This is a genomic window from Bradyrhizobium sp. KZN70725, assembly GCF_055264925.1.
Genome location: NZ_JBUYWT010000050.1, coordinates 1 through 57,671, shown reverse-complemented (window position 1 = coordinate 57,671; position 57,671 = coordinate 1). Strand labels below are relative to the sequence as shown.

The 57,671-nt window shown below is 59.2% G+C and carries 37 protein-coding genes (1 of these 37 running past the window's edge); 21 read left to right on the top strand and 16 right to left on the bottom strand.

Annotation, left to right across the window (positions count from 1 at the left end; translation table 11 throughout):
* Both ACZBJS_RS32795 and ACZBJS_RS32790 read right to left on the bottom strand, forming a co-directional pair.
* A protein-coding gene (locus ACZBJS_RS32795; protein ID WP_463439784.1) for a DUF2285 domain-containing protein crosses the window boundary here: on the bottom strand, window positions 1-176 show its start. The gene continues 523 nt to the left of window position 1, outside the view; 176 of the gene's 699 nt are visible here — the first part of the coding sequence; the start codon lies at window positions 174-176; the stop codon falls past the left edge of the window.
* Complete coding sequence (locus tag ACZBJS_RS32790) at window positions 76-285, bottom strand: transcriptional regulator domain-containing protein (RefSeq protein WP_463439783.1); 210 nt, start codon at window positions 283-285, stop codon at window positions 76-78. The genes ACZBJS_RS32795 and ACZBJS_RS32790 overlap by 101 nt, the downstream gene beginning before the upstream one ends.
* Before the next feature lie 757 nt (window positions 286-1,042).
* Between ACZBJS_RS32790 and aepX the strand changes: the two genes are divergently transcribed.
* From aepX to ACZBJS_RS32745, 9 genes are all read left to right on the top strand, one after another.
* Complete coding sequence (aepX, locus tag ACZBJS_RS32785) at window positions 1,043-2,008, top strand: phosphoenolpyruvate mutase (RefSeq protein ID WP_463439782.1); 966 nt, start codon at window positions 1,043-1,045, stop codon at window positions 2,006-2,008.
* Window positions 2,009-2,018: 10 nt separating this feature from the next.
* Window positions 2,019-2,246, top strand: coding sequence for a hypothetical protein (locus ACZBJS_RS32780; protein WP_463439781.1), 228 nt, complete (start codon window positions 2,019-2,021; stop codon window positions 2,244-2,246).
* Window positions 2,247-2,258: 12 nt separating this feature from the next.
* The gene (locus ACZBJS_RS32775) at window positions 2,259-3,446 is read left to right on the top strand and encodes a pyridoxal phosphate-dependent aminotransferase (RefSeq protein WP_463439780.1); all 1,188 of its coding nucleotides are present in this window, start codon (window positions 2,259-2,261) and stop codon (window positions 3,444-3,446) included.
* A gap of 45 nt (window positions 3,447-3,491) precedes the next feature.
* Window positions 3,492-4,286 (top strand): phosphocholine cytidylyltransferase family protein, encoded by a 795-nt coding sequence (locus ACZBJS_RS32770; RefSeq protein WP_463439779.1) that lies wholly within the window; start codon window positions 3,492-3,494, stop codon window positions 4,284-4,286.
* 7 nt (window positions 4,287-4,293) lie between these two features.
* A complete protein-coding gene (locus ACZBJS_RS32765) occupies window positions 4,294-4,899 on the top strand; it encodes a CDP-alcohol phosphatidyltransferase family protein (RefSeq protein ID WP_463439778.1) in 606 nt (201 codons plus the stop codon).
* 232 nt (window positions 4,900-5,131) lie between these two features.
* Window positions 5,132-6,679 (top strand): hypothetical protein, encoded by a 1,548-nt coding sequence (locus ACZBJS_RS32760; protein ID WP_463439777.1) that lies wholly within the window; start codon window positions 5,132-5,134, stop codon window positions 6,677-6,679.
* Window positions 6,680-6,730: 51 nt separating this feature from the next.
* Window positions 6,731-7,528 carry an SDR family NAD(P)-dependent oxidoreductase gene (locus tag ACZBJS_RS32755; protein WP_463439776.1) on the top strand — a complete coding sequence of 266 codons (798 nt, stop codon included), beginning with the start codon at window positions 6,731-6,733 and terminating at the stop codon, window positions 7,526-7,528.
* Window positions 7,529-7,554: 26 nt separating this feature from the next.
* The gene (locus tag ACZBJS_RS32750) at window positions 7,555-8,688 is read left to right on the top strand and encodes an NAD(P)/FAD-dependent oxidoreductase (protein WP_463439775.1); all 1,134 of its coding nucleotides are present in this window, start codon (window positions 7,555-7,557) and stop codon (window positions 8,686-8,688) included.
* A gap of 1,207 nt (window positions 8,689-9,895) precedes the next feature.
* Window positions 9,896-11,416, top strand: a complete 1,521-nt coding sequence (locus ACZBJS_RS32745) for a DUF2235 domain-containing protein (protein ID WP_463439774.1) — start codon at window positions 9,896-9,898, stop codon at window positions 11,414-11,416.
* Between the two features lie 153 nt (window positions 11,417-11,569).
* Here ACZBJS_RS32745 and ACZBJS_RS32740 read toward each other — a convergent pair whose 3' ends face one another.
* Window positions 11,570-13,381: a S8 family serine peptidase gene (locus ACZBJS_RS32740; protein WP_463439773.1), complete on the bottom strand. Its 1,812-nt coding sequence runs from the start codon at window positions 13,379-13,381 to the stop codon at window positions 11,570-11,572.
* A gap of 158 nt (window positions 13,382-13,539) precedes the next feature.
* Here ACZBJS_RS32740 and ACZBJS_RS32735 point away from each other — a divergent pair, with 158 nt between their 5' ends.
* The 4 genes from ACZBJS_RS32735 to ACZBJS_RS32720 all read left to right on the top strand — a co-directional run bounded on the left by ACZBJS_RS32735 (window position 13,540) and on the right by ACZBJS_RS32720 (window position 29,903).
* Window positions 13,540-20,649: a hypothetical protein gene (locus ACZBJS_RS32735; protein ID WP_463439772.1), complete on the top strand. Its 7,110-nt coding sequence runs from the start codon at window positions 13,540-13,542 to the stop codon at window positions 20,647-20,649.
* Window positions 20,650-20,679: 30 nt separating this feature from the next.
* Window positions 20,680-27,342 carry a hypothetical protein gene (locus tag ACZBJS_RS32730; protein WP_463439771.1) on the top strand — a complete coding sequence of 2,221 codons (6,663 nt, stop codon included), beginning with the start codon at window positions 20,680-20,682 and terminating at the stop codon, window positions 27,340-27,342.
* 74 nt (window positions 27,343-27,416) lie between these two features.
* Entirely contained in the window at window positions 27,417-29,231 is a 1,815-nt protein-coding gene (locus ACZBJS_RS32725; protein WP_463439770.1) for a hypothetical protein, read from the top strand.
* Between the two features lie 18 nt (window positions 29,232-29,249).
* The gene (locus ACZBJS_RS32720) at window positions 29,250-29,903 is read left to right on the top strand and encodes a hypothetical protein (RefSeq protein ID WP_463439769.1); all 654 of its coding nucleotides are present in this window, start codon (window positions 29,250-29,252) and stop codon (window positions 29,901-29,903) included.
* Between the two features lie 353 nt (window positions 29,904-30,256).
* Here the strand turns inward: ACZBJS_RS32720 and ACZBJS_RS32715 are convergent, their stop codons facing one another.
* The 4 genes from ACZBJS_RS32715 to ACZBJS_RS32700 form a co-directional block, all read right to left on the bottom strand.
* On the bottom strand, window positions 30,257-32,203 hold the full coding sequence (locus tag ACZBJS_RS32715) for an esterase/lipase family protein (RefSeq protein ID WP_463439768.1): 1,947 nt from the start codon (window positions 32,201-32,203) through the stop codon (window positions 30,257-30,259).
* 181 nt (window positions 32,204-32,384) lie between these two features.
* A complete protein-coding gene (locus tag ACZBJS_RS32710; RefSeq protein WP_463439767.1) occupies window positions 32,385-32,591 on the bottom strand; it encodes a hypothetical protein in 207 nt (68 codons plus the stop codon).
* Window positions 32,592-33,166: 575 nt separating this feature from the next.
* Window positions 33,167-33,862: a hypothetical protein gene (locus tag ACZBJS_RS32705; protein ID WP_463439766.1), complete on the bottom strand. Its 696-nt coding sequence runs from the start codon at window positions 33,860-33,862 to the stop codon at window positions 33,167-33,169.
* A gap of 115 nt (window positions 33,863-33,977) precedes the next feature.
* The gene (locus ACZBJS_RS32700; protein ID WP_463439765.1) at window positions 33,978-34,301 is read right to left on the bottom strand and encodes a Kazal-type serine protease inhibitor family protein; all 324 of its coding nucleotides are present in this window, start codon (window positions 34,299-34,301) and stop codon (window positions 33,978-33,980) included.
* Between the two features lie 722 nt (window positions 34,302-35,023).
* Between ACZBJS_RS32700 and ACZBJS_RS32695 the strand changes: the two genes are divergently transcribed.
* The gene (locus ACZBJS_RS32695) at window positions 35,024-35,293 is read left to right on the top strand and encodes a DUF3551 domain-containing protein (protein ID WP_463439764.1); all 270 of its coding nucleotides are present in this window, start codon (window positions 35,024-35,026) and stop codon (window positions 35,291-35,293) included.
* Window positions 35,294-35,547: 254 nt separating this feature from the next.
* Here ACZBJS_RS32695 and ACZBJS_RS32690 read toward each other — a convergent pair whose 3' ends face one another.
* Window positions 35,548-36,669 (bottom strand): aminotransferase-like domain-containing protein, encoded by a 1,122-nt coding sequence (locus ACZBJS_RS32690; RefSeq protein ID WP_463439763.1) that lies wholly within the window; start codon window positions 36,667-36,669, stop codon window positions 35,548-35,550.
* A 783-nt stretch (window positions 36,670-37,452) separates the two neighbouring features.
* Between ACZBJS_RS32690 and ACZBJS_RS32685 the strand changes: the two genes are divergently transcribed.
* The gene (locus ACZBJS_RS32685; protein WP_463439762.1) at window positions 37,453-38,277 is read left to right on the top strand and encodes a class I SAM-dependent methyltransferase; all 825 of its coding nucleotides are present in this window, start codon (window positions 37,453-37,455) and stop codon (window positions 38,275-38,277) included.
* Window positions 38,278-38,579: 302 nt separating this feature from the next.
* Here ACZBJS_RS32685 and ACZBJS_RS32680 read toward each other — a convergent pair whose 3' ends face one another.
* From ACZBJS_RS32680 to ACZBJS_RS32650, 7 genes are all read right to left on the bottom strand, one after another.
* A complete protein-coding gene (locus ACZBJS_RS32680; RefSeq protein ID WP_463439761.1) occupies window positions 38,580-39,677 on the bottom strand; it encodes a hypothetical protein in 1,098 nt (365 codons plus the stop codon).
* Window positions 39,678-40,958 carry an extracellular solute-binding protein gene (locus tag ACZBJS_RS32675; RefSeq protein WP_463439760.1) on the bottom strand — a complete coding sequence of 427 codons (1,281 nt, stop codon included), beginning with the start codon at window positions 40,956-40,958 and terminating at the stop codon, window positions 39,678-39,680.
* A gap of 109 nt (window positions 40,959-41,067) precedes the next feature.
* Window positions 41,068-41,916, bottom strand: coding sequence for a carbohydrate ABC transporter permease (locus ACZBJS_RS32670; protein WP_463439759.1), 849 nt, complete (start codon window positions 41,914-41,916; stop codon window positions 41,068-41,070).
* The gene (locus ACZBJS_RS32665; RefSeq protein ID WP_463439758.1) at window positions 41,913-42,887 is read right to left on the bottom strand and encodes a carbohydrate ABC transporter permease; all 975 of its coding nucleotides are present in this window, start codon (window positions 42,885-42,887) and stop codon (window positions 41,913-41,915) included. The genes ACZBJS_RS32670 and ACZBJS_RS32665 overlap by 4 nt, the downstream gene beginning before the upstream one ends.
* Window positions 42,884-44,062, bottom strand: a complete 1,179-nt coding sequence (locus tag ACZBJS_RS32660; protein WP_463439757.1) for an ABC transporter ATP-binding protein — start codon at window positions 44,060-44,062, stop codon at window positions 42,884-42,886. Before ACZBJS_RS32660 ends, ACZBJS_RS32665 begins: the two co-directional genes overlap by 4 nt.
* 1,110 nt (window positions 44,063-45,172) lie before the next feature.
* Window positions 45,173-46,657 carry an alkaline phosphatase family protein gene (locus tag ACZBJS_RS32655; RefSeq protein ID WP_463439756.1) on the bottom strand — a complete coding sequence of 495 codons (1,485 nt, stop codon included), beginning with the start codon at window positions 46,655-46,657 and terminating at the stop codon, window positions 45,173-45,175.
* A complete protein-coding gene (locus ACZBJS_RS32650; protein ID WP_463439755.1) occupies window positions 46,657-47,802 on the bottom strand; it encodes an aminotransferase-like domain-containing protein in 1,146 nt (381 codons plus the stop codon). The genes ACZBJS_RS32655 and ACZBJS_RS32650 overlap by 1 nt, the downstream gene beginning before the upstream one ends.
* Window positions 47,803-49,466: 1,664 nt before the next feature.
* On the opposite strand from ACZBJS_RS32650, the gene ACZBJS_RS32645 reads away from it, so the two are divergent.
* The 3 genes from ACZBJS_RS32645 to ACZBJS_RS32635 all read left to right on the top strand — a co-directional run bounded on the left by ACZBJS_RS32645 (window position 49,467) and on the right by ACZBJS_RS32635 (window position 52,838).
* Complete coding sequence (locus ACZBJS_RS32645; protein WP_463439754.1) at window positions 49,467-50,666, top strand: pyridoxal phosphate-dependent aminotransferase; 1,200 nt, start codon at window positions 49,467-49,469, stop codon at window positions 50,664-50,666.
* 11 nt (window positions 50,667-50,677) lie between these two features.
* A complete protein-coding gene (locus ACZBJS_RS32640) occupies window positions 50,678-51,550 on the top strand; it encodes an isocitrate lyase/phosphoenolpyruvate mutase family protein (RefSeq protein ID WP_463439753.1) in 873 nt (290 codons plus the stop codon).
* A 379-nt stretch (window positions 51,551-51,929) separates the two neighbouring features.
* Window positions 51,930-52,838 carry a LysR family transcriptional regulator gene (locus ACZBJS_RS32635; RefSeq protein ID WP_463439752.1) on the top strand — a complete coding sequence of 303 codons (909 nt, stop codon included), beginning with the start codon at window positions 51,930-51,932 and terminating at the stop codon, window positions 52,836-52,838.
* Window positions 52,839-53,412: 574 nt separating this feature from the next.
* Here ACZBJS_RS32635 and ACZBJS_RS32630 read toward each other — a convergent pair.
* A complete protein-coding gene (locus ACZBJS_RS32630; RefSeq protein ID WP_463439786.1) occupies window positions 53,413-54,918 on the bottom strand; it encodes a porin in 1,506 nt (501 codons plus the stop codon).
* 894 nt (window positions 54,919-55,812) lie between these two features.
* Between ACZBJS_RS32630 and ACZBJS_RS32625 the strand changes: the two genes are divergently transcribed.
* From ACZBJS_RS32625 to tnpB, 3 genes are all read left to right on the top strand, one after another.
* Window positions 55,813-56,091 carry a helix-turn-helix domain-containing protein gene (locus ACZBJS_RS32625; protein WP_463439751.1) on the top strand — a complete coding sequence of 93 codons (279 nt, stop codon included), beginning with the start codon at window positions 55,813-55,815 and terminating at the stop codon, window positions 56,089-56,091.
* Between the two features lie 843 nt (window positions 56,092-56,934).
* Complete coding sequence (locus ACZBJS_RS32620; protein WP_463439750.1) at window positions 56,935-57,282, top strand: transposase; 348 nt, start codon at window positions 56,935-56,937, stop codon at window positions 57,280-57,282.
* Window positions 57,279-57,623, top strand: a complete 345-nt coding sequence (gene tnpB / locus ACZBJS_RS32615) for an IS66 family insertion sequence element accessory protein TnpB (protein ID WP_463439749.1) — start codon at window positions 57,279-57,281, stop codon at window positions 57,621-57,623. The genes ACZBJS_RS32620 and tnpB overlap by 4 nt, the downstream gene beginning before the upstream one ends.
* Window positions 57,624-57,671: the final 48 nt, after the last annotated feature.

Below are 57,671 nucleotides of genomic sequence, written 5' to 3'. Positions count from 1 at the left end.
GTGCGGACGATCAGCACGGTCGAAAGCGCCTCAGGCGACCAGAAAACAGCCTGTTTGTCGAATGCTTTTTGCGGATCAGCCGGAAAACGTAAGTCCCCACTTCCGCCGGAAGTGGTCCGTCGCGCTGGAGTGTTTGCTTCTGAGCCAAGACCTGAAGTCCTTTTGATATTCAGCATCGCGCCGCAACCACTCCCAGGCCATGTCAGCCGCTTCTGCCTGCTTGACTTGATGGTATGCGCTCTCTGATCTCCAATCGGCACCTGACATCGCACAATTTCCCCGCATGCTCCGAATGCACGTGCAAGGTAACCGCAGGGTTGTGACGATTTGTGGTTGCAGCCTCGCACTATCCAACTTCTGATGCATTTTCACGATGGAACGATTGACTTTTTCGATTTGGATGAACTCACATCCGCTTAGCCACTGTCACTCTCCCCATCTCGGTAGTTAGGTGCAGGTGATCGCGAGGCTTGACGCGCGGCTTGCTCTCAGCGGATCGGAACAACGCCTATCAACAGGCTTCCCGAGTACGAATACGAAGAAATGAGCGCGTGGAATAATGACGACGCAGAACAGGTAATGTCTTTCACTCACCAGCCTCATAACTTCCAGACTCAGACTGGCTCATTTGGCTGCTAAGGCGTCCGCCTCAGCCGGCCCTCCTGATGTGCTCTGGCTCGCCCGTCAGGATCAACATTGATCAACGAGCGCGCTCTGCGCGGGTCTTCGTAAGAAGGCGACGAGTCGCACATGATGCCCTGCCGATCGGCGCTGAAGGACCTAGCTCTCTACATAGTCGGACTGCCAAATCTTCGATTAATCCAGAGGACCCGGGCGGGTGCGCAGAACTATTGTTCGCGCAGGCAGCGGCGGAGGCATGCAGTATCGATCAGATTTCCCAATATCGACCTAACTCCGGCCCGTCTTGGCCCAACAATTTGGGGCTCGGTCAACTACCAACCCTCGCAATTGATTCACGTGACAGAGAGATGCCACCTTCACCGCGCGGACGTCAGCTGTTCAAGCCCCCGAAGGAATTGGCATGCAAGATCAACCTCAATCTATCTTAGCCAATCGCCCTGAACGTTCCGCTGATTTGTCGATCGCAGAACAGTTGCGGTCCGAGATATGCTCCAGCTGCCAGCTCTCCTTCCTTATGGAAGCGCACGACGGCCTCTCCGCCGCGATCGCCGAGCGCGCGGGTTTCAAGGGGCTCTGGGCGTCCGGTTTGTCGATCGCCTGCTCTCTCGGTTATCGTGACGCGAACGAAGCGTCCTGGAGCCAACTCGCCGACACTGTCGAACGGATCGTGGACTCAACTCGACTCCCCGTCCTCGTCGACGGTGATGGCGGCTTCGGGAATTTCAACAATGCTCGTCTGCTGGCGCGCAAGCTCCATCAACGCGGCGCAGCCGGCGTCACGCTGGAGGACAGCTGCTTTCCCAAAATGAATTCGTTCGTCGGCGATCGGCATCCGCTCGCCGACGTCGACGAATTCTGCGGGCGTCTGCGCGCCGTTAAGGATGCACTGGCCGAGGACTTCGTCCTTGTGGCCCGGATAGAGGCACTGATTGGCGGAAAAGGGATGGATGAGGCGATTATGCGCGCTCACGCTTATGCTGACGCCGGAGCCGATGCAATCCTCATACACTCCCGAATGAGTGCCGCGGATGAGGTCCTTGCGTTTGCACGCGTCTGGCAGAACAAATTACCGGTCGTAATCGTTCCTACGAAATATTACCGAACATCAGCTTCTGTGTATCGCAAAGCGCGCATCTCCACGGTGATCTGGGCCAATCACTCGATGCGAGCGGCAATAACGGCGATGCGCCAAGTCTGTCATCGAATCATGACCGAAGAGAACACTGCGAGCATTGAACCCAAAATTGCAACGCTAGAGGAGATCTTCGAACTGCTAAGATACGACGAACTGGCCCAGGCGGAAGCTCGATACCTACCTGACCGGCGACCCGACGCGTTTTATTCAGACCCAGCAGCGATTGCGTAGGACGATCGACATGAAGCCGTCTGCCGTACAATCCGGCGCAAGGACGCACGATCACTGGCAGCTCGTCCTGGGACCGAAGTTGATGGGCTTCGGCAGCAGTTTCTCGTCCCTCTGGGTAGTCCCAAGCACCGACAACCGTCAATTGATTGATGAACATGCTCTTCAGCTTCAGCAGATTGTCCTTCTGCGCACTGGACAAGTTTGGCCTCGCAGCGTCGATGATGACATGCCCGATTGACGGAGAACATGCATGCTGGCGGAGCGAACGGCCTTCTTTAAATACCCAGACACTGCTGCCGCATTGTCTGCGGTCAGAGCAGTTGCCGCGAGCGGCGACCAAATCATCGATTTGACCAAAGAGGAGATCCAGAGTGATTTAGCGCCAATGGTGCGGGAAGGCACGATCATCGCGATTAATCGCAATAACTGCAATACCGAGATAGAGAACTCGGCGAAGCTCTGCGACGCAATCGCCCGCAGAATTTCCGCCGACACTGGTCAATCCTGGTCGGCGAACGAAGTCGCAATTACAAGCGGCTCCAAACACGCTCTCTTCATCGCAGCTATGGTGCTTCTGAATCCTGGAGATGAGGTACTCATCCCAGCCCCACATTGGAGTTCCTTCCCTGCGCAGGTTCGGTTGGCAGGCGGAGTGCCGATCTTCATCGAGACAAGAGACAACGATTACGTCCCGAAGCTTTCAGATCTGGCCTCGGCGGTCACGTCAAAGACCAAAGTGATTGTGGTCAACACACCGAACAATCCGACAGGCACGATTTACGATTACGATACCCTTGCGGAAATTGCCCGGCTTGCTGCCGACCGAGATCTGTGGATTGTCTTCGATGAATGCTACGGGGCTTTCGCCCATGCTCCCCACACTCATCATTCCCTCGTCTCGGTGGCTCCTGCAGCGCGCAACCGCATTCTAATCGTCAATTCGTTCTCCAAATCTCTGGCCCTAACCGGCTGGCGGATCGGCTATCTCGCCGGTCCAACAGCAGTCATCAGCGCCGCGCTGGCGCTACAACGCGATACGGCCTGCAGTCCAGACGTCATTTCCCAGCATGCACTGCTCCATCATTTGGACTCCGGTGATGGCGCCTTCCAACAGAAACTTCAACGTCAGGTCAGCGAAGCGCGGACGCTGGGGCTGGCGGTCCTCTCGACGCTGAAGTCAATTCCTCTACCGCCAGCTCAAGGCGGATTCCATTTCTATCTCGATCTCAAACAGTGGCGGCGAAGCATCAGGGGGCCCGGCCCGGAATTCGACGCCCATGAGGTCGCCAATGTATTGCTGATGGACGCTGGTGTCGCGACGGTTTCGGGCACGGTCTTTGGCGATCCAGACGGGGTCCGGCTCTCCTATGGAGTTGATCTTGGCTCACTCGACAAGGGCTTGCGGCGCCTGTCCGCAACTTTGAACACGTGGAAATGAAGTCCTGGAGAATTCGCCGTCCTTGGAACTATGAGGGTTCGTACCATGCCCGGATTTCCTCGCCACGCTGTCGTACTTGCAGCGGGCATTGGCTCACGTCTGCGGCCGCTGACAGATCTACGGCCCAAACCACTCGTCGAAGTCAACGGCACGCCAATCCTGCATAACGCCTTGCGGAACCTGCACGCGGTCGGCATCGGGGAGGTGACGATTGTCGTCGGCTACCGCAAGGACGCCATCCAATATGCCTGTGGCAGCCGCTTCGGCGGGGTCGACATCAACTACGTCGAATCGACAGAATTCGATCATACCGGCAGCGCATATTCCCTGTGGCTGGCGCGTGACGCACTGCTTTCGGGAGATTGCCTTCTCCTCGAGGGAGACGTCTTCTTCGAGCAAGATGCATTGCGCCGCCTAATCAGGTCCGCGAGCGATATCGCAGCAGTAGCTCCGTTCGACGAATGGATGGAAGGCTCTACGGTCCTTCTGTCGGATAACGGCTTGATCACGGGTTTCCGAATGAAGCAAACGGCAGCCGATATTGTCCCATCCGGACCGCAGCTTTTCAAAACCATGAACCTGCTAAGATTTTCCGGCGCGACCCTCAAAACGACGATCGTTCCAACCCTAAATGACATCATCGGATCCGGAGCCAGGCAGGGTTACACTGAGGACCTTCTTGGCTATCTGGTAGAGCGGCGCGGCCTTCAGCTTACAGCCGCGCGATGCGATGATCTCAAGTGGTGCGAAATCGACACCATCGAAGATCTGCACATCGCAGAGCGCATCTTCTCACCAGCGCACGGCACTCGCCGATCGCATGACCAGCAGGACCAGTGAGGTGCCAATGCTAAGATACCTTTGGGATCCCGCAAACGCCATCACAACGGCGGGGCTTGTTTTTTCTTCCGTCAGCCTATTCCTCGCTCTGTCCGGAGACCTTGAGCTGTCAGTGGCAGTGGCGCTTTGGGCTGTGCTATCAGATCACCTCGACGGGATCGTGGCCACCCACACGCCGAATCGTGATCCGGGCGCTGCGAAAATGGGCAAGAGCCTTGATGGCTTCGGAGACATTATCTACGGAGCCGTTCTGCCCTCCGCGATCGTGATTCAGCTCAGCCACGCTTCCATCCTTTCCCTCGCGACCGCCACTGCTCTGCTCGTGGCGGGAGCAATCAGGCTAAGCTATTTTGCAAATTTCGGCCGATCGTCCGACGGGCACTTCCTCGGTGTACCCCTGTCGTACGACGTTCCGCTATTGGCTCTCTTGTTCTTTTTCCAGCCTTCTATCAGTGCCGAATTATTCGAGTGGCTCGTGAACATCTGCTTCCTGCTGCTTGCGGCCGCTCACGTGGCGTCCATTCGCGTGCCCTCACCCGGCCCGGCAATGTATGTGGCCATCAGCATCTTCGTCGCAGCTTCCTCGGCTGCCTTGGCGAGCCGGTCTCTTTGACGACAGCTTGGGCAGATTGTCGAACCGTGTGGAGGCAGGCATGATCGAAGCGCGTGGTACGGTTCCTGATAGGAGGACCTCCCATGTCCTTGTCTATGACGCCTTGCTTGGTCTATGACGCCTTGCTTGAATGTGGCGCCTTCCGAAGCCCGGAAACAGCTCGGCATCATGAACCTGGCCGTGAAATACTGGTTATCCGGGCGTGCATCGTCTCTGCATCGAGGTGGCTGGCGTGACCATCCGGCCTGAACTCCTGCAACGACGCGATCTGTGTCAACGAGGCCGCGAACGAGGCTGGATCTTTCGCGAAATCGGCGTCGAGCCGTTCATTCAATGCGCCGGCGTCCGCACCCTATATGGAGCAAGCAATCCGAGTGACGAAGTCATCGCGGCCATGAACGCGGCTGCAGAAGCTTTCGTGGACATGGACGAACTGGCCGACGCTGCAGGTCAACGGCTCGCTCAACTCACGGGCGCCGAATGGGGTGTGATCACCGCCGGCACTGCGGCGACGCTAGCGTTAGCCACTGCGGCGTGCATCGCCGGAAACAATCCGGAATTGATGTTGCGATTGCCGGAAACATCGGGGCCGCGCAGGAAGGTACTGATCCCCTCTGACCAGCGGTTCTCCTATGAACAGGCAATCCGTATCGCAGGCGGCGAGATTGTGAGTGTTGCCACTGTCGAAAAGCTGGCAGAGGCATTGGACGGAAGTGCCGCGATGATCTGCTTGCTTGGCCGCATGGATTCAGCGTCTGCCTTGCCAATAAGCTCAGTCCTCCCTTTTGCCCGTGCAGGCGGCGTGCCGATTCTCGTCGAGGCCGCCGGGCTTTCGCCAGAAATGCCGGACCGCTGGATCAAATGTGGCGCCGACCTCGTGGTTTATGCGGGCGGAAAATATATCCGGGCGCCACAATCCACTGCGATCGTGCTTGGTCGTGAACGGCTTTGCAAGGCAATCTGGTGGAACGGAGCGCCCCACCAAGCCTTCGGCCGTGCAATGAAGGTCGGCAAAGAGGAGGTCGTGGGCGCTGTCGTGGCACTCGATCGCTGGATCAATTTTCGAACAGCCGCGAACGAACGTGACCAATGGCTTCCGCGCCTAAAGCGGATTGAGTCGCAGCTCAATTTTTTGCCGGGTGTTACGACTGAGGTGCTGTCCTGGCCTGGTTCTGTCACGGCTGTTCGACTCAAGGTGAGCTGGGACCAGAATGACGTTCCATTCAGTGCAGAAGATCTAAGGCTTGCGCTCTTACGGCGGCGCCCACGCATTCTTATCCATGACTTTTGGTCGACGCCGACCTCAATCGTACTGGATCCCGTCAATCTCCGCGACGATGAGGCGGAGATGGTTGGCCGTGCTTTGGCAGACGCATTTAGTAAGCCGCGCTGTATTGCTGAGCCTCGCTCGAGGCTTCCAGCAGAAACGGACCTCTCAGGGAGTTGGCGCGTCGAAGTTCAATTCCTTCATGGCTCGGCGACCCATCGTCTCGACCTCCAGCAAAATGAGACGCTTGTATCTGGATTCCATCACACCGGTTCTTCTTCCGGTCGGCTTTCCGGTGAAGTTCAAGGCGGACATATCCGCTTCGAGGCTATGCACGAGCAGATACCTATCTCCCTGTTCTATGGCTTCGAAGGAAAACTCGCCGAAGATCGCAGCATTAGTGGGACCGTCCGACTCGGGGGCAGCGCCAAAGAACATCTCGGACCGGTTTTCAAGGGTCAATACGGGCACGCGGAATTTCGGGCATCAAGACTTCCGCGCAATTCGAGATAGCTCGACAGTAGATCATGGACACTATCGCACCGAAATTTGAGGGAGATTGAAATGAACGTTCAGAGGGTGGACGTAGGCTGCCAAAATCCATTGAGCTTGCATGGCAAAGTGGCATTGATCGTTGGCGGCTACGGAGCGATCGGTAAAACAATCTCCGAGATGTTGGCCCTGGCCGGCGCGACCACCATCGTTGCGGGACGAAGCGAGCGGGCGCAAGCTCTTGCCGCTGAACTGAGCACCCGAGGTTGCTCCGTCCACGGTGTTGAGTTAGACGCGTGCGACGTCGGCGCGGTGCACTCGCTTTCTGCTTCGCTGAGGCAGCAACATGGTTCTTTAGACATTCTGGTGAACTGCACCGGCTTCAACAAGGAGCAGACGATGTTCGAGGTGACGCCGGAAGCCTTCGATGAGGTCTATTCGAAGACATTGCGTGCCGGAATGTTTCTCTCCCAGGCGGTCGCTGCTCAGCAATTATCGGCCGGAAGAGGCGGAAGCCATATCCATCTTCTTTCGCTTCGCTCATCGCTTGGTGTCCGAAACCGCGGTTATAGCGCCTTTTGCGCCGCAAAAGGTGGGCTCGCCGTGCTGTTGAAACAACTGGCAACTGAATTGGGGCCGCACGGCATCACCGTAAATGGCGTCGCACCTGGCGTGGTGCGGACGCAGAAGAACGAAAAAGCTTTAGACGACGCGGCCGCATTTGAGCGGGCCACTGCGAACATTCCCCTCGGGCGATTGGCAACGCCTGAGGATGTCGCGGGCGCTGTGCACTTCTTCGCGTCTCCGCTATCCCGCTTCGTGACCGGCCAAATTCTCCGCATCGATGGCGGCCTCACCGCCAGTGCTTGAGCAGACTTTCCAGGAAGGAGAAGCTGATGAAAATCGCAGTCGTCGGGGCCGGCATCATTGGCAGCTCCATTGCCTATCACCTGGGAAAGGCTGGCGCTCGAGTGACCATTTTCGATATCGGCGAACCTGGGACTGGCGTCTCCTCCACATCATTTGCATGTCTTAATGCGTTCGGCCAGGCCGAAGCCGACCTGCCGCTCAGGCTCGAGGCTATCAAATACCATAGCAGGATCGCTCGCGACCTCGGAAGCGAGCGCCACCTCCACACAACTGGAACGCTGCGGCTTGCTTCTTTCGGGAACGATGCGACGAAGCTCAAGCAGAACGCCAAGGCCGTTCGCAAGTACGGTAGTCAGGTGGAATTCATTTCACCAGCCACCGCAAGTCGGCTCGAGCCGGCTATCAAAACTGATTCGGCCACCGAAGCGGTTCTCGTTCCGGAAGAAGGATGGGTGAATGCGGGAGCGCTATGCGGGGTTCTGATAGACGCATCCACCAGACAATTTGCGGTTCAGTATAGGCGGGAGCGAGTACTGGGTCTTGAGAGACTACAGTCAAAGCCACGACTGCGCCTTACGTCAGGAATTGAGGCATTCGATTCCCTGGTGCTAGCGGCCGGCAATGATACCAACGCGCTACTCACGCCCACCGGGTTCGTTCCACTTAGGTTGACAGCAGCACCTGGGCCTCTTGTGGATCTTTCTTGTTCGCTCGGCTCGCAAAATGTCCGACGAGCTGTTTACGCAGATAAGCTTCATGTCAGGCCGGGCGACCACGGCGGCGTGCTGGCCGGCGTCGCTCCGGTCGCTGGTGGCGCACCCGAGCATGAGCGAATGGACGAGGAGCGCCATTCTCTCATTAGCTCCGCAAGCCAGTGGATCATGAATTTCGCAGAAATGGGACAAAAGTGGACCATTGGCGTCCGTCCGATGCCGGCGGATGGTCGACCAATGATTGGCGCCCTTGACGAAGATCGCACAATATACGTCGCGGTCATGCACGGCGGAATAACTCTCGGTCCGCTAGTAGGACGCCTCGTCGCCTCTGAAATAATGGATGAGAATGAGGCGATCGAGCTGGCCGCCTACCGACCAAGGCGATCAATTGCGCAAGATGCCGATTGGCGCGAGCCAACGCTGTCGCCAGCTGGTCCAGTGTAGCCGTGAAGAGCGACACAATGCTTGGACCACGGAGCTTGCGGCCAAGGCGCAGATCCAGCTCTGTGGACCGCCGTCGGCGCTATGACCGGCGCTGCACCCGGATGACAGCCGCGGGTTCGCTGGAGAAATTTGATCCAGGCCGGCAGCTAGCCGTCTTCGGCGCAGGCACGCGTCTTTGTCCTCTTCTCGTCCCGCGGCCGGACTCTGGCATGATCGGCTTGCCCCGCGCACCGATGGTTGATGAGATCGATCACGACCGCCGTCGTGGTCCTCGAACGTCTCGGCTCGAAGGACAGGGTCTAGTTCGAGTTTAACCCACAGCAATCAAGGGCTGGCCGCTGTTCTCGGTAGGACTACTGACTCGCGCAGAGGATGTTCGGCCCACAGCAACTGCTATGGTGCGCCAAGTGTTTCCATCCCCCGCTTCAAGGGCTACCGGGGTTCTCCGTAGGCATGCGGGGATTGCACAGTTTAGGTCGACTTACCATTTAACCTGGTGGAGAACCAAAGGAGGCCCAATGCTCCGTCTTTTGAATGCCGGTCGCCAGAACGGGTTCCTGCACCTTCCGGCTCTACCTTGGTGTTTTAAGGGGTCAGGTTAAGCAGAGCGTTCATTGACCAGAAGGGTCACTCCTCAGACGAGTTTGAACGCACACCAAGCACAAACAACCAGGAGGCCGCCACTTGGGTGGCCTCTTTCGTTGGAACCAACCCATCCATTTGATGGGGGTAGGGACTAACTACAAACGATCCGTTCGACGAACCGCAGCGCAGGCCGACAATACTAGCGCCGAGGAAATTTCCGCGTTCGCCAGCAAATCAGAAACCGCATCGACTCGCTCTTTTATCAGCTCTATCCCTGAGCTCACGCGTAATGCGTCTCACTCGTCGACGTCCGCCTCTGGCACGTCGCTGGCTTGGCCGCCTCAGGGAGCGAAGCTGGGTAGACGGCCCTCCAAACAAGACGCGATCCAGATTATCCTCTTCGCAGGGGCGATCTTTCAGCCTTCACCAGCTGGGGCAAGCGTCCCCGCCGACCAGGCTATCCTGTAAGAGCGGCTTCCGCGGAGGAACGCGCGAACGTTGCATGCAAGCCTCGCTTGGTACGCGCAGGATTTGAGCGCGTCGTAGGCCCGGATGATGCATTTGTCGGCTGCCTCCATGATATGGGTCGGTTTGTTTGGGTACTTTTGGGGAATGGTGTACGATGCCAAAAAATATCGTGATCTTCTCCGACGGCACAGGTCAAGCCGGCGGCATCAAATTCGACGAAGCAAGGACGAACAACGTCTACAAGCTCTATCGAGCGTGCCGCGTAGGCCCGGACACAAAGGTTGAACCAGCCGAACAGGTTGCCTTTTACGATGCCGGACTTGGCTCCGCATCCGATGGTGGTCACTTCAAGATTGGCTGGATGCGCTGGCTGTACAATCTGGCCAGCATGGCGACGGGGCTCGGGATCACCCGGAACATTGTCGACTGCTACGCGGCAATCATCAGCCTGTACGAAGAAGGTGATCGCATCTATCTGATCGGGTTCAGTCGCGGCGCTTATACTGTGCGCTCAGTTGCGGGCGTCATGTCATCGTGCGGCATCCCGCGTAACCTGTCTGACGGCTCCCCGTTACGCCGCGACTCCAAGAGCATCCACAAGCTCGCCGAGCACGCGGTCAAGAACGTCTATCAGTTCTGCCCGTCCTATAGCCGCAAGGATACCAAGGGCTACCGCCAATTCCTGCTTGAAACCCGCGACGCAATCGCTGCGGAATTCAGAAAGATACATGGCTGTTCTCAGACCGTCGGACGCACCGAGCAGGCCAACGTATTTCCGTACTTCATCGGCGTATTCGATACGGTGGCGGCTCTCGGGCACAAGTATCTTGGGCCGGCACTGGTGGTCTTCTTCATTGCGCTCTTATTCGGTCTGCATTGGGGCGGCGGCCTGCTCGAACCCGTTTTCCCTCGGGCCGGGCTGGCCGCCCGTATCCTGAGTTACCTCGGAGTGGCTGCGGCGGTAATCGCCTTTATCATGAACTATCTCAAGATCGCGCCGCCTCTGCCGGGTTATAGTTTCTGGAAGCGGATGCTGACGTTGCATCTTGCACCGCCCAAACACAAATTTTATGACACCACGCTCAACAGGAATGTCGGCTACGCCAAGCATGCAATTTCGATCGACGAGAACCGGGCTGATTTCAAGAGGGTGCCTTGGTCGCCGACGGCGGATAAAGAGGACGAACGCGACGCGCTGGGCAACCTGTATTTCGAGCAGGTATGGTTTCCCGGCGTCCACGCTGATATCGGCGGTGGCTACCTGGAAAACGAAGCTCGTCTGTCGGATGTAGCCCTGAACTGGATGGTCGCGGGCGCATCCCTGATTCCAGATGGGCTCAAGCATGACGGCAGCGTGCTGCGGCTTTCGCCTGATCCCGCTGGTCCTCAGCACAACGAACAGGCGGGTGGATGGCTCAAGGCCGGTGTGCGTCACCTCCCGGTGGACCCGAAAACAGGCGCATCCACCTCACCAATGCACAAATCCGTCTACACGCGCTTCGCGTCAGGATCAGTCCTGCTATATGACCGGATTGGCGAGTATCGTCCGGACAATCTGAAAGCCCACGTAGACTTCAAGCACTACTTCGATCAAAGCACGGCACAGCCGCCCAACTACGTCGCTGACGATCTCGAACTCAAATGGCAGAAGGCCAACCATGTTGGCCGCCTATAGACCGTGCGCCTGATGCTAACCTGCTCTCGTGCCTCTTCAAGTGCACGAATCAGACTGGCGGCGACTGCGATCGGCCATGAACAGCAGCTGTCATAAGCATCGTTTGGGCGCTAAGCCGAGTGGAGCGTCTCTGTTGGTCCGGCCGCGTTCCGATCAGCTACCGGCCGGTGCCTTCGCTGCAGTAACGGAATTCAGCGCATTGACGCGTCCATGCCCCCAAGTGTTGGGGATTGGCGTTGACGGTGCGTCGGCATGGTCAACAAGAAGCTTGGCGATCTCATCTTGCTTGAGCGCAGGCTTCACTTGCAGCATCGCCGCGACCACACCCGCGACATGCGGAGCCGCCATGCTGGTCCCCTTCATGGCCGTAAATGGCTTGCCGGCAACATCATTCTCGGGGCTCGGCTTCGCATTGATCGCTCTTGCCGAGGTAATCCACTGGCCCGGCGCGCACAGAGTGGGAAACTGGCGGTCATCCAGTGTGGGGCCTTGGCTCGAGAAGGCGGCGGGCTTGTGCAGATCGGCAGACGGCTTCGTGACGTATGCTCCGACCGAGATAGCCTTCAGAGCGGTTGCCGGAATGCTGGCCGTACTCGCTGCGCTTGTTTGCAAGGAAGTGAACGCGGTTGGAGGAATGCCCTTGCGTCCTGGCGCGTTCAGATAGCCGTGATATATGCCGGCGTCAGCTCCGGTTCCCACGATAGTACCCTTCAATGTAATCGACCATGTTCCAGGGGCGATTCTCGGACCATTCGACTGAAGGACTATGCTGATCCGGTTCTTGTCATGGCGAGGTATGGCAATGCTGGATGCGAGACTTGCCGTCGATCGTCCGAGTGTGCCCCGGATGGGGTCGTCAGTTGCCGCAAGCGACATCGAGGCACCTGACGGATCGGTGATCGTAAGATCGAATCTTTCTGCGGTCGACTTCAGCCCGTACCAGATTTCAATATCAATCCTCTTGGTGATCTGCCTGTCATTGATGCGGAAAGTGATCCGATCCGTCGCACCGCGCGCAATCCTGCCCCGAACATGCTTGTTCTTGTTTCCATCGTTACCGGCAGAGACCACGATGGCGCGCCCTTCGGCTCCCAGCGCCGCATCAATTGCCCTTTCATCGAAGCTCCGGCCGTCTCGTGCACCCAAAGATCCCCCCAGGCTCAGATTGATGACGCAAGCACAGTTGCGCTGTTTCGCCCGTTCCTGGATATATTCGATCCCTTGCCGGATCAGCGCAAATCCCGGGGCATCGAACCTGGTTGCGACAACGATCAAGTCCGCTGCCGGAGCCATTCCAACGAACGCCGTAGCGGGGCTGCCGGACGAAGCTGCGCCATTGCCCGCAGCAATTCCCATGACATGGCTTCCATGCGGCTCCTCACGCACGTCTTTGGTGCGCAACGGCCGACCACCGGCTGCCAAGGCGCGATTTATGGCATCTTCGGTGAATTCCACGCCACGCCGAGCCGTACCGTCAACGTTGTTCCCGGGCGAGCCCTCCGCGGGAAACCGCGGCGGGCGGCCTGGTCGCGCCGGCACGGATTCGAGGCGCTGATCCCATATCGAGAGAATACGAGTCTTCCCATCCGGCTTGCGGAAGCTCGCATGCGTGTAATCGATGCCCGTATCCACGATGCCAACTATCACCCCCCGCCCTGCCTCGCTTCCGATCACGGGCTGAAGCTGGTTGGCCTTGATATCGGATCGGCTGACGTCGAGCGGCGAGTAAAGCGAGCGCGCGAGTTCGATATATTCGATTCCCAGGCGGTGAACCTCGGTAAGGCTCGATAGCAGCATATCGGCCGAGATGATGCCACCTGCGGTCGCGTGCAGGCGCATCCCTATTGCCGCGAGTTCGGCGGGATCGCCATGCCATTCGAACGTGACCGGCACGCGTGTCATTGCCCGCTCGCGGGCCGGCGTGTCGTCGTAAATCCATTGCAAATGCGGATCGATGACGGTCATGTTGCTTCTCGCAATGGCCGGTGGGTGAGGACACGTTCGATATTGACCGATCGATCGTTCTACGGCAAGTTGTATGAAGGCTCGGAGACTATTTCGTCCCGACGCAATTTCAAGACTTCTTATTTTCGGGAACGGCGTTTTTCCTTAGGGGATTGAACATGGCGGGCGTCGCTGGGCCGGCTAGAATTTCCTTTATCGCCGTCCGCGCGATGGAAGACAGATCAGACGGACCGCTCGAGGCCGTCGTCATCGGCACCAATGACCTTGACGGCATTGAATGGCGCTACGTTTGCTACGATCTTGCCATCCTGAAGAACCTGCTCAGAGATCGCGACAATCCGTTCGTTCCGGACAATCCTCTCTACGCGACAAGCGCACGTTATCATGACGGCAGCGCCAACGCCCCGCTTCTGGGACACGTCAATGTCGATGACGATCAAGACCCGAAGCCGCCCGCATCGGCGATCGAACTTCGTGGCATCGCTCTGTTTACGGCGTATCGCGCACCTACCGACTACGCGAGCGAGAACGATCCGATCAAGCGTCAGCAGATGGCCTGGGACGTCTTCGATGAAGGTCCGCTCGCCCGTTTCGATACGATCGCCCTGGCCCGCACGCTCGCTGACAAACCAGCACCGCGGTGGCAGGTATCGAAGCTCGTCATCACGCCAGTGGCTGGAAAGTCCGGGTACTTCAAAGCACTTGCGGTCAGACTTCAAGTCCGCCTTGCGCTGAACGGCCACTGGATCAGGCCAAAAGTCGCCACCTATGGGGATCGCTACGACACCCGTTTTCACGTGGGCCTCGATCTCGTTCAGGCGACAACGACCCAATCCTTGTGGAGAGCGGCGGCAGCACCTAGAGGGGCGCTTTGCCGACTGATCCAAATTGCGCTCACGATTGGTCCCTGGGATCCCGAGGAACCTGCCCTGAGCATCGTTCCACTTCGGTATCAAAACGCCGATTTCATCGACGCGATCGTCAAACCCGATGACGGAAATCTTTCCACCGATCAAATCGACGTAATCCCCCTGTTCGTCGACCAAGGCATCCCCAGCCAGCCTCCCAGCCGGCCGCGGCGGGAATTCGGGCTGCGCGCGGTCGAGCATCAATTCAATAAGGGCGCGAGCTCTTACGACATCATCCGCGTCGCACTGCGCTTCGAGCTCACACTTTGGAGCTATAGCGGCAAGATAGGCAATATTCTCAAGCGGTTCTTTTCAAAACCCGAGCTTTTGCCGGTCAAGGGCCGAGTCCGCTTCTCCCAGGAGCAACGCGTCGGTGACATCGGCTCGCGTGGCCTCAAGCCGTTCGGGCCGGTACAATGGATCGTCGCCGCTCGCCTCGATCCGCTCAATGTCGACCCCAAAGCGGATCCAAAGCTTCAGCGCCGCGACAAGATAACCGACTTCGTGATCGATGCGTTTGATGCCGTCATCAAAGATGAGCATGACAGTCTGCGCAAGGTCCGTGACGGCGCGCCCCTGAGCGTCATACCCGCGCTGGCCAAACGCAGTTCGGAGCGCGGAACGCCATGGCACGTCGTTGGTTTGTTGCGCGAAAACTCCGCCTGGCGTCGTGTCATCGTGCCGACCACCGGCACCGTCAAGGACGCGGCAGATGGGCGGCGCCAAACGGCTTTCCTGTCCTTCGAGCCGCGCTTCATCCCCGATATGTGGCAGGGCGTCACCGCATTCGAACTCGTCGACAAAGGCAAGCCGGGCGAGGATCCCCGCTTCGCCTCTCCCTGCACGGCGACTTTCGCTCGCATGATCGCAACCGAGGGCACGACGCCGGTCTGCAAGGCCCGCATTTCCGCACCATTCGTCGCAGCCAGCACTGATGTCCTGCCGAGCGCATGCACAGACGGACCGGCATGGCAGCCCGCCGTCACGCAGAGCGACGATCTGGGAGCCGTCCCGACGATCAAGTTCGGCTTCTCACTCGAAAGCACGGATGGCTCCGATATAGCGCTCGGAGCGCTGGGCTTCTCGCTCCTGAAGGTCCCGGACCTCACGATGGTCACCAAGACCGATCTGACCGGGCTTATTGCCCGATCCGGAGGCGACGAGTTGCCAGATGCACAATTGGAGGCGGTCGTCAAATTTCCGGTCGAGCGTGTCAAGCCAATCGGCCAGGACGACCTGCCTCCCCAGATCCGCAGGCAACTACTGGGGCGTCCGACGCCGATTTCGGATGATGCGGACGAGCCGCTCCTGTTCGAATTGAACTACGGCGGCGGCCCCAAGCAACCCGACGATGAAAAAATCATTCAGGCCTTGGTCGCAAGGGAATCGCTCGCGCCCGGCCAAAACCAGTCGGTCTCCCTTTCGCTGCGCGCGATCAGAGCGACCACGACCACCACCGCGGCTGCGAAACAGCTGGCATTGGTCATCGACCCGACGCCCTTCCGGGTCGCGGCCGTGGAGTATGTCGAGCCGGCTCGAGCCGCCACCGATCAGAGCAACGAAGTCGCGATATGGAACGACGAAGGTGACGTGTCCTGGCGCGTGCTCGATCCTAACGAGGCGGTGCGAATGGTCCTGCCGCCTCAGGTCATCGGCGAAGCGATGGAGAAGAACGCCACCGCGATCGCCGGCGCGCCCAAGGATATCGAACCAGCCCGCCCGGCCGCGGCCCGATTCGGCGCGCACACGCGCCTGGAGGTCGATCCCACCTTTTCCGACACCAACTTCCGCGAGCCAGGCTGGAATCTGCGCCGCAACATGGGCTATCCGACCATGCGGACGCCGGGCTCTCGCTTGAAGGAGCTTCGGCTCGAGCTGCTCTATGGTTTGACAACCCGGATCAACACGACCGACAAGACCACCGACGCCTTCGTGACCGAGATTGGTGCAACGATTGGCGCGCCAGTGTCTGCTATTTCGGACACCGCGAGCGCGTCTCGCGCGACACTGAGGGGCCATCTTCAACTCGCCAGCCTCGTGCTGCGCGCCCAGCGCAGACGACTTGCCGTCGACAAGCTGTGGAGCGGCCGTCCCGATGCCGAGTTGAAGATCGAGGACGGCGTCAGTTTCCGGCTGCGCACCGGAGTATCGGATCCCGCGCATGGACCTGCGACCCCGCTCCGCTGGCCGGTGCAAGGCGAGATCCCGACGGACACCGGTGGTCTGATCGAATCGAAGAAGCTCTCCCAGTCCTTCTCGACCAGTCAGGACGACCAGGAGAGCTTTCCCGGCGGGGTCTCATGGGCGTTCGAAAGCGCCAATATCCTAATGAAGGTCTACAGCCGCCCCGACGCGGACGGCGGTTCGGCAAAGGGCGTCCATCTCTCCGCGCATGGCGGCTATGGTGGCCAGCGGGTGCTGTTTGACGAGAAGAAAACCGTTGTGGAGACCGAGACCGGCCAGGGTCGGGTCCACCGTTACAAACTCGAGCGGATCGGGCGCATCGGTGGCCTCTGGAATCGAGCCAAGCACGTCATCATCTTTGAGCGGTCCGTTGTACCTTCAGCGCAATTCTTCAATCTCGACCCGATCGGTCTGCTGCAAGACGAACACTCCGGGCGCCCCATCCTTCGCAAGGTCGAAGAGTACGTCGAACTCCTGCAGCCGGTGCGCCGCTATCCGGAAGACGGAAAATCGATCGCTGCCGCCGGGTTTCTCGTCGGCGTGGAGTTCAAGTCGGGCAAGATCCGTGTCGATAGCCGCTGGGGCGGCGATGTACGCCGCGAAGGCTGGCAGGTGCCCCTGTGGAATAGGGCTTTCGCGAGCCTGCCTCCGGTGCTGGCCCCAACAAGACCCGACGATCCTCCAATCAATCCGGACGATCCCTCCCTGATCTATCCGAAGCCGCAGATTCGTTTTCTGCTGGCCGGAGAGGGTGGCGGCGAAATTTCCGCTGAAGTCGACGAGCCCGAAAAGCTCGTCTTCTACACTTCCGTGGTCGAGGGCGAAAGCGGAGACGACACCGACGCATGGCGAGCGGTGCGCGACATAGACTTCGTCGATCTGCCGCCACCGGCCGCGGGTCGCATGAAGCCCAACAGCGCGAATCTCAGCGACGCGACGATGCCGTCGGAACCGGCGCACGCGCCAGGTTTTGAGCGGATGACCATCGGTCTGGTTCGCGCGAAGGAACCGGCTGTCCTCACCCACGGCCGCGCTGCCAGCGGCCCCGGCACCATACTCAAGAATATAACGATCGCCCGCGCCGCAGCGCTAACCGCCGTAGGAGCCCCAAGTCCGCTGACGACCTTCGGGCAGTCACTCACGCAAAGCAGCTCCGACTTGCGGGCCGCCATCGATGCCAAAGTTGGCCAGGCGCTCGGTGTCCTCGAAAAACTGGATCCCGAAAAACCTCTCACCGATGTCAAGATCGACGCCATCGCAGCCATCGGCGCCGCGCTCGACCATCCCGGTTTCGTCGGCGATCTCAGGTCTGCGACTACCGATGTCAAGAAATCGCTCGGCTCGATCGATCTGAGCAGGATCGACCCAAAATCGCCCTGCGACTCACTCGCCGACCGATTGAAGGATGCCGTGCAAGGACAGGTCGATCGTCTGCGTAAGATCGCCGGCGAAGCGATCGATTCCACGCTCGACGGCGGATTGAGGCCGATCCGCAACATGGCCGGCATCGTTCGAGACGTAAGCGTCTTTCTCGACAGCGAGGATGCCTGGCTATCCCCCGACGAACGCTCCGCCCTGATCGACAACCTGTCAGGACTGCAGAACCGGATCGCCACGGTGGCGGACGAAGTGCGAGCTGACATCGAGCTGCTGTCAAAACGGGTGACGGCAGATCTCGACGCCATCAAGGCAGTGGCCGGCGCCTCGCTCGGCGAAGCGCAAGACGTGGCGATTCCCGCCGCGCTCGGCAAGATCCACGATACATTCAAGACACTGAAGAACGACGTCGGCGCGGCGACGGTGGTCAATGGGTCGATCGCGGCATCCGCAAGCGCGACGCTTGACGAGCTTCGCAGGCAGGCCCAGCAAATCGATACCGAACTTTCGCGTATCGACGACGCAGCAGCGCTCATGGCGGCGCGCCGCATCCTGCCGGCCATCCACGACACGTTGGGGCAGGCAATTGCTCTTGCCGACGGGCTCACTCACCTCGGTGCTGCGATCGGTGACGATACGAGGAAGGCCCTTGCCTCTTACGAGGCGTCACTCAAGCAGTTCGAGGATGCATTGAAGGCCCGTTTAGGAACTGCGGGTGGCTCGATCCAGGCGCTCGGCACCAAACTCGACCAGATCATCGCCGAGGCGCAGAAAGCCGCGCGCGGCCTCGTCGTTTTTCTCGAGGATACGATCGACACGGGTCTTGCCGAGGCAACCAGCATCTTCGACCGGATAGCCGATGCGATTATCGTCCTCTCGGCTCCCGAAGATCCGGAAGACGACACCGAATCCGGCGGAGCAATCCATGAAGCACTGACCGCCGTGGCTGACGCCATCGGATTGATCGAGAAGGCTGTGGTTGCACAGGCTGAAATTGTCACAGCCGGCCTGCGGAAGATACTCGACACGCTCGCTGCTGGCATTACCACCGCGATCGATGACGTGGGCAAGGAACTGAAGGATGCCTGCGCGGTATTCGACAACTTCATAGGAGAGATACGCAAGGATACGCAAAAGGTCGCCGACTGGCTGCAGAATGCCCTCGACGCCGACGGCTACAAGAAGCAGCTCAACGAGGCGGTAAAGCAAGCCATCAATGATGCACAGGGCTCCATCGAAGATCTGAAGCGTCGTGCCGCGGCAGAAGCCGAACGTGTCACGCGTGAGGTCGAAAATCGCGCGCGACAAATCTCCGGCGCGGTCCAGGAGACATTGCGCGATGCGCTGGGAACGGACCCCGTGAAACTGGCCGACGAGGCCAATCGGATCTATCAGGAAGGCAGCGACACTTTACGGGTCCTTCGTGCCGTTGGCGACCCTCCGAAGACGGATCGGCTCGGCTTCAATCGTCCAGAAGTCGCCTACGTGCTCACCGAGGCCAACAAGGTCGTCGATATGACCCCGGCCATTGCTCTGGTCAACCGGGTCTCGGACACGCTTGCGGCGGCCGACAAGGCCGGCAAGGCGGTCGGCGACATGCTTCAGTCGTTTGGCGTGCGACTGCCCTCGAGTGGCGTTGCCGAGCAGTTCATACCGGACAAGCTGAAGCAATTGTCGGTCGCAGATCTCATACCGAATATGGGCGGCATCGACTTCCGCGGCCTGCTTCAGAGATTTGCCTTCCCGGATCTTGACGACTCCAAGGCCATCAAGGTTCAGCACGGTTTCGACAATGTTGGGATGCGTGCCTGGCTTCAGACCGACATCGACGTCCCGTTTTCTGAGCCTGCGCCGCTGCTTTCGTTCGGCCCCGTCGAGATCGTTGTTGATGGAGCCAAGTTCAATGCCAAGGCGCGCATGTCGGTGGGCCGCGACGGGAGCCAAAAGACATTCAATGGCCGCATCTTCGGCGACTGGCGGGTCGTGACAGGCGGACAGGACATCCTCACCTTTCGTCAGACCGGACTGTATTTTGACGACACCGGCAAGATCGATTTCAAGATTGACCCGGAACGGGTCGAACTCGCTGACGCCCTCGCGTTCCTGACTGATTTTCTCGCTGCTTCCGGCGAGGGGGATGGACTGGTCATTGAACCGCTGATGCGTGGCGGCGTGCCAGCGGGCATCGCCGCCACGCTTGACATCGACTTGCCGGACTTGCAGCTCGGCGTGTTCGGCATCTCGAACCTTTCGTTGCACATTCTGTTCGGCATCGCCGCGGTTCCTCAATTCGAGCTGATGTGTGAACTGTCGGTCGCCACCAAGACAATGCCGTTCACACTGAGCGTCTGGATCCTGAACGGCGGCGGATTCCTGACCCAGCGGCTGTCGTTCCTCCCGGTCGCCAAGCCGCACCCGATACTGACCTATTCCCTCGAGGTGGGCATCGTCGCCGGCGTCGGGCTGGGCTTCAACTTTGGCGTCGTGTCGGGCGGCGTCTGGCTTCAGGTCGGCTGCTCGATAACCATGACGTGGTCGACCGGCCCCGGTGGCAACACCACCGCAATTTCGGTCTTCATACTGGCGCGCGGCAACGTCGACGTTGCAGGCCTGATCACGGCGGCCATTTCGCTGCTGCTGGAGGTCACCTATGACGGCTCGCTGATGATCGGCTCGGGGACGCTCCGCCTGAGCTTCAAGATCAGCGTCTTCTACACGTTGCGCGTCTGCCAACACGTCGAATATCAGTTCGCCGGCGAGAAGAGGCAGTCGGAAGGCTATTCCGATTCCTACGCCTGATCTTGCTCTACCCCGAAGGACCGTTCGTCGATGGCTCCCGATCCGCGCAAGCTCAGAATAAAGGTCCAGGCGGACCGTCTGCCTGACGTGAGCAACAAGGCTCAGATCTCGCTACGGGTAAGCGCGGTCATCGATGGTTCGGACGGCGCGGTCGCGGCGGGCGCTGTCGATGAGATCCTGCCCTGGAAGTGGCACTTGGCGGACGGCAGTGGCAACTGGAATCCGCACGATGCCGCGGCCTGGCGGTTCTGGCGCATCGTCGAGGCGACAGGAGGTCCGACCATCCAGGATCTGGATGGAGGAACCAGCATCACTGCTGCCGCAAGGGCGCCAGTTGATTTCGATCCTCCCGGGCAGGACGGAACCCGGCGCTTTCATCGCCGGGTCGAGGAGGAAATCACATCGATCGTCAACACGAATGGCCTCGAAGCTGCCTTGTGCATGCCGCCGGGTACGGCAGAGGTGGCTGGGCGCACCGTCTTTGGGCTTGTCGAAAGTCTGACCGGATTGCCGCATCCGGTTGCGGTTGCCACCAACGTATTCACCGTCTTCACGATCGACCCGGCGCCTGACGGGAGCACCACTTTCATCGCGGCACCATTGTTTGGTCCCGCAGGCGGCGGCACCTACACGCCCGACCCGGCCGGCCCTGTCGTGTTATCGGATCTGAACGGCGAATTCTGTCGCCTCGATCTTGCGCCAGCGACCGGTCCTGGCCCTGCGCCTATGTTCGCGACCGGGTCCGTCGACATGCGACCGAGCTTGTCCTGGGACGATCTCAGTCCGGCCGCCGATCCGCAGCGGCTCATCGACATGGCGACCATGCTGATCAAAAGGCCGGCCGTCGGGCACGGCTTGACCGATGAGGACTGGGCCGCCTCTCTGTCACGGCGGATCGCTGAAGTCGTCGATCCGTTCGCCCGTGTGCTCGGCGTGCTGGATGCCGCCGTGACGAGCGAAATCACGAAGACGGCGGGCGGTGACGAATTGCGGCGCGCGCTCGCCAATGATCTTGCTTCGGAAACGACGCCAAAGTTTCTCGTGGCCCTGGATTCGATCGCATGGTGGGTCGTGGGCAAACGCAGCACCGCTTCCGCGATTGCACTGCCACCCGGCTTTTCGATTCTGGAGGGTCTTTCCCTCCGCCAAGCCGACCACTGGACTCTCTCCGCAGCCCTGATCCTGGGCGCTGCCGAACGTGACCCCGGAAGCGTCAGCAACAATCCGCTCCGCGGCAGCTTTGCTTCCGTCAGCTCACGCAGACTGAAAGGGCTGCTCGGCTTGCCGCTCGATCCGCCGGGGCCGGCCATCGTCCCCGAAATCGAGAGTATCGAGTCGGATGACGGTCTGCGGAAGTTCGTCGCGCGCAATTGGCTCGGCGGACCGGACCTTTCATCCGCCGGTCCGCATCCGTTAGCGATCGCTACGCCTCGAATAATCGCGGCACGCACCTTAAATTTGCCGCCGAACGCTCAGGCGTTCGGCCCAGGAGCCGCCTCACCGGTACCGGGCGCACTGCTGGACCTCGCCGGCGTCGCATCCGCAGCTCCCATAGCGCCCGCGGCACCGACGAATGTTTCGTTCGATATCGCCCTCACGCCGCCCGCGGGTGATTTCAGCCTGACGGTCGCATTCGTGGCAGCGCCAGGGCGCCCCACCCCTCCCGAAATTCGCATCGCTGGGACAACGGCGTCCGCCACGTTGGATGTTGCCATTTTTCAGGATGGCGGTTCCGTCGCTTCGACGACGCTCACCCGTGGCGCAGCGATCCGCGTCGAGATTGCAATCATCCGACCGGCGGAAAATGCGGCAGTTGTCGTCACATTGTCGGCTGGCGGTTCTACGCCCGTTCCGGCCGACCGCCTGCTTGACGGGGCGTTCTATCTGTCGATGAAGGCAGATGGTTCAGACATTCCGGATGTCTTTATCACCATGCCCGACGCGACTGCGACGCCGCTGCGTACGGCACTGGATCGCATCACGACCGGCCCCGGTCTGCGCGCCGACCTCGCATTGGCAGTGATCGGGCCGTATATTCCTGGACTGACGGCCGGACGATTGACTTGGGACGCGCCCCAGCCCCAGAACGAGCAAGAAACGGCCGCGAAACTTCCTCTCGACGTGCGGCTTCAAGCCAGCGTTGCCGCCCTGGTCGGCGCCGAGCGCGCCGACGGCACCCGTCCGGGCGCGTCATTATATGATCTGATCGCCGATGCTGCGCTCACCGACGCTGGACTGGCAACTGCCAGTCCCGGCAGTGATGAGGAAAAGCTTGCCAACCTGCTGAAGGCCGTGGTCGAGGCTGCGCGCCGCGATGCCGTTCGTCATGCCAGCAGGCTCGTGCCATCGGCGGCCGACGAGTCAGCTGGCGGCGATGATTCCAGTCGCCGGCTTACCGTTGATTCGCCTCCGCTCGTTTTCCGTTTCGACCAGCTCCAGAGCATTGCCGGCGCCGCCGACTTATGGACCCGCCTATCCGGCGTCGGCGTCCTGATGGCTCGTACCAGCGCGTTGAGCGATCCGATCCAGGCGTGGCGCAGCCTCAACGTCGCCACGCTGCACGCTCCCGACACACCGTCGCCAGGTTCGGCCCGAGCTGTGCTTAGTGAGGCCAACGCGGTGATGGTCCGTGACCTTGCCTGGGCCAGCGGAGCCATCGTCGATCCCGTCCCATTGCAGGTCGGGGAGATCGGCGGCGTACGGGCCGCGTTGATTTCATACGACAATCGCTCGCCGGTTGCCGAAATGCCCACCGATACAGCGCTCGAAAACGTTCCATCCTCGTTCGCGCGCCGCATCGAAGCCTATCGGTTTCCACCGACGGCCGGTGCTGGATCCACCGACTATCGCCTGTTCGCGTTGTCGTTCGGCTACGCGTTCCACGTCGTCCCATACGTCATCGGCCACGGAGCGACCCTGCCTCCAATATTGCGCAGCGATCCTGCTGATCCATTGACGATCCGGCCGATCGAAACGTCCGGCCCACTCAAGGGACAGATCAAGATCGCAACCAGCACGGACGCGGTGCGTCGGTCAGCGCTCTACCGACGAACGCGTCCGATCGGGGCGCCGAGGCTTGCGGGCGACCGCCCCAAGGCCATTCCCGACGGTGTCGTGCCGCTCGCCGGCGAACTGCCGATACGGCCGGCTCCCGTGACCATCGGAGGCGATGTGCAAGGGCGCTTCTTCCTCGATCGGGAAGGACGTGCCGGCGTCCTCGAAGTCCGTGCCGGTCCTGACCCGGGCTTGCGGATCGATATCGGCCGGATGGAGTGGCCAGAAACGAACGAGGCGCGCAAGCTGTCCATCACATTTCGGGGCCGCTCGGGGCTGGACGAAGCCATCAAGGACCTGCTGACATTAACGCACGACGTTACCAGGAGGGGGGCGATCCGGATCGAAACTTTCACCGCGATCACGACGATCGCCGCGGGAGTCGATGAACCGGAATGGGCCGAGGATGAGTTCGATTTTCCAGCGGCAACGCAAGACTTGCAGCAGCCCGCCGGCGACATCGCGCAATGGCGAGACGTCCTGATCATTATCATGACCGACAAGGACGTCGATCTCGAGCCCCCGATCATAACGCCGATCGTCAGTCAGATCGACAATTCTGGAAAACCCGCAAGCGTCGCAGTTGCTAAGCCGCGAATTGCGCCGGAATCGGGCCACCAGATGCGCGCGACGTACGTGCTCGACGGCATCCAGGTCGGCGCCGCAACGGGCGCTCGCCAGATGACGATCCAGTTGCAGCGTCCGACGGTGGAATTTGGCACCTACGGGCGATGGGTGAACCCTCCCCTGTTCGACGATCGAGTTGTCGCCAGCCGCCCGGTCGTTGCCAAGGCGCTCGATGCGGCACTTGGCGTGGCAACGAGCCCGAACAAGACCAAGGACGATCGCTCGCTCGATGATCCGGCCGTGACGCAGCTGTACGGCGAGCTGGTATGCATCTTTCCGACTTTCCAGAAGTTCAAGATGGCCGCAATCGGAGCTGGCTGGGATTCGCTTGAGGACGTGCTCGGCTTCGACGGCTCCGGCCGTCGGCACGGTCCAGCGCTGCCGTCCTTGACCATCAAGGTCGATTCGAACGGACGAGAAGGTCTGACCGAGGATACCGCCACGCTCTTGCCGGGTCGCATCTATGAGATGCGCGTTTATGCGGGATTGCCGGACGAGCAAGATGAGCTTTGCCCTTTCACCCGTGACCAGCGGCTGTCGCCGGCCGTGAAGGCCACGCTCAGGCGTTGTCCGATCGATGCGAAGATGCGGTTAGCGGGCCCACTGGTGCTGACGCTCGAAGTCGCGACGGAAACTGTGCCCGAGATATTCGGAACAGAGCCACTGAACATCGACCTGCGCCGCGCGCCTGACTATGCGGAGCAGGCATGGATTTCACTGACGGAGACTGTCACAGCAAGAAAGTCGACGTATCCAGCTTTGCGCTATTGCCATCTCGCGGCGCTCGAATCGCAACGCTGGAGCTGGCGCGGAAGGCCGCAGGATGATCAGTGGTATCGTTTGGCGACGGCCGGAACCGAAGCAATCGACCAGCCCCGGTATCGCGAGCTGTTCGAAACGTCGTTCTCAGACCGTCGCAACGACGACGTCGGCGAAATCTTCGAGCGCCGCATCGAGCGTGCCCATGTCTATGGCGGCCGAAGGCGGCGCAGCGATCACGCGGCAAGCGACCCGGTACCCCGCCTCTTCGACAAAAGCCTCGACTGGCGTGGCGGCATGAATCTGTGGCGCTTTGGCCTGCGCATCGTGAGCCGCTACAAGGCGATGCGGCCCGGACGACCGGAATTCATGCGCTCCAGTCATCGGAGACCGAACGGCAGCGTGAGCTGGCAGAACAAGGTACTGGCCGATCGTTCCAATGATCGTCGTCCCAAGCGTCCCGGTCTTGCGATCGTACTGCCACTGACCGAACGGGCCATGGCATGGGGTACCGTTCCCCCGCTGCTGGCCCTGTTCAACGAACAGCTCTATCCGAATTTCCATGTCGGAGATGGCATCGATGCCATGGTCGAAATGGCCCGGCATCCGATGACCCGGGCCGAACGGAAAACGCGGATCGAAGCTATCAACAAGCTTTTGAATCCATCGGACGGCTCCGCGCGGCCGACCGGAGAGGCGCTCGACAGATTGGTTGCGGAACGAACCGCGCTCCAGCGCAACATCGCCTCAGGCGCCGACGGACCGACCGATGCTCTCAAATACTGGCAAGAGCAGGGCCCGGATCCGATCCGGAGCGGAGGTGGGTCCGGTGGCGCGATCGTACCGCTGCGGATCGACGGCCCGATCGGCTACACTTTTGACATCGCAACCGAAGCCGGACGCTTCGACCACGCCGGTCTCATGATTACGCCCGTCAAACCGGATCTCATGCCTTGGTCGTTCGTGAAGCTGAAGTTTCGCCGTTTCGAGGCTCCGGAAAGCATCGATCCTGCGACTGCCCTTACCGGCCAAGGACCGGCGCCGGCAACCTACAACAAATTCTACTGCGAACCGCGCCTCCTCACGATGAAGGATGCATCCAATCGCTTCCGGCTATCCAACAGCCGCGAGATCATGCGGAATTTCGGGCCGAAGGACTTTGCGGACCTCAAGGACGTGGTCGTCGATGGTGTCTTTCCCGCCGAGCACGAAGGGCTCGTGGTCGAGATCTTCGGGATGGAAAACCTGAACGGTTCGTCGGTCCTCTTTCAGTTCACCGACGACAGCGACAGTGAGTTCGTTCGCATCACGTTCGGCGTGACGGACGACGGTGCAAAACGGAGCATCGCCTTCCAATTCTTCACTCAGTTGGGTAGCGCCGGGACGTGGACGCTGGACGTACCGCCCGGCGGCAACGTGCAGTTACGTCTGGTCGTATCAGCTCGGGACAAACCGGAGAAAGGCGAGACATACAAGCCTGCCGGCGACATCGCGGTGCGCGCCCGAATCGCGCGCGATACCACCGATGAGATCCTGTCACCGAGCGAAAATCGCTGGCTGTCGGTGGCATGCCTGCCACTGACGAGCGCAATCGAGGTCCCCATCAACGAGCCCCTCACGATGGTCATGAAGGCGACGGGAGCACAGGCGGCCGTGGCGCCGGCGAGGCTCTCCACGTTCACGCCATCACTATGGTGGCAGTTCGCCGAAGCCATGTCTCTGTTCGACGCCATCATCGATGGGGTTGCATCGAGAGTGTCGACCGATGGTCTCACCGCATCGGTCACAGGATCCGTGGTCTCAATCGGATGCAAGCCGACCGCGCAAGGCCCTTCACCGAAGCTGCAATCGCTCGCGCCGGCAGCCAATCAGCAGGCGGGACAGCTCGAGGAAGTCCTCGTCCTCGTCCTGACCCGCAACATTCACGATGCGCTCGACCGCATTCGAGAGCGCCCCGTCGCGGTCAAGCTCTGGGACGGCACGTCCACATCGCTGGATCTCGCCAAACCTGACTGGCCAACGTTCGAGGATCCCAATGAGACGCTCACGCTCGGCGATAGCGGCCAGATTCGCTTCCTTCGCATTCTGCGTCCCAAGACACGCGCGATGGGAGGTTATCTCGAGACCGCGCCGGCATTTCCGTTGGATATGTTTCAGTACGAAACGATCGAAGGGGACGTCGATATGAATCCTCCGGACGCCAAAGGGATGGTGCTCGGAATTTCGATGCCTATTCCTTGGAAACGTGTGTGACGCGCCGACGCATTCGGCGATCGAGACCCAGCATCGCAAGACCAACGACAGAACGCTCTTCATCGGGGGACCAAATGGCTGACGGGGACGTCGAAAGGCTCGCCAAGATTATCTTGGGAGAAACGAGCGGATTGACCGCGAAGGGAACGGATAGACCAAAATCGTTGGAACGCCTCTGGTCGGTTGTCGCCAGCATCGCAGTGACCGCGCGCTGGAACGGACTTTTGGACCAAATGAAGACCGCTGGCGATATGGTTCCAGCCGACGAAGCGGCCAACTACACGGCGATGAAGACCGTTGCCGAAAAGATCTCACAAAACCGTTACGACGGTTCAGCCGCCTTGCCCAAGCAAGCAGCACTCTGGCAGATCGATCGAAACGGCGCTCCGTCGAGCGACATCGGCACACCGCCCGACTGGATCTACAAGAGCGGCACGACAGAGGGTCTCGAATTTCAGGATAGATCCGGCCTGACATACCGCCTCTATGGAATAAGCGAAGATGCTCGCGGCAAACTCGGCTTCACCTCCTCGTATAGCCTGACCGGACTGGCGCCGCGATCATGGAGCGTTCCAAGAGGCAGGAGGCTATTCGCGTGGGGCCTCGGTTCGATCGCTGCATTGATCTTCGTTTTCGGGGGCGTTTCGGCCATATGGTCGGGACAGAACGACGGCAACATGCGGACCCAACTGCGAAATCTCGATACCCAATACAGGTTGCTCGACAAGCTGGCCGACAATTGCGTCTCGGATGCAATTCTGCTTCCCAACTGGAAGCGGAGCGTCTGCAGCTTCCTCGATGTCGGCGGCAAATACGTAAAGCCGGCTGCGGTTTCAACCCCTCCAACGCCGCCGGCCGCGCCAGCGCAGGCAGCTCCTGTCCAGCCGAGCGTACCGTACGGACCGAAGGTCGGAACGGCTCTTGCCACGATCCGCAGCTGCCTCGACCACGGGCCTGCCGCTTTGGATACGAATGCGGCTGCACCGCCGAAAAAGCCGCCGGAAACAGACGGCACAGCCGCAACCGACGCGACACTGTCGTGCGAACTCGTCGTGCGTAGCGCGGTGGATGCCGGCATCATCGCGATCGCGCCGAATACGTCCTTTCTGTCCGGTGTCGCGAATGCGGTTCTCGGACTGCGCGACACGCCCGGTACGAGATCGATCATCGTGCAGTTTCTGGCCATGACGCTGGGTATCGCAGGGCTCGCCATCGCACTTGGCCTCGGTACCAAAGGACGCATCGTCGGCATCTGGATCGACGAACGCAACCGGGTATCGCTGGCGCGCGCGCAAGTGACCCTCTGGACCATCGTGGCGCTGGGCGGCTTCGCCACCGCGGCGCTCTTCAACGTGGGCCTCGGCGGACCAGGTACGTTCCCACAGATTCCGGCGTCTATCGCCGCCGCACTCGGGATCGCCTTTGCCTCGCCGATGATCTCGGCATTGATCCTGAACACGAAGGCATTCGGAATGGCCGGCTCTCCGTCCGATCTGATCACGACAATCGGTGGCAGGCCAAAAGACAGCAACGACCAGTCAGATCGTGCCTTGCCGAGGTCATCGAGTGATTCTTCCGCCGTCGAGGTCCGTTCGGACCCGACCAAGGCATCGCTCGCTGACGTTTTCGTCGGTGAGCACGTGTCCGACGTGGGGGATGTCGATATTTCCCGGCTGCAGAATGTTGTGCTCACCGTCACGCTGGTGCTTGGATACTTCGCGATGCTCGTCGAGCAGCTCCGCGGCGTCACGCCGGATGTGATGCTGACTGGAATTCAGAGCCTGCCCGACCCGGGAGGTGCCTTCACATCGGTACTTTTGATCAGCCATGCGGCTTACCTGGGGACGAAGGCTTACAAGGGAAGTGGCAAGGACGACACAGCCCACTAGTGTCGAGGGGAGATAGCAATGTCCGACTCGAATGCGGCAGCAATGATCGGCCTGGCTCTGACCGCGGCCGGTTTTGCCTTCGGCCTCTATCAGTATCGCATGAACAGCGAACGGGAGAACCTGACCCGCCAGCGCGAGCGCGCGTTAAAGGCATCCGACCAGACCAAGGAATTCTTTGAAGACGCGGACGTACGTTTCGTCATGCATGTGTTGGACCATGGCAACGCCAAATTCTGGAAGGAGGAAACGCTGAAGGGCCAGAACTTCGACGTGTGTGAGCTGCCCATAGCACTTGCCGTGCACTGGAAGCTGAAGCAGTCCGAGCAAACTGAACCTAAAATATTCACCGAGCGAAACCTCGCCGTCCGCTCCGCTTTCGACAACTTCCTGATCTGGTTGGAACGGATCGAGCATCTCATACGCTACGACGTGATCGGAGCCGTCGGTTTCCGCGACCTGTTCTCGTATTGGCTGGTCCTGCTCGGCGAAATTCCGCAACCCGGCGACAGAATCAATCATCTCTCCAATGAGGATCGTGCCGCGCTTTGGGAGTACATCCGAGCATATGAGTTCAATTCGGTCGTTCGCCTATTCGCCCGCTATGGCCGTGCGGCGCCGGTTGGACGGGACGGTTTCGTTCCTCGCGAGACGACACCAAAAGAGAACGCCTAGACACGCACGCCGTACATGCCTTTCATTTTCAGTCGAAACGCTTGTCTCAGGCGGATCGAGCCAAGCGGTCAAAAGCGCGAAGAATGAAAGGCCGAAGGCGGGCAGCGTTCGGGTTTGACGGCGATCGCCACCTTGTCGTCAGATCCGCGTAGCGTGCGATTGGCATCCGGTGCCGTCCGGAAATGGTTATAGCCAAGAGCAGCCGCGCCCTGCCACCGCGTCAATGCACCAAACGGCAGTGAAACAATCCATGCAGAGGTATGCTGGTAGTAGCTGGGGTCGAAGCAGTGCCGATGCTTGCGAGCCAATCAAAGGCGATCGAACCCGCAAAGCCCATGTTGTGGCAGCAACCTTCAATGAAGCTCAAAGGCTGACGGGCCGGTCGGGAACGGCAACTCGACATTGAGCGCCTTCTTGTTTCCGCTTTCTATGGCCAGACGGCGAAACTGCATTGCCGTGGATCGATTGCCAAGGCGCGCGGAGGCGATCGCCGCCGTGAAGGCGGCCTGCGATTTTACGTGACGCATCTTTGCAGAAGCAGGATTGGACGCTGGCACAGCATCGGCCCAGCCGAGCGCGCTTTTTGACAGCTCAAACGATTGATACCAGTCCTGCGTATCGAGCTTGATCTCTGCTGCACTTTTGATTGCCTGGGCGCGCTGGGCCGATGTGACACTCGAGAGATTCGAGTAGATCAGGAACGCGTTTGAGCGATCGGTGGGCAGAAGCGACTTATCCTCGGCGAAACGTAGGATATCTTTACCCGGAGAGAGCGCGAGATCGGCCACCACCTGATCGGCGACCTTGGCGATTGCGGCCGTTTGCAGTGCAGGCATCGTGGGATCGGCGTGCGGCAAATAGCGGAGTTGGGTGAACAGCTTGGTGATCGTCTGGGTCCCACCCTCGAGCTCCGTCGCCTTGAGTGTGAGGTTCGAATAGATCTCGTTGTGCAACTGCGCCAGAAACGCCGAGAACTCGACCGCCGACATGAGTGCAGCATGCGGCTGCCGGTCGGAAGGCTGTCCGGCCTTGAGATGGAAAACATCGGCAGCGATCCAGTTCGGGACGGTGCCATCTCCGGGGCACATGCCTGGAACGTAGTCTCCCTGGTAATCAGGTGCCTTGAATAGGATTTTACAAACCGTCTTCTGGTCCAAACCGGAAAAGTGCACCACCTTACCTTCGAAGGCGCGGTCCACGTCATAGGCCGCGACGTCGCACAGGAATGTCCGCGCCTCGCTCAGAAGGGCTGGCAATTCATTTGCGTTGAACTGTTCACGTTCCTGGCTGGACAGCTGGGCCGGCCAGCCAAGCAAACTCCAGGATCTAGGCTCAAACAGATCGATGTTGGCCTGGACGTCATTCTCGGTTCGGAATTCGAGATCGGTCTCCCAGCCGGGCCGCGAGAAACACGCCGTCGTGTTGACGACCGGCAGCAGCTGATAGGCGCTCGGATAGCGGATGCCGTATTTATTGAGATTGCGCGAGATGGTGTTCATATCGAGAGCAACGAGCGCGCGCCACAACGGTCCGTCGTTGGCCGGATCGACATAGAGTGTTTCGCCTCTCGAGAAGGACAGTACCGCTTTCGGGGCGCCGTAGTTCGGTGTCCCCGCAAAGACAAGCTTTTGAATCGGCATCCAGGCTTCAAATGTGTCGGTATCGGCCGGGCAATGTTCGCCGGCATAGCTATGTTCAAGCCAGTATTTGAGCACCAGTCCGCCCATGCTGTGGGCCAGAAAGACCACGGGGCGTCCTTTGACGATAGTCCGAACGTCATCCCGGCATAGCCAGCGCGAGAAGTCGCTCGCGCTACGAATATTCGATTGCCGCCAATCATAGGAGAACCGCAGCACATTCGCGGGTCCCATGATCATGCTGAGTTCAGCATAAGCCTTGCCGTAAATATCGATGTTCTTGAGCGGCGCGTAAAGCGTATCGAGCACCTTGGTGCTGACCGCTTCACCGTCCGTGTATTTGAAAGCGGGGTTATCCTGAATGAAGTCGCTTGCTGAGAACTTCCCCCAGAACATGACGTCACGGCCTGCAACGGTGCGTGAAAGGGCGGAGCCGAGAATGCCCGGGATGAAAATGAAGACCGGCATTGCGCTCTTCACGGCAGTCCCGACGATCGCCTGCTCCGCCGGCTTCAGGACATCCTTTGCACCATTCAACTCCGAGATGGAGGGCGGATTGATCCGAAACCCCATGCTAGCGGCCTGGGCGGCCTTGAGCGGCACCAGCGTCATAACGAGCGATGCGACAGCGATGCGGCGCAACCAATCGGCCCGGCAAACCATGTCCTGTACTCCTCCCCCACCAACAATCCCTGAGCAAGCCCCGCAACGACAACCAGTAACGTGAGGGCCGGAAAAGCGCCTGAACTTACATTGAAAATGAACCCGGGGTAACACAGCCGGTGGTGTATCCCGTGATCCACACATGCTGCCTCGCAGCCGTCGAGATCCCATCGGTTTAGCTTCAAACGCCAGGGATGATCATGATCTGGGGAAATCGTTCTTCGGCCACGAGAACTGAGAAGACGTTGAGCGGCGCTTGCCCCTGGCCAGACACCGCGAATAATTCGGTGACCTCAGCGTGCGAACGAGAGCACAACACCGAGCGCGACGAGCCACGCAAACCGAGCGGGTGTCCCTCCCCGCGCTTTTCACGGCGGTTTTCGCTCATCGTATCTACTCCAATCTCCGCATCGCGCGACGCCGGAGTCTCGGAAACCTGCCCCCTGGATTGCGAAGATCGGGCGCGGATAAATGCCCAGACGCCATCCTGTCCGTGCTCCCCTCCGATAGCCTGAGTCATGCAGCCACCGCCGCCGAGCTCAGAAATGCGATCCGTCGGCGTTACATTACTCCAATCTTTGATACAGCTGCAGGCCAGAAACGACGCCGCAAGGCAAGCTCGCACGTGCTGACATATTCGAGTGGGATTGGCTCGCCGCTCTTCTATTGCGCCGCTGGGCACGTGGGGCCCGTCTTTGGCGCAATATTCGTCGCTCCATCTTCCTCTGCGGCACAGCGGGTCGGATACTCTTTGACCACGCCGTCCTTAGTCCCGCAATGGATGACCTGCGGGCAGGGGGTCTTCTCTTGAGCGATCCTGATATGGGACAATCTCTCCGAGCGTTGATCAGCAGACGCAAAGCCAACGTTAAACATGCTTATGGCGAGAACCCAAGCCATTATAGGACGAATAAACATCGCGCTTTCTCCTTCAATAGCATACACAAACCAGAATGGACGCGCCTACCACGGGAACGGCCAAGGCATAGGCAAAGTTGCGTTTCGTGCGCCAGATGCCGCAAGCGCCTTCTTCTTGGAATCCACTTCGCCGACAATGGATGGTGCGGTTTGAGGCGTGATCAAATAGGAGAAGCCGAGATCCAGCGCTTTCTGCAGGTCGGAAGATGCAATCTCGTAGGCGTTCACACTGCCGGTGATCGATCCGCACAGCTGTATGTGCATTAATCCGTCAGTCGCTTTCTTTTGACTGACAATCGCAATTCCGGCACTCGTGAGCTCCTTGGCCATCTCGTCAAGCTTGATCCCGCTGCCCTCGGCACAAAGGATGGTTCCGTCATATTTGTAGACAACCGCAGTCTTCGAATCGAATATCCATAATCCAAACTTCGCTGGACCAACAAACCCTCGCCGGATCTTTTGCCAATCGGCTTCGCTGATCACGTAGGTGTTCGCCTGTCCCGTCGGAGCCCCGCACATTTGGATGATCTTGAATGGCAGCGGCTTCTTTTCTTGGCTAATCACATGGGCTCCAAGACTTTCCAGCACAGCCTTGTCTTGATCGAGAGTACGAGCCTGGCCCAGGTTGCATTGCAGACTACCATCGGGGCGATAGACGCGAAGATCGGCAGCAGCTGCACCATTAGCCGCTGCAAGGACCAGAATTGCACCACATGCACCAATTATCTTTGTTGAGATCATGTTGCCCTCATCCGCAAAGAAGATCCTGATTAAATGGAACGATCACGGCCTCCTTAGCCACGCATGCCTATGAACGAGTATGGAGGGCGCGTAGTGATGGGATGCTAATTCGTGATCAACAGCGTCCGTCGTTCTTCTTGCCGACGTGCTTCTTCTGCCGCTCGCAATCATTGTTGTATGTTTTTCCGTCACAACCGCAAACGGGAATGAGCGCTTTCGTACGCGACTGTGGGCAGAACTGACCGACCTTGACGCATACGCCCGATGCATCAGCAAAGCCACATTGGCCAGGCGTTGGATCGCACCAAAATCCCCGGTCACATTTGATGCCGCCGAATCCGCCGCACGCTTCACCCACTTTTGCAGCTTGTGAGGAAACCGGAGCAACAAATGCCGCGGCAAGAAACAATGTGAGGGAAAGTACAATCTTCAGGCACATCTTTACGCTCCATGCAATCTACTTCACCCACCCGCTTATACGCGGGCAGCGCTGATCAATTCGGTCGTGAGGCGCGAGAAGATCCGAGACGACGTTTGCCTAACGCTAATGACGGTCTCGAATAGGTAAAAGCATCTTTTTCAAAAGGGTAGCAGAACAGTACAACACCACCTGCGGTTTGTCATTGCATTTTTCATCTTCCTGGCAAATTTCGCTAGGCCGCAGGTCGGCAGCTTACTTTGGACTGACCGACATCTACGACAGCTCACTGCTGTCTCATCTCAAGGACAGACCAAGCTCACAATTGAGATCGGTGCAGGCAGAGCGCCCTCACGTGGCTCAGTAGGTTACCAATGCGGTATACCTGCGCTTTGGACTCACAAGATTAGGCAAAAATGCGAATCTGATTATCAGAAGCAGGAATAATGCACTTCTGCTGTGTTGGCGGCCGCAAGTCACCCGTTAATGGTGCACGCAAATCGATCCTCGCTCCTCCCTTCGATGATGTTCGTTGCCCGGCTTGGCACCACTTATTGCGGGGCTCCTCGCCCTGCTCGATCGGGGTCTCGATTTCGCCCGTTTGGGAAACGCCCATCACAGAGATCTGACGCCCGGCAGACCGCGCCCGGACATTCGGATTTGACCAAGCTGTGAATGTACAAAACGGACGGTTTGGGCTTGAATAAGTTATAGGCAATAAGATTATTGGTACGGAGGCATCCATGCGCTACCTTCAGTTCATCATTGCGATCGCGGTTTCCGTCCTGGCCAGCTTAGGATCGTCTTCGACCGCCGATGCCCGAAATCGTGCGGAATACGTGCTTCCCGGCATACAAGACACCTATTGTCTGCAAGGGCGTGCCTGGGGATATCCGGGTACGTGCCAGTTCTCGACCTATGGCCAGTGCATGGCCACAGCATCGGGTACGGGTGGCTATTGCCATCTCAATCCAGTTTACGCCTTCGAGCAACACCGATGGCAACCTCGCTAGCGGACCAAGGTCGCCAATAGTCGACAAATCGAGGGCCAGGTCAGGCCATCAGTTCGGCTCGCCCGAGACCGCGAAGCGGGTCTTCCGACGGCGACGAGCATGGGACAAGCCTTTGTTCGAGCGGCAGGCATTTAATCAGCTCTAACCCTTAAGCCTCGCGCTGCATCTCAGGTCGACGCGGAGCTTTCGTGCTCATGCTTTGCAAGATCGAAACTGGACGCCGATCCCTGCAGCAGGCTTCCGATTTCGGGAGACTACCTGCTCTCGTTCACAAGAGGCCGGAGCGCCGTCAAGGCTTCTCCAAGGCTGGCGCGACTTTCGGGACTACCTAGGACGATACGAATGGCCTGAGGGGAACTCGCTTCATCGAGCGCGAACATGCTTCCGGACCGAACCAACACTCCGGCCTCGGCTGCTGCGGTGACGAAGCTCTGCTGCGTCCATCTGTGCGGAAGCGCCAACCACATGTGGAGTGATTCCGGCTTGGTCAGGTAGGTCGCATGAATGAACGATCTTGCGGCCATTTCCTGCCGCGCGACCGCCTCTCGGCGTACGGCGAGCAGCACTTTCTCAGCGGTGCCATCGGCAATCCAGCTTTGAGCGACCAAAGCAGACAGGGGCGTGACATGCCATGTCGAGGTGGTCTGAAAGAGATTAAACGCGCTTGTGGCCGCCTCAATGGACGGCATCAACAGATAGGCAATCTTCAAGCCGGGCCCAATGCACTTTGCCAGGCCCGCAGCGTACCAGGTGACGTCAGGCGCTAGCGCGCTGATCGGGGGCGGCGCTTCCGGTGGAAGGAGTCCATAGACGTCATCCTCAATGATCACGACGCCATATCGTCTGGCGACCTCCGCGAGCGCAAGCCGTCGTTCATGCGACATGGTGATGGTGGTCGGGTTATGCAGTGTCGGCGTAAGGAATAGCGCTTTGGGATTGAGCTTTCTGCACGCATCCTCGAACGCCTCCGGCGCCGCGCCGTCGTCATCCATCGCGATTCCCTTGACGGAAATGTTCAAGAAGCCGGCAATCCGCCGCAACCCGTAATAGCTCAGGTTCTCCGTCAGCAGCACATTGCCGCTTCCAACCACATTTGCCAATGTGATCAGGAGACCACTTTGAGTTCCATTCGTGACGATGATCCGGTCAATCGACGGCGCAGCTCCGAAGCGCTTGGCTAACCAAGCCGCTCCAGCTTGACGATCGGACTCCGTGCCCCGAAAGCGATGATACCTCAACAGCGTGGCGACGTCGCTTCGTTCAGATATCTCAAGCAGCGTTCTCGACAGCTCCGCCCCCATCCACTCTGGAGTCGGCGGAGTGGTTCTTATAAGGCTGATTGGCTCCCTACGCTGAGGATTGCCAGGGATATTCATTTTTCCGGTTCCAGTTGGAGTAAGCGGCGCAATGAGACAACGGTAAAGTTTCCGGTTCCATTCACGATCTCGCCCCTCCTGGTTGTCTTCGCAATTGCCTCAAAACCGAATTGGAGCGTCACACTGAACCGCTAGGCCGCGCCCGGTGATGAAGCGCACTAAGCGACTCTCGACGGCAAATATGGCCGAAGAGATCTCTCACGGCCTCACACGGCGATGAGCGGCCTTCTCTCGCCCGCTCACGTCACTCAGCAACAAGCCAGATCCAATTGTCTCCTCCTCTCGCAAAGAGTCCGTCGCCGTCTATTCTCGAGGCGGAGCGAACTGCTGCTAGGCAGCGTTGATCCATTGCGATGATTCATTTGGTTTGACATGACACCGGCCGAACGTGATCGTTCTTTGTTGTTCTCACACGCCCCGTCGCCCCCTCATCCAATCCCATAGATGAAGCAACTGCCAGCTCAATCAACCACCAGCGTGGGTAGTTGATTGCGACGAGAGCTATTTGCACACTGAGATGACGAGAGGCCTTGGCTTTGCAACAACTGTGAAGCAACTCTGCCGTCGCGAAAGCGCTTTAGCAAACCAGGACGCTCTTCATGTGTCGCGGCCGGTCGACAAGCGGCGGACCAGTTACGAAAACCGCTCGGAGACGCCGGTTCGGCCGCGCACATCCAAGCACCGTGGCTGTTTCAAATTGCGTCCAGGACAGCATCGCAGGACCTGCGGCGGATTGATCCAGGCGGGCGCTTCTCGGTCCATAGAGCCGAACGGAGGTGAGAGATGGGCAGTCAACCGGCGGACTCGCACTCATCCTACACTGGGCTTGCTGATGCGTATGATAGTTATCGGCCGCATTACCCCGACGATATAGTCAGCTTCGTTGCCGAGCGCGTGAGACAGGCTGCGCCTTGCGCTTTGTCTGTGCTCGATATCGGCAGTGGCACAGGAATCTTTACCAGACAACTGGCGACGCTATTGCCCCAATCTACGACCATCGTTGCGCTCGAACCGAACGCCGATATGCGCCGGAAAGCCATCTCCCAATCCCTGGGCAACTCGAACATCAACCACATGCCAGGCAGCGCGGAACGGCTTCCAGCCGAAAGCGGAACCATTGCACTGGTAACGGCGGCGAGTGCCGCGACGTGGTTTGATCGGCCCAAGTTTTATGCTGAGGCAAACCGGGTCCTGATCCCATCAGGCCTTATCGCGGTGCTCATGATCCGACGGGATCTTGATCGAAGCGAGCTGCTTCAAGAGTACGAGCGCTACCACGAGAAGTATATTCCTGGCTTCGTGACCGGTTGCTTTGAGGGCAGCGACGGACGCTATGCACCCGCCAATTTCGTGCATGAGCTCAAATCATCGCCGTTGTTTCGTAAGGTCCGGCATTTCGCGCTCTATTGGGACGACTTCTTGACATGGGAACAGTTCCGGGGACTGAGCTTATCCCGCAGCGACACCAAGAAGATCGTTGGGAGAAACGGCCTTGAAGACACGATGAGATGGCACCGCTTGCTCTTTGAGCGACATGCTTCGATGGATGGAACGGTCGCATTTCCGTGGTCAGCGGAGGTGACGATCGCCCTACCCGTCGCGCAATAGCGCGTCAGGCCCCAACGCGCCGCTCTTGTGGTTGGCGGCCGGACCCAACAATCGCGAATCTCAACCGCTCAAGGTCGCGCTATACCGGTGCCGCTTACGGAGGTTCTGTTGCTCAATCACCCGCGACAGAGCTGCGAAAGCCTAAGCCACGATTGCGACCGAACGAACAGGCGTATTTCCCTTGGATTTTCGATTGGTTCGCTCGGTAATAAATTTGGCAAGCTGAATGCGCAGCAAACTCCCTCGTTCGACCATTGCCGCAAGCGGGTCAAGTTAAACGATGTGGCGTGGCAGCGCCGTCCCTAGCACGAGCAGGATTTCAATTCAGATTCGACAGCGAGGGTTTCGGCATGAAGTGCGAGAATGGCCTGCGCGGCAGCGCGGGCTCCCTTCGCGCCGACGAAAAAGAAATGCCCTCCGATCGCCTCTCGCGACAGCCGTTGCGGCAGCGAGAGAACCAGCGAGCGGACTTTATCTAGGCTTTCACGAGCGCATGAGGCGGCGCGGGCCGCGATCACGTTGGCATTGAAGAAAGACCAGTTGGCCTGATCGGTTAACAGGTGGTGCCTATCACTCGATGCGGTTGGAATGATGGCTGCGCATAGCGGAGAACCTTGAAATTCCATGGCCAACACATCATTCGACGCATCTGATAGGGAGTGTTGCATCCGCCCATTGCGCCAGCGGAGAGCTTCACCATGCAGATTTAGAGGTGAATTACCAACGAACTGTTTTAGATATACCCCCGGCGGAATGATCGATTTCCCCTCGATGTGCTCCTGCTCCGATAGAGCAGCCAGCCAACAGCGATTGACGGGCGTAAGACCGTCGCTATCTGATAGGCCGATGAAGGATCGGAAGCCCTGTCTCGAAAGGGGAGTTTGCTCAAGATTTACCGGCGAGAGACCCGGAAGGGGTGGCGTTGCCGCCAAGCTTACGAATGCCTCTATCTTGATGCCTCTTATAGAGGCCGTAGCCGCCAGACGTGAAATAAATCGACCGGCCATACTCCAGCCGACGACCACAACACGCGGCTTCAGCTCCCATGCTTGCAGCTTTGCCTCTACCAGATCGATCAAGACATCGGACCAGGTTGTCACGTCCAGCCCGGAAACAGGAGCGTTGAACAGAGGATGTTCAATGGGAGGCGATGGCACAACCAAATTGTACCCCGACAGATTGAGCCAGTGGCCGAGAAAATCCTTGGGATCGCCGTCAGGATAACCGTACGAAATCCGTCCCAAATGACCACCGCCGGTCAGAAAGAGCACCAAGGCGCACTCTTTTCTCCCCTGGCGGCTCCATTCGACGTAGGGAACGGCGCGGGCTATCCCATATCGTTCGTCCGGATAAAGGCCTACGCTACCCATCCCTTCAGTTTGCTCGCCAGGCTCAAACATTCATTTGGCCCCGAGAAGCTTCCGAGCGTGCGATGCCATTGCTTCGAGACCCGCTTCGGGCGGCTTCTGGAGCGTGATGACAGAGCGCATACCGTCCACGATGCCCTTGGTCACTTTTGCCGCGTTCTCTCCTGGAAACGCGTACCAACCCTGAAGAATGGATAGCTGATCGAGGCTGGCCTTGTAGTTTGCATTCTTTGCAAAGTGGTCGGAGAGTTCTCTCGAATCGCGGGTGGCGAAGTCGTTCGCCGGCAGCCATCCTGATTTGAGCGCTACAATCTTCTGCCCTGCGGGTCCGCTCGCAAACTTCATGAACTCCCATGCCAGTTTCTGTTGCTCGGGTTTTGTCGCAAACATCATTGCGATCGACCCGGCCGCTGGAAGAGACCCGTTACGCGCCATCAGCGGAAACCTGCCGACAGCCATCTTGAATTTGTTCCTGCTGTCCTCTTCAAAACGCAGCAGATTTGAGTTGGAGTCGAAAATGATGCCGACCTTGCCGGCGGCAAACAAAGCGCGAGCCTGGTCTTTCGACATGTCAACGGACGCTTGTCCGGATTCACCGATCCGCTTGATGATCTCCAGGGCCTTTAGACCCTCCGGGCCATCGAATGTTATCTTGCTTTCATCAGGGCTCATCATCGCTGCATTTTGACTGAAGAGCAGAGCGTCCCAGAAAAAATCCTCGCTATCGTACTGAAAAATAAGTCCGACATTCCCCTCGCCCAGCTTCGTGATACTGGAACCGAGTCCGATGATCTCGTCCCAACTCGTCGGCAGGTGAGCAGGATCGCCGCCCGCTCTGGCGAGCAGGTCGAGATTGTAGAAGACGACAGGCTCCGCGACGCCGAAGCCCAGCGCGTAGGTATCGCCCTTTGAGGCGCCGATTTTTGTGACCGCCGGAGCAAACACTTTTTGGCTGTCACTCGTGTCGGCATTCAGGAAGCGGTTGAGCGGAACGGCGAGGTTTCGATCGGTATAGATCCGCAGACGATTGGCGCCCTGAAACGACACGTCCGGCAAGGAGCCTGTCAGCGAAGCGCGCAGAGTTGCCTGAACGAGATCGTCATAGCCTCTGTTCGAATTATCCAGTTCGACTTTGACGCCGGGATGCTCTCTCTCAAACGTTCTCGCGAGTTCGACCCACATCGCGTTGAGGTCGGAGGAGGCCGCAGTTACCCTTAACGTTCTGCCGTCCTCTGCGTTTGCCGGGCTCGCGATCGCTCCAACAAGCGCTGCGGCGACGGAGGCAACGGCCATCATTTTCATCGAGATCCACATCTGTCTTGCTCCATTTTGGCAATATTCTGTATGCCTCCCCGCAGCGGATCGTGTGGACGCGCTAGAACTGGGAGGCGGAGTTAGGCGCAGCCCCAAGAGGCTGTTTCTGTTACTTGATTGCCCCTTCAGCCAAACCTTCGACGAACCAACGCTGTGCGGCCAGGAAGGCAAGCATGAGGGGTAGGACCACGAGCGTTGCGGCGGCCATGAGGGGGCCGTAGTCGGTGCCGGCCTCCTCGCTTTTGAAGGCCGCGATACCGAGCGGCGGCGGCATCAGTGATTGATCGTGCACTGCGATCAGCGGCCAGAACAGATCGTTCCAATGCGAGACCATAGAAAAGATTGCGAAGGCGATTACGGCAGGCAACGCCATGGGCACCATGATCTTCCAGACGATCGCGATTTCGGAAAGGCCGTCGAGCCGTGCGGCGTGAACGATGTCATCAGGAATCGTCTTGAAGAACTGGCGGAACAGGAAAATGCCGAATGGCGAGACCACATAGGGCAACACGAGCGCGGCATAGGTGTTGAGGACACCGAGTTGATAGCCGAGGATGAAGAGCGGCAGCGAAAGCACCTGATGCGGCAGGAGCAGCCCGATCAGCACCAGGCCGAAGAGCGCACCGCGGCCGGCAAAGCGGAGTTTGGCGAGCGCGTAGGCGCACGGGGCACAGACAAGGATCTGGAGCGCCAGGATCAAAGCGCAGACAATGAAGCCGTTGCCGAGATAGCGCGGCAGCGGCGCCCGGGTCAGCGCCTTGGTGTAGTTCTCGAACCCATAGAACTGGGCGGGCCAGAGGGAAAAGCTGGTCCCGAATATCTCGCCCGGCGGCTTCATCGACAGCGACACCATCCAGACGAACGGGACGAGGATGAGGGTGCCGGTTGCGAGCAGAACCGCATGCCGGACGAACGCGGCCGGTGACAATAGGCTTGTGAGAGGCGCCCTGGTGCTCATTGGTAGTGCACCTTCCTGTCCATGACGCGGGCCTGAATGAGGGTGAGGGTCACGACGATGGCCAGAAAGACGACGGCAATTGCGGCGCCATATCCGGTGCGCAGATACTCGAAACTCTCTCGATAGAGCGTGTAGAGCAGCATTTCGGAAGCGTGCCCCGGGCCTCCCTGGGTAAGTACTTTGACGGTGTCGAAGGACGCGAACGCCCTCAGCGCCACAACGATGATGACGAACATCAAGACCGGGCCGAGCATCGGCAGCGTGACGGTACGCAGACGGTCCAACCAGAGGTCAGCACCGTCGACGTCGGCCGCATCATAGATGTCCTTAGGGATACTCTTGAGACCCGCGAGGAAGAGCACCATTGCGAAACCGAGGTTCTGCCAGATGCCTATCGCAGCAAGCGCCGGCAGAACGGTATGCTCATCGCGTAGCCAGTTGGCGGCCGGCAAGCCGATGGCAGATAATGTCTGGTTGACGAGACCGATGGTCGGATGCAGCAGCGCATCCCAGACGATCGCCATGGCCGACATCGTCGCCATAAAGGGCAGAACGTGAATCGCGCGGTAGAGGGAGCGGCAGGACTTGCCGCTTTCAATCAAAAGAGCGATCAGAAGACCGAGACTGACAGTGCCCGGCACGACGATCAGCAAGTAGATGACGGTGTTGCGAAGCGAGATCCTAAAGCCCTCGTCTGCAATGACCTCGCGGAAGTTGGCAAGCCCGACGAAGGAGAGCGTCGACGCACCGAACCGCCAGTCGGTGAGCGCGATAACAAAGACACCGATCACAGGCAGGCAGAAGAGCACGAGCAGAAAGAAGACGGCCGGCCCGGCGAGCGTCCAAGCCGTCAGCGCTTCGCTAACGACACGTCTGCGCGCCCGTGGGGCGGCGTGAGATCCCAATATTTGCGCACCGCCGCTCACGGAGAGGTTGCCGAGGACGCCAGACTCAGCACGAGATCCGCTCATCGAGCGGCCTCCCGGAGCGGCGTGACCGACGCCCCGCCGGATTCCGCTTCCCGGCGCAACCGGCGTCCATCGGGGGTAAAGAGAAGCACCCGGTCCGGCCGGACCGTGACATGCAAAGTCTGGCCAGGGACGATACGAAGCGCGCATTCGGCCGGTAGCCTTGCGACCAGCGGCTGGTCGGGGCCTGGTAGATCCAGATAGACGAACAGATCGGAGCCCATATGCTCGATCGTGCGAACCGAACCGGTCAGCGTCCCCTGCCCACGCTGCTCGGCAAGATGAAAAGCCTCGGGGCGGATTCCGAGGGTGAGATGCATGCCGGGGACTGCAGCGGCCTCGATTTTCAGCGTCGATCCAGCCACATCGATCAGGCCGCGTTCGCGCATCACGCCGTCGAGTATGTTGATCTTGGGTGAGCCGATGAATTCTGCGACGCGCCGGTCGTCCGGATCGCCATAGATATCCTGCGGCGCAGCCACCTGCAGCAACTCGCCGCCGAGCATCATCGCGACCCGGTCGGACAGCGTCATGGCCTCGGCCTGATCATGGGTCACATAGACGAAGGTGCCTCCGAGACGCTGGTGCAGTTCCTTGATTTCGGCGCGCATCTGCACACGCAGCTTGCTGTCGAGATTGGACAGTGGCTCGTCCATCAGGAAGACAGCCGGATGGCGTACCATTGCCCGGCCGACCGCCACGCGCTGGCGCTGGCCACCGGAGAGCTGTCCCGGTTTGCGCGTCAGCAAGTGGCTTATGCCCAGCGATTCGGCGGTACGGGCAACTTCCACGTCGATCTCAGCAGCTATCCGCGCTCTTCCTGGGATCAGACGGCTGACGAGAGGAAGCCTCTGGATGGCCGAGAGCCGCCGCATCCGGAGCGGCAGCGCAATGTTCGAAGCGACCGTCATATGGGGATAGAGAGCGTAGGACTGGAACACCATTGCCACGTCCCGCTGCTTCGGCCTGAGCCCGTCGACCGCTCGGCCGCCGATCAAGATCGACCCCGCATCCTGTACCTCGAGCCCCGCCAGCAGACGTAGCAGAGTTGACTTCCCACAGCCTGAGGGGCCGAGCAGCGTCAAGAACTCACCATCCGCGATCGACAGCGATACATCACGCAAGACAGGCGTCCGCCCGTAGTTCTTCACGACCCTGTCAATCAATACGGTTGCCATCGCCCAAAATCCCACATCTTGAAAAGGGTTGCTGAGCACGGCGATGAGATCATCTATCCCGGTGGCGCGCGTCCGCTGTGATGTGGGACCTTAAAAGATCGACCTGCTACAGGCGGATGACAAACATCGAATAATTCGATGTGACACCTCTCCTATACGATGGCGCCTCGCGTTCGGTAAGCCGATGTGTCGAAAGAGCAACGCGAAACGCGTTGAACGCCTCGATCGAAGCTAGCAATCGAACAAGGCTAGATACGTATCGGCAGCCCAAACTCGCGCCGCTTGAAATCTATTTCGGCGCACGACATCAGCGAATTTGATCGGACATCCGCCATACCGAACACGCGCAAACCTATGTTGACGCGCCTTGGTCGCTCGGACATGAACAGCGATCAACCAGTCGGCCTCGGCGCCCCACATTATCGCTGTCCTGGACTTGTGCTGCTATGCCGGATCCGGTAGCCAAGCAGTTCGCGATCCAAACCCGCTTCCAGCGGCCCCGTAACTCAAGCCAGAAGGAGACCAGCTCCGTCCAAGACATCGCGCTTGGCGCCGTCTTAAGGTGAGAGAGCGTTCGAAACATCAAGAATACGCGACAAGCAATATCAAAATTTGCGTGGCCAGTTCCTCAGCTCGAACCATTCACCGCACCACAAACTTTCATAACAAGATGGTCTTGAGCTCTTGATTACGAACTCCCACGTACACCAAGCCAGGAGGTGGGAACTCGCGGCCTTAAAGAACCGATCAACGGAGGCACATTTGCGGAGACGCGTATGTCGATTGAGTCCCGTACTGCTCGCGTAGAAGGGCAGTTATTGAATTACACTATAACCCGAAAGCCTTCGGCTCTGCCGAGTGAGCAAGAAATCATTTCGATACAGAGCGCCCGGACCATCGAACGCTTGAACAGGGCCCTTTGCGAAATCTACAACCGGCATTATTTGGGCAGACGAATGCGCTGACCTCCAAGGAGACCCTAAAGATAGAGCCTTGCGTAGCATGGCTGCCGAAACCGCTATCGTCCGTCCCACTTCTTCATTGATGAACGGATGAGGAGTAAGATCAGGCACATTCACACGATGTCTTGCCGCCTGACAGCCCCGCACTTCAGCAAGAATTCCAACCGCCGGCAATGTAACAGGCTCCGCCGACGCGCTCGCGCCGGAGCAACTGCTTGTAATCGCCGAGGCGCGTCTCGAAGTTCTCCTCGCGAACCGGAATATGGAAGGCTTCGGGCGACCGGAGCAATTCATGGAGCACCCGCCCGCTCATCGACCGCGGTGCTTCAATGTCCAGCAGATACAGAATCGTCGGTGCGATATCGCAAATCCCTGACGGGAAGAAAGATGCGCAGCCGGCATTCGGGACTACCGAGCCTGCGACAAGGCAGACTGCTGCGAGTTCCCTCGGATGGAGCCCGCCGTGAAGGCCAAGACCGGCGGGGCGGTCATTGTCATAGAAGGTGCCGCCGACAAGACCGAACGGGTCGACGGTATCGTCGGCGCGGAAGCAGAACGCGACGTCCGGCGCGCGAGAATGCTCCGCAAAAACCAGGCGGTTTGAGAGGCTCCCGGCAGCAATGCCGTTGACGTCGTCTTTCGCACGCGTGAACACGGGCCCGCACCATCGCTCCGATGTCATGGCCGCGACCAGCCGCGCAACGTTCGCCTGGTCTGGATCGGCAAGATAGAGAGCGCCCACCTGTCCCGGCACCATCACGACATCGACATCAGGAGACGGCGCAGTGCCGGGGTTGAACCCTGCCGCGCGCAGGCTATCGGCAACTGAGACTCGCGTTTGGCCGGTGATATGGCCGTGGTCCGAGATCGCCAAAATCTGAACGTCAGCTCGTCGTCCCTCTGCCTCCCACCAGTCGAGCACACGACCAAACTGGCGGTCGCAATGAGCAATGATGGAGCGCGTCGCCTCGGCACCTGTGCCGTGAAAATGCGAGGTGACATCCGGTTCGCCGTAGGAAAGGATCGTGACGTCGGGTCGATATTTCGGCCAGACAACGTCGAGAAAGGCGGACGTAATCCAGTCCTGGCCGGTGCGATCCGGCTCGGTTTTGGGCGGAGCTGGAGGCAATTGACCGACACGGGCTTCGATTTCGGTGAGCACGTCGTCAGGCGTACAGGCCTCGCGGAAATGACCGGACAGACGGACATGGCCGAAATCCTCGGCCTTGTGGTGGAAGAGCCGGGTGGTACCTGGCGTATTGGTGGCGAGGACGGCGAGGCTGCGCCCGTTCGCTGCCAAGATCTCGCCGAGCGATGGCGCCGAGTAAAGGCGACCGCCGCTTTCGACATCGAGCCGGCGGAGCAGAACCGCATCTGACGTGTCGATGTAGCGCGGCGGGGTCATGGCTCGATCGACATACTTATTGCCGACCATGCCATGCCGGTCGGTCGTGGCGCCGGTCACAAGGCTGGGGAACGCGGATCTGGTTTCGCTGGGATAGACGGTGCGATGCTTCGCCAGCGTTACGCCGACGGTCTTCATGCGCCAAAGATGAGGGGTCAATTCCGGGCCAATCAGGTCGGGGCGCAATCCGTCGAAGCTCACAATAACGAAACGGTAATCGTGACCCATCAACGGACGCCCGCCATAGATCCTGAATTAAGCGCAGTTTGGAGCAAACCTCCGACCACCGTCATAGCAGCCTCCAACTCATCACGACTCTCGGGGCTGCCGATGACAAGACGGACATGATTGAGCGACATCTTCGGATCCGTTGTAAAAATCCGACCTGGCCGGATGGTCACATTTCTTGCAGCGCATTGCGCAACCAGTTCGTCCTGCTCGATGATCCCCCTAAGATCGACCCAAAGAAAAAGCGCATCCGGCCGGGTCCGAAAAGGGATGCCTGTGAGCCATCGCGTTGCAATCCTCTGTCTCGCGACCGCTTCTTCTCTGACACCGGCTACGATCTTTTCCATCGAGCCATTGGCGAGCCAGAAGTTCACCAGCTCGACAGAGAACGGGGCGGCAAACCAGGTCGACATGCCGTAGAAACGGTCTAGCGTTGCCTGCGCCGCCTTTGCATGAGGCGCAACGAGGTAGCCAAGTCGAACACCGGGACCAACGCATTTGGCGAAACTCGTGATATGCCATGTTATCTCTGGCGCCAACGCTCCAAACGGAGCTGGAACGCGCTCCGGGAGCACTCCGTAGACATCATCTTCGATGATGCTCACGCCATATTGCCGTGCGATTTGAACGATCCGCTGCCGCCGCTCGAGCGACATGACGATCGTCGTCGGGTTATGGACGGTCGGCATCAGAAACAGCGCCTTCGGCGTGAACTTGCGGCAAGCTATCTCAAATGCCTCGGGTTCGGCGCCATCGTCATCCATGGCTATTGTTTGGGTCCGGATGCCTTGAAGGTGCGCATGTTTGCGAAAACCGTAGTAGGTGAGTGCTTCTGTCAGGATCGTATCACCGGACGCCGCGACAGACGCTAAAGCAAGAACCATCGCGTTCTGGGCACCATTGGTGAGGATGATCCTTTCCGGCTCCACAGGCGTTTCGAAGCGCGAAGTCAGCCACCGCGCCGCATTGGCTTTATCGGTCTCCGTTCCAGAAAATCGATGTTGTCTTACACCATTCTGGATCTCCATTGAATCGCTGAGTGCGCGCAGGCCCTCTCTGACCGTTTCTTTCAGGTTGGGACAAGCCGGTGGAGTCGACCGTTCAAGGCTAATAGGCACCGTTCGGCTCTGACGATCTCTGGACATGTGGTCATTCCATCGTTTGTGATTTGATCTGTCGTGATGTACCGCTCAAGCGGATCGCACCGTGCAATGCATCCGCGTATGTGCCGTGAGCGATCGCCGGCGAACAGCACCGCCCGTCACCATCTCTCTCAGTCACGATGAACGATTTACAGATTTGCTCGCTCATGGAGCCGTGGCCCGACGTGAAGTCTATGAGAGACTCAGAGGGAGCCTCAGACGGCGCGATACGGTGCGACGCCCTCAATGGAACGCTCGCATTGGCACTCCGCAACTCCTTCAGCAGCACCTCATAACGTGACCGGGCCGGCGCTGGGTTGAGACTTTCACCGCGCCCAGAGACATGAATGTCTCGGCTGGAACGCGTAACACCGAAGAACGATGCCGGCCCAGGCTCGAGCAAAATAAGGATCGCAGTCGATCTCCCGATGCCGCCTGACATCAGAAAATCACGATCCGAGAGCGCCAGCTGAAGAGCTGCGCAAGCTGGGGGTTCGAGCAGATACTGTCAACGAATTCGCAGCCCAAAACGGTTTTTCCATATCCTCACGCAAACTCGCGGCTAAGAGAATGAGATGCCCCCCTCGCCGCGTCGGCTGCATGCAAGGAGCTTCAAAACCCGGACTGCTAAAGTTGCATGACAGTCAGCGAATTATTCGATTGAGCCAACGCAATATGCGATCAATGCTCCTGCAAGAGACGCCGAAAGTAGCGGTGGCTCATGCGAGAGATGCCTTCGCGCACGAGATCGGCAGCGAAGAGGACCAATAACCTCGGCATGCCCGTGGGTCGTCAAGCCGCAGCTTGCGTCGCATACGCTCTAAATCGGCTCGAGGCTGATCAACCGCGCATTCGAAACAGTCACAACGCTGCTTCCACCGGCCCCTCGCCGGTTTCACCGTTGGGTTCTGCAGACGTCCGTAATTGTTTAGCGCAGGCGCTGCTTCGGAGAGATGACGCAAACCGCTTATCAGTCGCGTCCCGTTCACGAGATTGCGAATCCGCGGCCTTCAGTCATTCTCGTCCGACTAGGACCGGCCGCCATCACCGCATTGGCTCTCCATGCATGTCCACGACAATACATAAATTTGGTGCAGCGATCGCACGCCGGCCTCTGCCGTCATCGTTGGAGCGTTGGATCATACATGACGTAATGGATATCTGGTCCGCGTGGGCGCACGCAAAGTTCGTCGCCGGCGGGCTTGTGTGCTGCGCTCTATGGAGCGGCTACCCGTTACTCAAGCCCGGCCGTCTTTCCACACATCCGCCGTGAACATACAGAGCGATGAAATCGTGCCTCGCTTCGCTGGCGCCACAACGATCCGTCACGCCCGCTGATGACAATCGGACCTCAACATCCCCTACCAGCAGGTTCGTCTCCGACGCGCTTCCGCGGGGTTTCCTTGCCGTGCGCAGACGCATGGATGATAAGCGGTATCGAGTGCCGGATCCAAGCGGCTGCTCGAAGGCGCATACTCAATCCCACGCGGCACCTTCCGCTGCCCGTCAATCGTCCACTTTCAACATGTCGAGCGAATGCAGCAATCAAGCATCGCGACTTTCGATTGTTTCATGCAAAAACATGATTGTCCGGTTGGTTGGCGCAATTGAGAACAGGTAGGAACCGTAACCGAAGTTGTCTTTCCAAGTCCGCAGGGACCTCCATCTTGACCCTCGTTGCAGAACGCCTTCGCGCCGTCCGTCCCTCGGAAACCAAAGCCATGACGGCGCGTGCCGCCGAACTGCGCGATCAAGGCGTCGATGTGATCACGCTCAGTCAGGGCGAACCGGATTTCGATACGCCGGCCGCTGTTTGCGAAGCCGGTATCCGGGCCATCCGCGATGGGCGGACCAAGTATACTGCGGTCGCCGGGATAAAGCCGTTACGTCAAGCGATCCGCGAGAGCTTCGCCCGTGACCACGGGCTCGACTATGGCTTGGACCAGATTACGGTCGGCTGTGGCGCCAAGCAGGTCGTGTTTAACGCACTCTTTGCCAGCCTCGATCCGGGCGACGAGGTGGTGATCCCGACGCCGTGCTGGGTCTCCTATCCCGACATGGTGGCGCTTGCCGGCGGCAAGCCGGTTCTCGTGGCATGCGATGAGCTTCATGGATTCAAGCTGCGCCCGGAGGCGCTGGAGGCAGCGATCACGCCACGCACCAAGTGGTTGATGCTCAACTCGCCATGCAATCCGACCGGTGCGGTCTATGACCGAGATGAACTGCTTGCGCTCGCGGAGGTGCTGCGCCGGCACGCGCACGTCTATGTGCTATCGGACGACATCTATGAGAAACTCACCTATGGTAACGATTTTGCGACCATGGCGGCTGTTGCGCCCGACCTCTACGAGCGCACCTTGACCGTCAATGGCGTGTCTAAGGCCGACGCAATGACCGGCTGGCGTGTTGGCTTTGGCGCGGGGCCTCTCGCGCTGATCAAGGCCATGAACCTCATCCAAGGCCAGACGTCATCGCACACCAGCTCGATTTCGCAATACGCCGCTATCGAAGCCCTGTCGGGTGGACGGAATCACATCGATGAATTCGCGCGCGCCTTTCGGGAACGCCGCGACCTGATGGTTGGCAAGTTGAACCAGGCCGCGGGCCTGTCGTGCCGGGTGCCGGACGGCGCCTTCTACGTCTTTCCCTCCTGCGCGGGCGTCCTCGGCAAGCGCACGCCAGGCGGCAAGTTGATCGAGACAGACACCGACTTTGCCATGTATCTGCTCGACGCGTTCGCCGTGGCCGTCGTGCCCGGGAGCGGCTTTATGGCCTCGCCCTTTATCCGCATTTCATATGCCTCCTCGCTTGATGATCTCACCCGCGCCTGCGATCGCATGATCGCGGCCTGCGCGGCGCTGTCGTGAAGGACCTGCCGATGCCCTCCGCCAAATGCCTCCGTGCCCGCATCTCCGAGGTCAGCCTGCTCCACATCATGGCTGCCCATAGCCCACTGTCAGCGATCCTAGCCGAAGAAGCCGGATTTGATGGCGTATGGGCCTCCGGCTTCGAGCTATCGGCGCTTTACGGCTTGGCGGACATGAGCCTGATCTCGATGACGCAGCATCTCGATATGCTGCGGGCGATCGCCGGACGCACGACGCTGCCAATCATCGCCGATATCGATACGGGCTATGGCAACGCGATCAATGTCATCCATGCCACGAGCGAATATGAGCGTGCCGGGGCCAGCGCCGTGGTCATCGAGGACAAGACCTTTCCAAAGGTCACCAGCCTTGCCGCCGATGGGCGCCAGGAACTGCTGCGCATTGAGGAATTCCAGGGCAAGATCGAGGCAGCCATCACGACGAGACGGGACCCGGATTTTCTCGTCATCGCCCGCACCGAAGCCTTGATCGCAGGTTTCGGCGAAGCCGAAGCCCTGCGTCGGGCGCAAGCCTATGTGGAGGCAGGGGCCGACATGATCCTGATCCACTCGAAAAAGAAGGATCCGTCCGAGATCGAGAGCTTCTCACGCGCCTGGAACGGACCGGTGCCGCTGGTGATCGTGCCGAACGCCTACCCGGATCTCGACGCCGAACGGGTCAAGGCGCTGGGCAATGTCCGCATGATGATCTATGGCAATTACGGCATCCGCGCTGCTGCAACTGCCATGCAGCAAGTCTTCCGCCGGATCGTTGCTGACGGCGGCGTGCAGAACGTCCACAAGGACATTCTGCCGGTGGACGAGATCTTCAGGCTCCAGAAGATGGACGAGGTCAAGGCGGCGGAAGCTCGCTTCCTTCGCTGAATGCCGCGTTCAGCTCCCCCATAGCTACCACATCCGAAGACGATTCTGCGCGCCCGGACCGTCACCCAGGCTTTATCCTGTCGCTCGCGGGAGCAATTCGAGCAAGGGAATTTGTCCTCCAGATAATCGCACTGGCGACTAAGAACGGCGATCGCACCGCCCTCCTCGCGAGAGCCATCTGTGCACCCTCGCCGACCTTCAACGAACTCGTCAGTCAAACCGCACGATTCGTACCGAGACGCGCTGTTTGCGCGGATAAATCAACATTACGCGGTAATCCGTCGAGACACATCGAATAATGTGATCGAGCATTCGCCTTTGCGTTGGCGATAGCCTGCCGCGGCACTAGCGCACATTGAGGAAGCGACCGGAACAGAAGATGGCTGCCGAACACGATGAAGTGCCCCTCAATGCTATCCGGGTGTTTGTGGCCATTGCCCGCGAAGGAAGCGTCACACGTGCAGCCAGCACATTGGGAACAACACAGAGCTCGGTCAGCCGCTATCTGGCGGTATTACAGGATTATCTCGGTACAGATCTCGTGGAACGACGAGGCCGGCGGAGCGAATTGACGGAATTCGGAAGGCTTTTTGTGAACACCGTGGCGGAGCCGCTCGATACAGTGTGCTTCACCGCCAAAAGAATGCGACGCCGGACCCAAGCGGACGGCAATCGGATTGTGGTCCGCACCTCGCTTTCCACCTTCGCTCACTCCTTTCTGATTCCCAATCTTTCGGCGTTCTCGGCCGAGATGGGCGGCGTCATCGTCGACGTGATCAGTTCATTGTCTCCGCCGACATCCTCCGATGATTTCGACATCTTGATCACCCGTGATCTCTCCGTCATCGAGCCGGCCGATGATTGGGAAATCTACAACGAGACACTCGTCTGCGTCGGCTCTCCAAATCACGTCACGGGAAGATCACTCTCAATCGTTCGTTCACTGCCAATTCTTAATATCACGTCGCGACCTGACATCCTGCCCACATGGCTGCGAGCCATGAACCTGTCCATCAAGGACATCAAGCCGGGGGCGCGATATGATCACAACTATCTTGCCCTGCCGGCGGTCATCACGGGAAAATGCCTTCTGGTAACGCCTGAAATCCTTGTAGGCGATCTTGTTCGCGCAGGCGTTCTGCAAGTGATCCCCGGATCGCGCACGCCCAGTGGCATGCAATATCGGGCCTATGCAGTCGACCGTAGTGACAAGCCAGAAATCGCCCGTGCCTTTTGCCGCTGGCTGGCGCGGCTCTGTAAGAAGGCCGGAACTCTGGAATCCGGTTAACATCGTAATGACGACGGCGAATCCGCCTCCAAGGGTAGATGAATTCACCGCTCGTGCACGGCAACTGCAGGTACACGGTGCCAGCTCCGGTCAGTATCCATCACATGCCAGGAGCAACATGGATGGTCGCCGCCCCCACGCAGCTACGTCTTGCGCCAAAATGGCGAGCGAAGCACGTCGTCGACCGATGTTCCAGACGAGAAACACGCCGATCGTGTGCGTGGACTTCAACGGCTGAATGCGACGAGGAGTTGCCGCCGTTCATGACCTCGAAGCCCCCTCTGCAATCTGATCGTGAGAAGTCATCGACTGGATTTGGGTGAATCTGCTAACCAAGGTGGGCGACATTGATGAATTCCAACTCAGGCATTCTGGAGAGGTTCCGCTTTGAGAGCAAAGGCACGGGACGATTGGCTGGAAAGGCAGACTGATATCCGAAAAGACCCCCAACGTGCGCGTCGGAGGCCTTCCAAACAACTTTTGACACGGAGCCACTCTGTTGGCCGAGGCGAGGCCGGCTTGCACCTGGCAAGCCGTTCTCGGAGCATTTTTTTCCCTCGTTCCAGAAGGGACTTCACCAATTCCGCTGAACGCGCACCAACATGCTCACCGCGCTCTGGTTCTTCAGTTCATATACCGCAGCTGGCTTGGCGACTGCCGCGACCGCCGGCGCCGCAATAGTGCCAGAATATTTCTGATCGAGAAAAGTTGCGAAAAGATCGGCCGAGAACGTCAAGTTTCTGACCGGCGTCCAGCGTGTCACGGTGCCAACCGCCGCGATGTTGAAATCCGGGTTGCAAACGCCCGTCAGCCCGAGTGCAGCCATGCCAGCGCTGCCACAGATCTGAGCCTTGGCCGCGTCTGTGTAGCGGATAGCAGCCCACCCGCCATAAAGCGCTGTGTTCCAGTAGGGATCCCAATTATGGATGTAGCCACCGTTGAATCCATAAGTCGTGGTCAGCTGAAAAGCGGTGCCGGTTGCCGCCGTCGGGCCGGAATAGATGGCGTCGGAAACTCCCGCGAAACCAAGGCTCTGGTACGCACCGGCGCGTCCGGTGCCACCGTACATTGCCCACGCGGTCGGGATGTTTTCCTGGATGCTGAAGGTGCTCGCACCCTTGGTGTAGGCGGTCTGCAAGTTGATCGTGTCGCCCGCCCCTGTCGGGATATTCTTGATCGATAGCGCCAGCTGACCTGCCCAGCCCCATTTGTCATCCGCGTGCCCGCTGACTTCGCTCCCACCGTAGTATGCGGCATGGTTGTCGTGCGCTGCGGCCGACGCTTGGAGGAGACCCCAGGCCTGATCGACCCGCACCATGCCCACAATGTCAGGGGCCACGGTGCCACCGTAACTCTGCGATCCGTAGGCACCCGTCACGATACCAGCGGCCGTGGCATTGCTCGTGTTCCAGATATTCGTCTGGTAATAGGCAGTTGGATCCTGCGCAGAAATCGTCGCTGTGATGCCCTGACCAAGATCAGAGGTATAGCTGAACTGGTTGACACCCGAGGCATCGCCGCCGCCGCCCGGGAGGCCGTCGAAGAAGTTGTTAGCCGGATAATTGGTCCAGGGAGCGCTGAACTGGGAGACTGCCTTTCCCATCGTGAAGCCCGCGAACTGGATGAAGGCATACCAGATGCTGAGAGTCCCGAGCCCGACACCATCGCCCGAATACGATGTCGCTCCCGTTCCGGCCGCACTGGTCGAGCCGGTCTTCCAGGTGAAGTTGCCTTCAAAGAAGGTACGCACCACGCCATATTCGCTTGCCGTGCGCGTGTCGATGCTCAGGTCTGCGCGAGAACGAGCGGTGTAGGCATTGCTTAGACGGTTGTGCGCAGCACCCACACCGGAAACTGGGTTCAGGACAAAACTATTACTCGCCAGCATGGCATCAGCGCGCAGGAAGCCACCCAGCTTGACGCAGGTGTCGGTGCCTGGGATGTAGTAGAAACCGGCACCATACACCGAGCACACCTTCACGTACTCGATCGGCTTTGCCTTGATGGGACGATCAGCGGCCTGGGCTCCGGCCAACGCGATCAGGCCTGCCGCTGAAGCCAGCACAAGCTTCTTAGCAATCCTGTTCGACTGGAGTGAGGACTCCTCACCGCTCGCCTGGATCACGATAGAGCGTGGCTTGCTCTCAGCGCCGATCAACGGGGCCCGAGGCCTCTCGCCACTGCCATCCAACAACCGGAAGGATAATATTGAATACCGGTTTGTCCCATCCGACCTTAGTCCGAAGACGTCTTTCTGCACCAAATTTCTCCACTCAAAGGTACGCAAACATAGACCCCTATGTTTTTCGCGTAGGAAAATACAAATCGTCGATGACGGTGTTCGCCCACGGAGCGCGCGGCGCCAAGCCGACGTGAAGCGGGCGCGCTACACATCAGGGCGCTTGTGCTCGCCGTGACCGGGCAACGCCCGCAGCTCGCTGCGCGCAGAACATCCTCTGCGCACTACGAACGCTCGTCCTCAAGCCTCAACAGGGCGCAGCACATACACGGCTACAAAACGAGGTGCGCGCACACATGAACAGACCGTGCGGCTTCTGCATAGCAAGCCCGCATGACGCTCCATCAGCGTGCTCGCAAGGTCGATGTGGACTAACAATGCCGGCCGTCGAATTGGCCTGCGCAAAGCCGCAAGAATGTATGCCAGCGTACTCAGTTGGAAATGCCATGCCTCTGTCCCCATGACCTGCGCTCGTGTCGCCGACGCACTATCGTGGGGGCGCGATGGTCAGGTGACAGGCATCAATTAATGCGATGGATGGCCCCGAATTAGAGATGCATTTGTTCGGAGGCTTTGGGACTTCTCAAGCGACGCGACGTCGCCATTGCCCAATCAAGATGCACGACAATCCAGAGGCCGGCGCAAGCTCTGCGGATCTGTATCAGGACCAAACTTATTGTAATACTTGGGCTTTATCCCGTGTTTTGATGACCTAACAAATGGCTGTTTTAGCGCATGAGAGCTCGTGCGCTGGTAGGCTGGAATGTGCGCCGGATCCGCGTTGATCGCGGCATTCCGCAAGAGCAATTGGCTTATGATGCAGGCATCGACAACTCCTATATGAGCAGTCTGGAGCTCGGAAAGGCGAACCCGACAGTTGATCTTCTCGAGCGTATCGCCGAAACGCTAAGTGTTCCCGTGTCTGTCTTACTTCTTCATCCGGAAAAGGGGGCGACGGTTCCCAAGACCTTGCCGAAAGGCCGCAAGCCGAAGCGTCCGCGCCACATGAAATAGCATTTCTCACGAAGAAACTTTGTGGCACAGGAGTCCGCAGCGGAACGCCGTGCATGTTTCGCTTGCGTTGAGCGTGGTGCAAAGTCGCCGAGCCATAAGCTACTAAAAGACCGAATGGAAACGTGCACGCGGAACAAGCCCCCCGCGGCCTTCGACGTGCTCAAGAACACCATCGGCAATTTGGATCTCGGCCGGCGCAATCCCTCGGTGCGAGGCCGTTCGACGTAGCAAGTTAGTCCTAGACCAATATCATCAGGCCAACCCAGACGAGGATTCACCCAGCAGCCGGGTTAAGTCGCGCGCTCATAAGGACGACCTGCGTGATGGGTGGGCTTTAGGAACTAGGTTAATTGCCGTTCTCCCGCGGCGACAGCAAGCGGAGTGCGTGGTTTTCGTCACGCTTGCACCCGAACAGTTCACGGAAATCGGCGCTCGCAGAGCAAGCCGTCCAGCTCGAGCGAGAGGCAATCCGGCCCTCCTCGGAGAGCTTTGACCAGCGGCCGCGATCTCTGTTTTGGCCAACAAACACGACGGCCGAGAGCATTCTCGTACGCGCGGCCATTCCGCTACGATTGTGCACTAACATCATCCGACAATTTCGACATCTAGAACTCGCGAAACCCCTCTCATTGAACAGAGCGGCGGATGAAGAAGTTTGCAGTGAGCCAGTCGTATGGGCGGCTCTCCCGATGACGCATCACGAAGCACGCTCTCAATTGCTTAGTAAGCGGCAAAGAGACCCCGTCTGGCGCATGGGGTGAGCAATCAGCTATCGGCTGTTGAGTTTGTGAGCCGATGTGAGCTTCTATGTCTGCGCCTAGTTCTGGAACTAGAACCTTCCATATGATTGAAGCGGTCGCCGACCGTCTTGAGGGAGCGCCGCGGCAGCTTCGCCGACGCTGGTCGGACGAGTTTAAGGCCCAAGTCGTGACAGAGGCGCTGGAGCCTGGCGCGAGCGTATCGGCGATCGCTCGCCGGATTGGCATTCACCCATCGCAGCTGTTTGCCTGGCGCCGTGATGCTCGGGCGGAACGACATTATCGCGAGCGGCACTCGAGTTGCGGGGGTGAGGTGGCGTCTGCGGCAGGTGCAGTGATCGAAATTGCCATTGGCGAGGTGATCGTGCGCGCCGGCGTGGACGTCGACGAGGCGCAGCTGCAGCGGGTGATCCGGGCGGTACGTTCGGCATGATCCCCTCCGGCGTGAAGGTGTTCCTCGCCAGCCATCCAGTCGACTTCCGCAAGGGTATCGATGGGCTTGTTGCGCTGGTACGCGATGCCGGCTCAGATCCGTTCGACGGTGCGCTTTATGTGTTCCGGGCCAAAAGGGCCGACCGAATAAAGATCGTATGGTGGGATGGCTCCGGCGTGTGCCTCTATTTAAAGCGGCTTGAGAAGTCGAGGTTCTGCTGGCCGCGGATCGGACATCATCGGGTGCAGCTGAATGCTGCGCAGTTGATGGCCCTCGTCGATGGGATGGACTGGAAGCGGGTCCGGACCGCGGCGGTCAAGCCGCCGGAGATTGTTGGGTAAAAGCACTGCGGCGAAGTGAATCAGCGGCCTGAAAGGGCAAGAGAACCG

Bases quoted from the DNA above. Each gene is read 5' to 3' on its own strand.
- ACZBJS_RS32745 (WP_463439774.1), top strand. From the start codon at position 9,896: ATGCCAAAAAATATCGTGATCTTCTCCGACGGCACAGGTCAAGCCGGC.
- ACZBJS_RS32720 (WP_463439769.1), top strand. From the start codon at position 29,250: ATGTCCGACTCGAATGCGGCAGCAATGATCGGCCTGGCTCTGACCGCG.
- ACZBJS_RS32660 (WP_463439757.1), bottom strand. From the start codon at position 44,062: ATGGCAACCGTATTGATTGACAGGGTCGTGAAGAACTACGGGCGGACG.
- ACZBJS_RS32655 (WP_463439756.1), bottom strand. From the start codon at position 46,657: ATGGGTCACGATTACCGTTTCGTTATTGTGAGCTTCGACGGATTGCGC.
- ACZBJS_RS32735 (WP_463439772.1), top strand. From the start codon at position 13,540: ATGGCGGGCGTCGCTGGGCCGGCTAGAATTTCCTTTATCGCCGTCCGC.
- ACZBJS_RS32650 (WP_463439755.1), bottom strand. From the start codon at position 47,802: ATGTCCAGAGATCGTCAGAGCCGAACGGTGCCTATTAGCCTTGAACGG.
- ACZBJS_RS32765 (WP_463439778.1), top strand. From the start codon at position 4,294: ATGCTAAGATACCTTTGGGATCCCGCAAACGCCATCACAACGGCGGGG.
- ACZBJS_RS32625 (WP_463439751.1), top strand. From the start codon at position 55,813: ATGAGAGCTCGTGCGCTGGTAGGCTGGAATGTGCGCCGGATCCGCGTT.
- ACZBJS_RS32620 (WP_463439750.1), top strand. From the start codon at position 56,935: ATGATTGAAGCGGTCGCCGACCGTCTTGAGGGAGCGCCGCGGCAGCTT.
- ACZBJS_RS32775 (WP_463439780.1), top strand. From the start codon at position 2,259: ATGCTGGCGGAGCGAACGGCCTTCTTTAAATACCCAGACACTGCTGCC.
- ACZBJS_RS32640 (WP_463439753.1), top strand. From the start codon at position 50,678: ATGCCCTCCGCCAAATGCCTCCGTGCCCGCATCTCCGAGGTCAGCCTG.
- ACZBJS_RS32700 (WP_463439765.1), bottom strand. From the start codon at position 34,301: ATGTGCCTGAAGATTGTACTTTCCCTCACATTGTTTCTTGCCGCGGCA.
- ACZBJS_RS32675 (WP_463439760.1), bottom strand. From the start codon at position 40,958: ATGTGGATCTCGATGAAAATGATGGCCGTTGCCTCCGTCGCCGCAGCG.
- ACZBJS_RS32725 (WP_463439770.1), top strand. From the start codon at position 27,417: ATGGCTGACGGGGACGTCGAAAGGCTCGCCAAGATTATCTTGGGAGAA.
- tnpB (WP_463439749.1), top strand. From the start codon at position 57,279: ATGATCCCCTCCGGCGTGAAGGTGTTCCTCGCCAGCCATCCAGTCGAC.
- ACZBJS_RS32685 (WP_463439762.1), top strand. From the start codon at position 37,453: ATGGGCAGTCAACCGGCGGACTCGCACTCATCCTACACTGGGCTTGCT.
- aepX (WP_463439782.1), top strand. From the start codon at position 1,043: ATGCAAGATCAACCTCAATCTATCTTAGCCAATCGCCCTGAACGTTCC.
- ACZBJS_RS32790 (WP_463439783.1), bottom strand. From the start codon at position 285: ATGCGGGGAAATTGTGCGATGTCAGGTGCCGATTGGAGATCAGAGAGC.
- ACZBJS_RS32750 (WP_463439775.1), top strand. From the start codon at position 7,555: ATGAAAATCGCAGTCGTCGGGGCCGGCATCATTGGCAGCTCCATTGCC.
- ACZBJS_RS32665 (WP_463439758.1), bottom strand. From the start codon at position 42,887: ATGAGCGGATCTCGTGCTGAGTCTGGCGTCCTCGGCAACCTCTCCGTG.
- ACZBJS_RS32715 (WP_463439768.1), bottom strand. From the start codon at position 32,203: ATGGTTTGCCGGGCCGATTGGTTGCGCCGCATCGCTGTCGCATCGCTC.
- ACZBJS_RS32695 (WP_463439764.1), top strand. From the start codon at position 35,024: ATGCGCTACCTTCAGTTCATCATTGCGATCGCGGTTTCCGTCCTGGCC.
- ACZBJS_RS32670 (WP_463439759.1), bottom strand. From the start codon at position 41,916: ATGAGCACCAGGGCGCCTCTCACAAGCCTATTGTCACCGGCCGCGTTC.
- ACZBJS_RS32705 (WP_463439766.1), bottom strand. From the start codon at position 33,862: ATGATCTCAACAAAGATAATTGGTGCATGTGGTGCAATTCTGGTCCTT.
- ACZBJS_RS32755 (WP_463439776.1), top strand. From the start codon at position 6,731: ATGAACGTTCAGAGGGTGGACGTAGGCTGCCAAAATCCATTGAGCTTG.
- ACZBJS_RS32780 (WP_463439781.1), top strand. From the start codon at position 2,019: ATGAAGCCGTCTGCCGTACAATCCGGCGCAAGGACGCACGATCACTGG.
- ACZBJS_RS32730 (WP_463439771.1), top strand. From the start codon at position 20,680: ATGGCTCCCGATCCGCGCAAGCTCAGAATAAAGGTCCAGGCGGACCGT.
- ACZBJS_RS32635 (WP_463439752.1), top strand. From the start codon at position 51,930: ATGGCTGCCGAACACGATGAAGTGCCCCTCAATGCTATCCGGGTGTTT.
- ACZBJS_RS32680 (WP_463439761.1), bottom strand. From the start codon at position 39,677: ATGTTTGAGCCTGGCGAGCAAACTGAAGGGATGGGTAGCGTAGGCCTT.
- ACZBJS_RS32710 (WP_463439767.1), bottom strand. From the start codon at position 32,591: ATGAGCGAAAACCGCCGTGAAAAGCGCGGGGAGGGACACCCGCTCGGT.
- ACZBJS_RS32740 (WP_463439773.1), bottom strand. From the start codon at position 13,381: ATGACCGTCATCGATCCGCATTTGCAATGGATTTACGACGACACGCCG.
- ACZBJS_RS32770 (WP_463439779.1), top strand. From the start codon at position 3,492: ATGCCCGGATTTCCTCGCCACGCTGTCGTACTTGCAGCGGGCATTGGC.
- ACZBJS_RS32690 (WP_463439763.1), bottom strand. From the start codon at position 36,669: ATGAATATCCCTGGCAATCCTCAGCGTAGGGAGCCAATCAGCCTTATA.